Origin of the sequence: Arthrobacter hankyongi, assembly GCF_022012395.1 — a bacterium.
GTDB lineage: Bacteria > Actinomycetota > Actinomycetes > Actinomycetales > Micrococcaceae > Crystallibacter > Crystallibacter hankyongi.
In genome coordinates, this window is record NZ_JAKLTQ010000016.1 from 1 (window position 1) to 55,972 (window position 55,972).

Consider the following 55,972-nt stretch of genomic DNA (forward strand, 5'->3'; position numbering starts at 1 on the left):
CGGTGGCAAGGAAGTCACCTACAACTTCGCCCTCGATCCGGAACGGGGCTAGCTGGCGCAACACCGGACGATTCACCCGGCGCTTGCTGTCCGTTGCGGCAGCAAGCGCCGGGGCTGTTGTGATTCCGCCGAAGTTGGCCGGCGGCCAGGCGGCCGGGGCAGACCCCGTCCTCATCCGGGTGCACACTCAAGACCGCCCGCAGCGGTTTCACCGCGGGCGGCGGTGATTAACCACAGCGGCACTGCGGATCAAGGGGCCAAGTCGATCCGGTGTTTCAGAACGTCACGGACCAAAGTCGAAATGCTTTCCGAATTCGTTTTTGCCTTGATCCGGGCGCGATGGACATCGATGGTCTTCACGCTGGTGCCAAGCTTGCGCGCTATGTTCTGGCTGGGCAAGCCGTCAATGACCAAGGCCAGGATTTCGCGTTCACGTTTTGTCAGGGAGGCCAGACGTTCGTGGACTGAACGACGTTCGGCATCTTCTGCGAATCGCGTCACCGCCAGTTCCAGCGTTTCCTGCACGACATCGAGCATTTGCTGCGGATCGTACGGCTTCTCCAGGAAATTCACGGCGCCCTGTTGCAGCGCCTTCACGGACATCCGCACATCCCCGTGTGCCGAGACGAAGATGATCGGCACGGGCGATCCGGACTGGTTCAGAGTTTCCTGCAGTTGGAAGCCGCCGGTGCGCGGCATCCGGACGTCCAGGACCAGGCAGGCCGGCCTGGCCGGATCGTAGGCGGCCAGGAAGGAGGAAACGTCGTTGAAGCTGTGGGACGGGATGCTCACGGAATCCAGAAGCCACGAAAGCGATGCGCACAGCTCCTCGTCGTCGTCGACGATATAGACGATCGCATCCGGATTTTCCATTGTCTTTCTCCCTATCAGCCTTGAAACGGCCAACCGTGCCTCAGCGCACCAATTGACACTAGGCATGCGGCTAATCAACCGTCAATGAATTCGCGGCTAAGGAAATTACCTACGCCACTAGGGCAATCGCATCGCAGGCCTAGAGCAAGTTGGGATGTTGCAGCAGTTCTGCCGGTCATAAATTCGGTTCATCCGACCAGGAGGAAATCATGAACCAGCTGACCCAAATCCAGAAAGACTTCCGCACGGCCATGGCGCACCTGCCCGCAGCCGTCAGCATCATCACCACCGACGGGCCCCATGGACGCATCGGGATCACCGTAAGTGCTGTCTGCTCAGTGACGGACGCTCCGCCGACGCTGCTGGTCTGCGTGAACAGGCGAAGCGCCGCCCACGATATCTTCCGCAGCAACGGCAAGGTATGCATCAACGTCCTCAGCGGTGACGGCGAAGAGTTGGCGCGGCATTTTTCCGGAATGACCGGAGTGTCCATGGAGGAACGCTTCGCGTGGAATATCTGGGACGACGAACAGGAAGTGCCGGTGCTTTCCGACGCACATGTGAAGGTCATCGGCACGATCGAAGGCATGGCCGGGCAGGGTTCCCACTCGGTGCTGTTCATCAAGGTGGACAGGGTTGCCGTGAACGAATCCAGCCATGGCCTCGTGTACTTCAACCGCAACTTTGTGCGGGTGGATCCGCTCGGCGACCGCGTCGCCGTCTGACCCGGGGGGGTATGACGACGTGCCGACGACGACCGACACGACCCGCACATTGTCGCTGACAGCGCTGGTGCGTCAGCTGGAATCCGGCGAGGTGACGCCGGCCGGTATCGTTCGGTCCTGCCTCGACCGCGTCGAAGCCTTGGAGCCCGGCATCCGCGCCTGGGTCTCCGTCGACGTAGTTGGCGCATTGGCCGCCGCCGAGGCACTGGAACGTGTGCCGCTTCCGGTCCGCGGACCGCTGTGGGGCATACCTGCCGGGGTCAAGGACATCATTGACGTTGCCGGAACACCCTCCGGCTGCGGTTCCACGGTTCGTCACCGGGCGCTGCCCGCCGGCGACGACGCGGCCTGCGTCGCGTCGCTGCGGCGGGCGGGCGGGGTGGTCCTGGGCAAGACCGTGACCACCGAATACGGTTACTTCGCTCCCGGACCGACCCGGAACCCGCACCGGCCGGGACACACGCCCGGCGGGTCCTCCAGCGGTTCGGCCGCCGCGGTGGCCGCGGGAATGGTCCCGTTTGCGTTCGGCACCCAGACGGCCGGCTCCCTGACCCGTCCGGCCGCCTACTGCGGAGTCGCGGGATTCGTGGCTTCGCCGGGGACGGTACCGACCGACGGGGTCACCGGACTGAGCCACAGCTTTGATTCCATCGGCTTCCTCGCCGCCGGCGTCAACGACGTGCGCACTGCCTGGACGGCCATCGCGGGTGTCGACGATGAACCCCGTCAGGTCAGGGCACCACGCATCCTACTGTGGGACGGCAGCGACGTTGCATCAATCTCCGAAGGCATGCAGGCCGGGTTCCAGCGTGTCCTGGCCGTCCTGCGGCCCCGCGGAGCCTGGGTGGAGTCCCTGGGATTCAGCGGAGCCATCCGCGACCTGGCCCAACTGCACGCCGTCGTCATGGCCTACGAAGCAGTACGCCTGCGGGAGGAACTGGACGGCCGCGACGCGGAAATCAGTGCTCCATTGGCGCAGTTGCTGGCGCGGGGCCGGGCACTGCCCGCTGTCGAATACGCACAGGCCACAGCCGGAATCGCCGCCGCCCGGCTCGAGGTGACCGCCCGCATCCGCAGCTTCGATGCAGTATTGGCTCCGGCCGCCCCTGGAGCGGCGCCGGCCGGCCTGGCGGCGACCGGGGATCCGGTGCTGAGCCGCCCGTGGCAGGCCATGGGCTTGCCCGTGGTCACCGTGCCGGGCCTCAGGGATGGCGATGGACTGCCGCTGGGGCTGCAGTTGGTCGGCCTGCCGGGCAATGAAAGCCGGCTGTTCGACGTCGCCGCGTGGCTCGAGCCGGTGCTCCGGACACATGCTCCGGCTGCGCCGAACCAAACGTGACAGTACCTGCCCCGAGGCAGGAACTCCCCGCCGAGGCAGCAGGGAAGTTGCAATATCGGCCGCCGTAGAGGCGCCCATCGTGTTCCAGGCGTCACAGAACCGGCGCCGGCACCCAGTCCCGGGGCCGGCGCGTCAACTTAACCACGAGGTATTCAATGACAACAATTAACACCCGGTCCGCCGGGACACTGGGGGAGGCCCTGCGCACCGGGCGGATGAACCGCCGTGCCTGGACCGTCACGATCATGCTGGTTCTCTTCCAGATCGTCGCCTTCGCAGACAAGGCGGTGCTCGGACTGGTGGCCTACCAGGCGATTCCGGACCTGGGGATTTCCACGGTCCAGTTCGGCCTGATCGGCAGCGCCTTTTTCTTTCTGTATGCGATCGGTTCGGTCCTGATCGGGCTGGCCGCCGGCCGGACGTCGATCAAATGGGTCATCTTCGCCATGGGCGTGGCCTGGGCTGTCCTGCAGTTCCCGATGCTTTTCGGTGGCGGGGCAGCCGTCCTGCTGGTATCCCGGATCCTGCTTGGTGGTGCGGAAGGTCCGGCCACCGCCGTCAGCCTCTCCTCGGCACATTCCTGGTTCAAGCCAGCCGAACGGGTCCTGCCAAGCAACCTGATCGCCATCGGCTCCACCCTCGGTCCGGTGCTTGCCGCGCCGTTCCTGGCGTTCGTTATCAGCTACTTCGGTTGGCGCTGGGCCTTCGGCGCCCTCGGCGTCCTCGGACTGGCCTGGGTCCTGGTGTGGTGGAAGCTCGGCGCCGACGGGCCGTTCGCCGGGAAGGCAGGGAAGGCAGTTGCCGACGCCCTCGGCGATGCTGAGGGTGCGCCTGCCGATCGGGACGGTGCTGACCCCGCAGCGTCCGCCGCAGACGAGCGAGCCAGGCGCTATGAGCTGCAACAGCCGGTCCCGTGGCGCGCCATCCTGCTGAGCGCGTCCTTCCTGATCGCGGTTTTTGCCGGCTTCACGAACTTCTGGACCCAGGGCTTCCTGACCACGTGGTCACCGAAATACCTCGCAGGAGCCGTCAGCCTGCCACCCGAGATGGTTGCCCTGTTCACCACCTTTCCTTGGATCTTTGGTGCCCTGGCACTGCTCGGTCTCGGCTTCCTCGGCCGGTCCTTGATGCGCCGGGGCCACAGTGTCCGGGTGTCCATCGCTGTTCCCTTCGGCGCCTGCCTGGCCCTCGCGGGACTGTCCTTCCTGATGCTGCCAGCGACTTCCGGTGCCTCGTCCGTGTTGCTGCTGACGATCGCGGCCGGTTGCAGCGTGATCTACCCGATGGCACCGAGCGCCATGGCCTACGCTGTCGGCGCGAAGCAGCGTCCGGTGCTGATGGCGGTGCTGGGTGGTGTGGCCTCCGTGGGCGCGATCGTCTCGCCGACGGCGGTGGGAATGTTCATGGAGCAGGCCGGTTACCGGACTCCGGCACCGGGGACCAAGGACACCGCTCAGATGATTGCCAACATGACCGCGGGCGTCAACCAGTCCTTTGCCATTGCCGGGATCCTGCTGCTCCTGGCCGGAATCCTCTCCATCCTCTTCCTTAATCCGGATCGGACCGGCGAACGGCTGCAGCGCCGGTTCGCCGGTACCAAAGATGCAGCTGTGCAGGATCCAGCCGGTTAGGGCGCAGAACAAACGCCAAAGGCATGGAGCCCGCCCCCTCAGGGGCGGGCTCCATGCCTTTGGCCATGCTGCCGGCTGTCAGGCCCAGGCGGCGTCGGCCGTCCAGTACTCCAGCCCGTTGGCGCTGAAGCCGTGCTTCCACTCCGATGTCCGCCGGAGCTTGGGCTCCACGCACTGGATGGACGCGTCCGCGGCAGCCGGCCCGTCTTCTTCCACGGTCCAGTGCACCCAGTTGACCTCGTGGTCGTGCTCGTCATGGACGAAGAGGTCGACGTGGTGCCAGCCGTAATGGAACGTGTCCATGTAGCAGGTCAGGAACATTCGGTGATGGTTGGCGGGGTAGGGCATGGGGACCTCCAGAGGCTGTTTTTCCTGCATGTTATGGGGCCGGCAGCAAACAGGAAATGAGGGTTTCCTTTACGTTGTCGCTCCTGCCGTACGGCCCATAGCCCCCCATTCCGTGGAAGGGCAGTAGGGAAAACCTTTATTCGACAAGTGTGGAAAAAAGATGGATCGGACCCTAACCTTGTGACACCGGGCACAATCTGCCGCCACTCCACATTCATCGCAAGGCGCCCCCGGCCTGCAGCCCACCTCCAAGGAGCACAATGAGCATCAGCACCTCCGCCACGAACCGCGCCGACGCGCCCGCGGCCGCCGCCTTCGAGGGCAGCCGTCCGATCTACGATCCCGCAACCGGCGATCTCATTGGTGAAGCGCCGGTCCACACGGTCGAGGACCTGGACCAAGCCGTCGAGACGGCACGCGTGGTGCAGCCGGCCTGGGCCGCCCTGGGGCATGCCGCCCGCTCTGCCTGCCTGAACCGTGCGGCCGACGCGATCGAGCGTTCCGCCGAGGAACTGGCACGCCTGCTCTCCCGCGAGCAGGGGAAACCGTTGAACGGTCCCAACGCCCGCTTCGAGGTCGGAGCCTGTGCTGCATGGCTGCGCGCTGCTGCGGCAACGCCTCTTGAGCCTGAAACGGTGGTGGACGACGGCGAAACGCGTGCCGAGCTGCACTACCGGCCCATCGGCGTCGTCGGCGCGATCGGTCCGTGGAACTGGCCGATGCTGATCACCGTCTGGCAGGTTGCGGCGTCCCTGCGGATGGGAAACACCGTGGTGGTGAAGCCGTCCGAGTACACCCCGCTGAGCGTGCTGGCGCTGGTCGACGTCATCAACGGCGAACTTCCCGAGGGCGTGCTCAACGCAGTCCCGGGCGGCCGCGAGGTCGGCGCACGCCTCGCCGAGCACCCTGCCATCGGCAAGGTCATGTTCACGGGTTCCACCGCCACCGGCAAGGCGATCATCCGCTCGTCGGCGGACACGGTCAAGCGCCTGACCTTGGAGTTGGGTGGCAACGACGCCGGCATCGTCCTGCCCGACGCCGATCCGCAGGCGATCGCCGAGGGATTGTTCTGGGGTGCGTTCATCAACACCGGCCAGACCTGCGCCGCCCTGAAGCGCCTGTACGTCCACAGCGATATCTACGATGCCGTCTGCGAATCGCTCACCGCCGTGGCCAAGGCCATGCCGATGGGCGTCGGGCTGGATGAAAACAACGTCCTGGGACCGCTGCAGAACAAAGCCCAGTTCGACATCGTCGCCAACCTGGTCCAGGCCGCCAAGGACTCCGGCGCCCGCGTGCTCACCGGCGGCAGTCCCGATGCTGGCCAGCCAGGCTACTTCTACCCGACGACGCTGGTTGCCGACATCGACAACGACCACCCGCTGGTGGCCGGGGAACAGTTCGGTCCGGCCCTGCCGATCATCCGTTACAGTACGGTCGACGAGGCCATCGCCATGGCAAACGCGCTCGACGTCGGGCTTGGCGCCTCGGTCTGGTCCTCCGACCCCGCCGCCGCCCGTGAGGTCGCCGTCCGTCTGGAGGCCGGCACTGTCTGGATCAACTCACATGGCATGGTCAACCCGATGATTCCCTTCGGCGGAGCGAAGCAATCCGGGTACGGGCTGGAGTTCGGGGTCGAGGGCCTCAAAGCCGTCAGCGTTCCCCAGATCATCAACGGCTGACGCGGTCCTGGCGGCCGCTCGGCCGGTGCATACCTTCAGCATCACTTATCGAGGAGGATAATGTGAGCACTACACCGACTCCTGGCGCCCTCAAGGCTGCGCCTGAAAGTCATCTGCAGCGTGATTCGATTTCCGTTGCCGGCATCGTTTTCCTGGTCTTGGCCGCTGCCAGTCCGGTGATCGGCCTGACCGGAGCCGTTCCGGTATCGATCGTCATCGGCAACGGGATCGGCGTGTCCCTCGCCTACATCGCCATTGGGCTGGTCCTGCTGCTGTTTGCCGTCGGCTACGTGCTGATGTCCCGCCACGTCACCGATGCGGGAGCGCTCTACGCCTATGCCGCCAAGGGGCTGGGGACCACCGCCGGCACCGGCGTGGCCGGCATCGCCGTCTACGCCTACACCGCGGTGCAGATTGCCATCTACGGCTTCTTCGGGGCCGTGTCCACGGCCATGGTGAATCCCTTGCTGGGCAGCGACATCCCCTGGTGGGCTGCGTCGCTGGCCCTCATCGGCGTCGTCCAGGTGTTCGGATACCTGCAGCTGGAACTGGGCGCCAAGGTGCTGGGAATCCTGCTGATCGGGGAGTGGGGCGTCATGCTTGCCATGGCCGCCTCGGTGGCCATCCAGGGCGGCGCCGGCGAAGGGCTCGCCATGGGCAGCGTATTCTCCTTCGAGGCCCTCGTCGCGGGGGCTCCGGGAGTGGCTCTGATGTTTGCCTTCGCGTCCAGCCTTGGCTTCGAGGCGGCAGCCGTCTTCGGTGAGGAAGTGCGGAACCCGCGCCGGTCGGTTCCCAAAGCCACCTATGTCTCCGTACTCCTGATCATGGCCTTCTTCGCGTTTACGACGTGGATGATCACCGTGGGCTACGGGCCGGGAAACGTTGTCGCCGAAGCAGGAAAGGCCCTCGAATCCGGTGACACCGCGTCCTTCATCTACGCCTTGGGCGACAGATACCTGGGCAGCTGGGCACCCGTGGCCATGAGCATCTTCGTCGTCACGTCTACGTTTGCGGCTGCTCTTGCCTTCCACAATGGAATCGCGCGCTACCTCTTTGCCCTGGGACGCGGCGGAGTCCTGCCGAACCCGCTGGGCCGCGTCCATCCGAAATCCGGGGCGCCTGTCGTGGCCTCCGTGGCCCAGACGGCCGGGGCCGCCGGCATCATTGCCGTATTCGCCCTCTTGCAGGCAGACCCGATTGCCGTCGTTTTCGGCTGGTGCGGCGGGATTGCGGTCATCGGACTGCTGGCCGCCTACCTGCTCGTGTCGCTGTCCGTCCTGGTCTACTTCCGGCGGAACAAGGCGGACGATGCCAACCTGTTCAACTCCTTGGTTGCGCCCGCACTTTCCCTCGCAGCCATGGGTGCGACCCTCACGGTGATCATTCTGAATTTCAATACCCTCGTGGGTGGGACAAACGAACTATCGGCCGTTCTCCTACTGTCCGTCGCCGCCGTTTTCGTCGTCGGTGTGGTGAGGGCGAGGCGGATCCAGCCCCGTGACGGGGACAGCCTCACCCTCGAGAGCGCCCAATCGGTGTCAAGGCCGTAACCAGCTCTATCCGGTCGAGACCCTGGCCACGATGGCGCGGATCATCGAGTCCACCGAGCGGCACGGGCGCGAGCGCATCCCGGCCCCGGGCAGCCTGCCCCGCACCCGCGGCGGGGCGGCCACCCGGGCCGGGGACCTGGCCGGACCTCACCGGCCGGCGGGACCGGCTGCTACCCTGTGGGCATGCTCCCGGAGGCGCGCCGGCTCGCGGCGGTCGATGAGGCGAATCTGGTGCTCGACCACGCCGGCCAGGTCAACGTGTTCCTGGTGGCCGGTCTGCTGGCGCCGGGCGGTTTCGTCGGTCCCGATGGTAGCCCGGACCTGACCGCCCTGCGCGCCTGCCTTCGCGGGCGGATCACGACGCTGCCACAGCTCCGGAAGGTGGCTGTCGCCGCGGGCCGCCGGCACCGCTGGGTCGAGGTGCAGCCCGACCTCGGCCACCACATCCGGCTCGCCGGAGCCGTCGACGGACTCGCCGGCTTCGAGGAGATGTGCGGGGAGCTGATGAATGTGCCGCTGGGACTGGATCGCCCGCTCTGGCAGATTCTGGTGGTGCCGGGTGCGGCCGTGGGAGCGGTTGGGGTCGTGCTGCGCATCCACCATGCGGTCGCGGATGGGATGGCGGCGGCCGGGATCATCCAGCGGCTCTTCGACCCCGTGGTATCGCGGGGGACGCCAACGGAGGTGCCTGCTGTCCACGCGGCGCCGAAAGCCCGGCCCCGCGACGTGCGGCATGTCCTGGGGCGGATCCGTTACGGATTGCGCCGCATCCGGATAACCCTCAGCGGTCGTGAGGTTGGCCCCACGGTGCTGCTCGGTGAGCTGGGTTTGCATCGCGGGGTCGTCTTCCTGGACGCCGGCCTCGCCGCGCTCGAGGGGCATGTCCGGCCGTTGGGTGCCACGGTCAACGATGCCCTGCTGGCTGCAGTGGCGGCGGGCTACCGGGCGGTGCTGTCCGCCGCAGGCGAGCGGATTCCCGCCCGGCTGCCTGTCTCGGTGCCGGTCGCGCTGCTGCGCCGCGGGACAGCGGGGAATCAGGTCGGGGTCATGCTTGTGCGGCTGCCCCTCGGCGACGTCGAGCCTGACGTCCGTGTCCGGCTCATTGCGGAGCAGACCCGGGAGGAGAAGGCCCGGGCCAGGGAGCAGGGAACGCTCGAATTCATGCGCGGGCCGATCGGCGCACGCATCATGGAACGTGTCGGTCGGCGGCAGCATCTTGTCGCCGGGTTCGTCACCAATGTGCCGGGCCCGGCAGGCGGCTTTCGCCTCGCGGGTGCCCCGGTTGTTGCGCTCTGGCCGGTCGCCGTGCTCGCTGCCAACGTCCGGCTCGGCGTCGCGGCAGTCTCCTACGCCGGCCGGCTACGCTGCGGCATCCATTTCGACGCGGAGAACGTGCCCGGAGCAATCTTCGCGCGGGCGATGGGAGAGGAACTGGCGCATCTGGGCGCATGATCTCAGCCGGGGGCACAGTTCCCCGGAACTTCGGGGAACTGTGCCCCCGGACCGGCTCAGTCCGCCGTGCCGCCGCGATGGCGTCCGATGGTGCCGATGACGGGGAATTGGTGCCGCCGGCGGGGCATGGTCGCCGGCGTGGCCTCGGCCGCCGCCGGATGCCCGGCCGTGTGGGCTTCGTACCAGCGGTGGTAGGCGGCGACCAGCGGGACCGAAGTCAGTCCGTGCAGGATGACGCTGAGGGCTACGGTTACGGCGGCGGTTGTGAACACGGCCTCGCCGTCGGGGACGCCGCGCTCGAAGGCGAGCAGCGCGAACACGAGTGAGGCGAGGCCGCGCGGGCCGAACCAGCCGATGAACGCCGTCGTCGGGGCCTTCACGCGCTGGCCGGCGAAGGCGATAGCCACGGGAACCATGCGTACTACTGTCAGGCTCAGCACCGCATAGAGGATCACCTGCCAGGTGATGAGCGGGACGGCCCAGGTCAAGGCCAGCGCTCCGAACCCGATCCAGGTCACGGCGGCCAGGAAGTCGCCCGACTCCTCGGCGAACAGGGTGACCTCCGAACCGCGTGCGTCCGAGGCCCGGCCGAACGCGATGCCGGCGACGAAGGCGGCGATGAAGCCGCTGCCGCCGAGTGTCAGTGCCAGGGCGTAGGCCAGCAGTGCCACGGCCATCGTTATCACCTGCCGCCAGTCGGGGCTCATCCACGCATGCCGGTTGGCGGCGCGGAACAGCAGCCCGCCCAGGATGCCCGCCATCAGTCCGCCGGTGAGTCCCCAGCCGATCTGGGCGGCCATGTTGCTGATGACAGCCTGGGTGACGCCGGTCGTCAGTTCGGCGTTGGCGATCTCGAGTGCGACGAGGAAGAAGGGTACGGCGAGGCCGTCGTTCAGGCCGCTCTCCACGTCCAGGGCTTGCCGCACGCGGGCCGGCACGGCAGTGTCGGCGACGACCTTCCGGCCCAGGGCCGCATCGGTCGGAGCCAGCATGGTGGCCAGCAGGGCTGCGGACGCGAGCGCCATGCCCGGGAAGACGAGGGCTCCGATCCCGGCCCCGGCGAGCATCGTGAGCGGCAGGCCGATCAGCAGCAGGCGGCGTGGCCAGCCCAGTTCGTGGCGGAGTGAGCGAAGATCGAGCCGGGTGGCATCACTGAAGAGCAGCAGCACGAGCGCGAACTCCGCCACGTGCTCGACCACCTCGGCCTCCAGCGCGATGTCGAACAGGCCGAGTGTCGATGCGCCGACGGCGAATCCCGCAGCGGTCAGGAACAGGGCCGAGGTGATGCCACGGCGGTCAAGCGGCTTGGAGAAGGCGCTCCAGACAATGATGATCGCCAGTATCGTCGTCGCCGTCACCATGCGGAGCCTGCTCTCGATCGCTGCAACGCAGTATGCGGCCCAGCGTACGCTCCACCCGGACGCTTCGGCAGTGCCGGCCTTCCGCCACCGGGCCGAATCTGCACCCGGCGAGTTGCGCCGTCACTGGCTGCCGTTCTCAGGGGACCAGCAGCAGTTTGCCTCTCCGGCCCGGAGCAGAACGAGCAGCCTTCGCCGCAATCCAATGGGACAGTGGCGGTTCAGTTCCTACCATTCGGCAGCTGGTGGTTTGGAGCGCCGGCAGCAACGTTCAGGGCAGGGGCAAATCTATTGCTGTCTGCCTCGAAATGGACACGTCTTGCCGTCGCTGATCTGGCCAGGCTACGTCATGGTCTTCGAAATAGGGCCCCGCCCAAGGTGCGCAGGTCAGGATTCCGGATCCGTCGGCTCTGGCCGCGGGGAGCCGACGGGCGTAGCGTCGAATAGAACGACGGCGGTGGCCGCGGCCACCCGGACCGGGGACCGGCGCGCTGCCGTACCGTGCCAATCCGCGTGGAGGAGCCGGACATGGCTGGATGGAATGCCGATACGGCGGCCGGGCCGCTGGGGGCCGGGACGGTCACGTTGGTGGAAGGTTCGTCCTTCTGTATCTCCCTGCCGAACGGGGACATTCATCCCGAGTTGCCGCACGGGGTCTTTTTCGAGGACACGCGGATCCTGTCCGGCTGGAGCCTGAGCGTCAATGGCCAGCCGCTGGAGCCGTTGGCGGCGGAAACCAAGGAGCCGTACCGGGCGCTGTTCGCAGGCAGGGTGGTCCGTGCGGACGGTTATGCCGACAGCCCGCTGGTCGTGGAGCGGCTGCGCGAGGTGGGCGCCGGCATCCTGGAGCGGATCACGGTCCGGAACTACTCGCTGGAGCCGGTCGAGTGTGTGGTCTCGCTCAGCGTCGAAGCGGACTTCGCGGACCTGTTCGAGGTGAAGGACGCCCGGATCCAGCGGCAGTGGGACGAGACCCGGCAGCCCGGGGACGGGACGTTGACCATCCGGGGGGCCTGGCAGGACGTGCGCAAGAGCGTCGTCGTTACGGCCAAAGGTGCCGACGTCACGCCGGAGGCCCTGACGTACCGGGTCCGGATCCCGCCGCACGGGCACTGGGCCACCGCGCTCAGAGTCGTTCCCGCCGTCGACGGCACAAGCCCCGCAGCGCCGTTCGAGCACCCGGAGGCAGGCGGGTTCTCCCCGAGCGACAGGCGGCGGCAGGAGTGGGTGGCCAGGATCCCGGTCGTGCAGATGGGCAACCGTTCGATCGAGCGGACCCTGCGGCGCAGCTATGACGACCTGGGCGCGCTGCGGATCGAGGACCCGGACCATCCGGAGCGGGTGGTGGTGGCCGCCGGGGCGCCCTGGTTCATGACCCTGTTCGGCCGGGACTCGCTCTGTGCCTCGGAGATGGCGCTGCCGGTGGACCCGTCGCTGGCCCTGGGCACGCTGCAGACCCTGGCCGAGCGGCAGGGCAGGGTGGTGGATCCTGCCAGCGAGGAGGAGCCGGGCAAGATCCTGCACGAGGTCCGGCTCGGTGTCTCCAGCGGGCTGTCCCTGGGCGGCAGGTCCGCCTACTACGGCAGCATCGATGCGACGCCGCTGTTCGTGAGCGTGCTCGGGGCCGTCAGCCGCTGGGGGTTCGCCAGGGAGACCATTGCTGCCCTGCTGCCGCACGCGGACCGGGCGCTGGACTGGATCGAGAACTACGGGGACCGCGACGGCGACGGCTTCGTCGAGTACGGGCGGCTGAACGACCAGGGGCTGATCAACCAGGGCTGGAAGGACTCCTGGGACGGGATCAACTTCGCCGACGGCACCCTGGCCGAGCCGCCGATCGCGCTGTGCGAGGTGCAGGCCTATGTCTACGCTGCCTACATGGCCCGGGCCTGGATGGCCTACGACGCCGGCGATGCGCCCCTGGCCGCCCGGCTGGCGGAGCGCGCGGCGCGGCTGAAGCGGCGGTTCAACGAGCAGTTCTGGCTACCCGAGAAGGGCTACTACGCCATCGCCCTGGACAGGGACAAGCGCCCGGTGGACGCCTGCGCCTCCAACATGGGCCACTGCCTCTGGTTCGGTCTGGTGGACGACGACAAGGCGCCGCTGGTGGCCGAGAAGCTCATGTCCCCTCAGATGTTCAGCGGCTGGGGCGTGCGCACCCTGGCTTCCGACATGGGAGCCTACAACCCGGTCAGCTACCACAACGGCTCGGTCTGGCCCCATGACAACGCCATTATTGCAGCCGGTCTGGTGCGCTACGGCTTCGTGGAGCAGGCGCAGCGGATCACCACGGCCCTGCTGGAGGCCGCCGAGTATTCGGAGGGCCGGCTGCCCGAGCTCTTCTGCGGCTTTGACCGGGAACGGTTCGGCCAGCCGGTGCCGTATCCGACGGCGTGTTCGCCGCAGGCTTGGGCCGCGGCCGCGCCGATCCTGCTGGTGACAAGCCTGATGCGCTACGACGCGCACGTGTCCCTTGGCGGGATGTGGCTGGACCCGGTGCTGCCGGAGTCCTACGGCGACCTGCACATCACCAATGCGCCCATGGCCAGTGGCCGGATCACCATCGACATTTCCGGTTCCACCGCCTCCGTCCAGGGACTGCCCGAGGGCATGGTGTTCCGCCGCGGGCACCGGCCGTGGATGACCGAACTGGTGGAGCAGGCCAAGCTGCCTCCGGCGCAATAGCCTCCGCATAGAGACACCCTCTGCAGGTCAGGTCCGGTGTGCGACCCGAGGTTGATTGGCGGTTCAGTTCTCTTGGTAGGGCTCGGCAGTATTGAGTGCCCGTACTGCGGGGAGTAGCGTGGCCCGCATCGGCAATCCGTACCCTCACCCCGGAGTGACCATGCCACATATGGGACGCCGGCTCGCTGCCATGACGGCGGCTCTGGCTATGAGTCTGACCAGCGGCGCCGTCGTCAGCCCCGCGGTCGCTGCCCAGCGGCAGCCCGTCAAGGCCCCGATCGCCATGGGGTACGGCGGCGCGGTAAGTACCGTGGACCCGGAAGCATCCGCAGCGGCGATTGAAGTCCTCCGCCAGGGCGGCAACGCGGCCGACGCCGCCGTCGCAGCGGCCGCCACCCTGGGCGTGACCGAGCCGTACAGTGCCGGGATCGGTGGCGGGGGCTACTTCGTGTTCTACAACGCGAAGACCCGTCAGGTCGGCACCATCGACGGCCGAGAGACCGCACCGGCAGCGATGCCGCATGACGCGTTCATCGACCCGGCGACCGGCAAGCCGTACCGCTTCACGCCGGAGCTGGTCACCAGCGGCGTCTCCGTAGGCGTGCCCGGCACGCCGGCCACATGGGAGCGCGCGCTGGACCGTTGGGGAACGTTGAGCCTCGGCGATGCCCTCGAGCCTGCCATCAACGTCGCGACCAGCGGTTTCGTGGTCGATGAGACGTTCCGCCAGCAGACCCTCGACAACCAGCTCCGCTTCGCGGCGTTCACCTCGACGAGCAGCCTCTTCCTGCCGGGCGGTGACGCGCCCGCCGTCGGCAGCACCTTCCGGAACCCCGACCTTGCCAAGACGTACCGGCTCCTCGCCAAGGAGGGCACACAGGCCTTCTACCGCGGGCCGCTCGCGGCGGAGATCGCGGCCACCGTCCAGGAGCCGCCGAAGGCAGCCGGCACGACCCTGCCCGTCCCGGCCGGCGGCATGACGACGGCGGACCTTGCCGCCTACCGGGCCCTGGATCAGGCGCCTGCGCACGTGGACTACCGTGGGCTGGATGTCTATGGCATGGCGCCGTCGAGCAGTGGGGGAACCACAGTCGGCGAGGCGCTGAACATCCTGGACACGGTCAATCTTTCCGAGATGTCCACGCCCCGCGCCCTGCACCACTACCTCGAGGCCAGCGCGCTCGCGTTCGCCGACCGCGGCAAGTACGTGGGCGACCCGGCCTTTGTCCAGGTCCCCACCGCCTCCCTCACGGACCCGCTGTTCGGCAAGGAACGCGCGTGCCGGATCGATCCGCAGCGGGCGGCAGCCAAGCCCGTCGCACCCGGGGATGTATCCGCGTACGACGGCGTGTGCCCGGCTGCCGCCGCGGCGCCGTCCGGCGAGAAGGACACCGAGAACGTCTCGACGACCAATCTGACGGTCGCGGACAAGTGGGGAAACGTCGCCGAGTACACGCTCACGATCGAGCAGACCGGCGGCTCCGGCATGGTCGTGCCGGGCCGGGGGTTCCTGCTCAACAACGAGCTGACCGACTTCTCGACCGTGTATGACCCGGCCGACCCAAACCGGATCGACCCGGGGAAGCGCCCCCGCTCCTCCATGTCGCCGACCATCATCCTCGAAGACGGCAAACCCTTCCTCGCGCTCGGTTCGCCCGGCGGCTCGACAATCATCACCACCGTCCTGCAGACAATCCTGAACCGGGTGGACCTGGGGATGGATATTTCGCACGCAATCGCGGCGCCGCGTGCGGCGCAACGAAACACCGAAAGCGTGACGGCCGAACCGGCGTTCATCGCGGTGTACGGCAGCGGGCTGGAACCGTACGGCCACAAGCTCACGCCGTCGGGGGACGCGTTCAGCTCCGCGGCAGAGATCGGCGCAGCGACGGCCATCGAATTCAGGTCCGACGGAAGCATGGTCGCCGCGGCAGAGCCCGTGAGGCGCGGGGGCGGCTCGGCAATGGTGCTCGAACCGTCGCGCTGAGCGTTGCGGAGCGTCGGATCAGGACGCTTCGACGCCGGTCAGTTCCGCGAGCCGGTGCAGGAGCCGGTCCTGGAACCCGGGATCGAGGGCTTCCGGGGCGGGTATGTGCCGCTGCCGATGGTGCCAATACCCGCCGCTGACCATGGCGGCCGGCTCTTTGCTGACGGCGAGCCACGTCTGCGTGAGGTGCCCTAGTTCCAGGTCGTCCGGCGCGCCGGGGCCGCCCATTTTAGTGGGCACCCAGCCCGGGTCCACGGCGTGGACGAGCACGTGCGGCCAGCGGTGCGCGAGCGCGAGGGCAAGCGTGGTGACGTAGAGCTTGCTCTCGGAGTACGCCTGGCTGGGATTCCAGCGTCGCGCGGTCCAGTCCATGTCATCCAGTGAGTCGCCGGCTCCCCGGTGCATTCCGCTGCTGAGGTAGATCAGGCGCTCAGGGCGGTCCATCAGTGCGGTAAGCAGGTAGGGGGCCAGGGTGTTCACGGCCAGGGTCCGTGCGTGCCCCTCGGGCGTCGTGGCCCGCGTCGGCTCCAGGAAGATGCCGGCGTTGTGGATGACGGCGTCCATGCGGCCAATGCCGTTCACCTGGCTGGCCAGCGCGCGGGTTTCATCAGCGCTGCCCAGGTCGCCGGTGACGATGCCCGCCGCGTGGGCGGCGAGGTCGGCGAGGTCGGCGGCGCGCCCAGGTGTCCGGGCATGGAGGACGACGTCGTGGCCCTCGTCCATGAGGGTGCGTGCGGCGGCGCGGCCGAGCCCGTCGGCGGAACCAGTGATGAAGATATATGCCATGGCATGTTCCCTTCTGCTGGCCGGGTCAGTGTGGATCCTACCCCCATCCAGGGCCGCGGCGGCGGGCGGCCAGGCCGCGGCCCGTCAAGGACGCGCGGGCCACCCCACCTTTGGTCTCACCCTCTTCGGGTGATACGCATCAGCAGCTGGCTGGCACAGGATTGAGGCAGGCTGGCACGCCGTGGACAGACGAGGAAAGGAACATCCGTGGCAACTCTCTCAGTGTGGAAATTCGAAGACGAAACCGGGGCCGAGCAGGCAGAAAGGGTCTTGCTGGACCTGCAAACCAAAGGGCTCATCCAGATCCACGACGCCGCAGTTGTGTCCTGGCCGGCCGGCAAAAAGAAGCCCAAGACTCGTCAGCTGAATAATCTGGCCGGTGCCGGGGCCTTGGGCGGAACGTTCTGGGGCTTCCTGTTCGGCCTGCTGTTCTTTATTCCGCTGCTGGGGGCCGCCGTGGGTGCTGCTGTCGGCGGGCTGGCAGGTTCCCTTGCCGACGTGGGTATCGACGACTCCTTCATCAAACGCGTTCGTGAGAAGGTTACGCCGGGTACGTCGGCGTTGTTCCTCCTGACGACCGAAGCCGTGATGGACAGGGTTAAGGAGCCCTTCGCCGGTACGAAGGCAGAGCTCCTCGAGACGAATTTGAGCCGTGAAGCGGAGGAGGCGTTGCGGAACGCGTTTTCACCGGAGTGAAGCCGCAACACCGCTAATGGCTCGGACAGGTCGAAGACGATCCGCAGCAGCCCGGGTGCCCGCGCCCGGCCCCTACGTCATGTCCTCAAGGATGTGAGCAGCACCACAGGTCTCGAATTTGTAACGATTCCCGCTGGGCCGATACGTTTGATTGCGCCATGCCGCACATCAAGGTATGGCCGGGTCCGCACGCCGAGCCCTGTCAGCGTACCTGACCGTTCAATTTCACAGACAGGGGTGGAGGAACCATCGCTGGCGCCATTGGCGCCTTGGGGTGAAGTGTGGCCAGCTTCCTGCAGTGTTCCGCTGCCTGCTGGCCGCGCCGGGATGTACTCTCTCTCGAATCCGACAGCTAACTTCGCAGGCGTGTAGAGAGGACTCCCATGAGGATGCCCCCAGCCCATGGACGCCGACGCGCAGATTCCAGCGGTTCAGTGCAAGTCGGCGACGCCGGCCGCGGCCGTGGCCGGCGGCGCGCCGATTCGCCATCCGCTGTCCGCCTCCGCCGCATCGGCGCGTTCGCCGGCCTGACGGCAGCCGCTACCGGTCTGGCTGTGACCGGGGCGCTTCCCATTGTGCAGGCGGATTCCCAGGACGTGGCCACAGGGCGGTCCGACCTCCAGGCATCCGCGGCGTCCTCCTCGGCTGTTGCTGCCGTTGATGACGGGGCGCCCGAGTTTGGCCGTTCCACGGTTTCCGGCGATGCGGATTCCCGCCACGCCCAAGGGTCCCAGCCATATTCCGGTCCATTGGCTCCTGCGGAATCTGCCACCTTGGTGGAAAGGACTGTCTTGGCAGCGTCCGGGTCCAAGACGAGGGCTGTACCTGCGGCTGGCGCGGTCCGGGAAGCAGGGGTGGCCGCTGAGGGGGCCGCTGAGGCTGCCAATGGCGCCGTCAGCCAAGCAGCTTCCGCTGCCACCGGGGCGGCTGCACCCGTAGCTACCGCAGCCAAGAAGGCAGCTGCGCCGGCGACTGCGGCCGCGGCTGAGGCGGCCGAACCTACAGGTGCCGTCACAAGCGGACCGGCCGCCGCCGTCGAACGAGCGGTGCCTGGAGAAGTTGCGCCGGCTGAACGGACCGTGTCCAGCAAGGCGGCCGCGCCCGCCGAACCGGCACCACAAAGTGAAGCAGGCGCTCCCGGGGATCGGCCCGAGTCGGAAACAACAGCCGTCCCCAGTGACCCAGCGGTGGACACCCCGGAGGAACGAGCGGTTCCGGAGCAGGACCGCCCGGCCGGCGGCCATAAGCGGCACTGGATGGATCGCCCCTGGTGGGGGGAGTGGCATCGGCCGTAAGGCCGGACTGTGTTGTGTGGTGCATCACACTAAATTCCGCTGCGATTGTGCGGTCGGTTATAGTCGATGGCGCTGCCTCAGCGACGAGGTGGCCGGGAAGCAATCAAAGGAAGCAACGGCGCATGAGCATTGAATCGCACTCGATCACCCTCAAGATCTGGGACCACTCCACCATCGACCACACGCTGGAGGCGGCGATTGCCCAGGTTTCCACCAGGGCCAACCTGCCGGCGGAACACATCAAGGTCACCCGCAGCGGGCCCAACGTGTTCACGGTCAGCCCGGTAGCCGGACTGTAAGAGGGTTCCCGGCATTAAGCCCGTCAGAGTCCGGCGGAAGCTGTCAGCAGGATTCCGGCACTTGCGGTAGATCGAGTAAGGGGTTGGGGCAGTGTTCCCCCAACCCCTTACTGCTGTACGGCGAAAGTTGCCTTTCACCGACGATGGTGCGCTCGCCGTCGAACCCGGCGGGTGCTACGAGCCGATCTTCAGGGAGTCCCAGCCGCCGACCCCCACGGTGATGCGCTGCTGGACCTTCTTCGAGGAGACCGGGTAGAAGTGCAGGTTGCCCTTTTTGTCGCGGGCCAGGAAGCCGGGGGCTCCGGGGGCCAGATGCCCTTCTGCGGCAGACAGGTGCGTCATGTTGTTCCAGCCCGACTTGGCGACGACTTTGCGGCTCTCGCGGATGAGCCGGCCGGTGCCGTTGGAGCGATAGAGCTTCAGCTGGCCGGCCGAAGTCCTGGCGATCAGGTCCATTTTCCCGTCCTGATCGAAGTCCAGGGCCATGAGTGCCTTGCCCTTCCAGTTGGAGGAGCTGAACCGCTGCCGGGGGTCGGGCTTGCCGCCGGTGCGATTCGCGTAGGAGTACAGCTTGCCGTCGCGGTTCCTGACGACGATGCCCGGGTGCCTGTCGGCAGCCTTCCACCGGGTGACGATGATGGCGTTGTTCTGCCACCCGCGGGAGCCAAGGGTGCTGCGCTTGAAGCCACCGCGCTTCTGCCCGTAGTCGACGGTGAGCCTGCCGTCCTTCCAGTTGGCGACCAGATCCTGCAGGCCGTCCAAGTTCCAGTCGGCGATCTCGACAGTCAGCGCCGTGCCCCAGCCGGCGGAAACATAGGTGCGCTTGTACAGGTCCCTGCCCCTGGCGGATGGGTAGATATACAGCCTGCCGTCCGGGGCCACGGCCGCGACGTCGCCGGCCCGGGCTTGGGGCGCTGCCACGGCGGCCGGCATCGCCTTCAGGTCGTTGGCCAGCAGGGCCGGCATATCGTAGGTGTAGTGGGTGATGCCCGGCAGGACGGTCATTTTCGTGCTGGCGAAGCCCAGCCCCTGATAGACCTTCTGGGCACGTTGGGCGGTGCCCAAAGCCGACCAGGTTTTCAGGGTGGTGCCGCCCTTGCCGTCACGGCTGCCGGCGATCCAATGGAGCTTCATTCGCTTCACAGCCGCGGGAGGCTCGGTCTGCATGCCTACGTAGCCTCCACCGCCTACGATGGTGGCCCCGCCGCCCTTGATCCAGCCCTGTCGGTCGGCGAGGACCTCGAAAGTGATGAATTCGGCACCGCCGGAGTACCCGTGGAACCAGATGCGGCGGGCATCGAGCTTGTATTTGGAGATCAGCATCGCCGCCAGGGAGCGGAAATAGTCGCCGTTGCGGTTCCTGTCCTCCCACCAGGTGATCCCGCCCTTGGTGTCCGGGGTGATGACCGGGACCGTGATCATGTTCTTTTGGGCTGCCTCGGCGGCCATCTTCGTCATCACGGACCCGCTGGGCTGGTGTATGTAGGACTGCGCCGGGCGGCTGTAGTCACCGTGGAAGACGAACAGGACGCCGACCGGCTTCGAGAAATCGATGCTCTTGGCGTAGATGTGGTACTTGCCGGAGACACCGTTGGGGGCGGTGTAAGTCTGGTAGGTTGCGCTGCGCGGTGTCGCCGCCGGGGCAGGAGTGCCCGCCGCCAGGGCTGAGGCGAGCAGGGCGGCCCCGATGGCTGTGGCAAAGAGCGCGCGGAAGGGAATCTTCATGAAGTTTGATCCGTTCTGGGTACTGCCGGTCGGGCCTGCTGAGGTGAACCACCCGTGCCAGTGCTGCTAATGGCTACTATCGGCAGCCAGGGGCGATGGATAAGCCGCCGGTCGGGGGGACGGCTGTCGCTGCCCAACAGGGCTCTGCGGACGCCTCGACGGCGCACAACAATTGAGTAAATTCAGACCCACATGTGACAATTTCCCGCAGGACTAAGCTGTGAGCTGCTTCACCACCGGTGCAGGAGAGTGCTATGACGACCGATGCCCCATTTTCCGAAGTCCTGTCGCTGTCGGCATCCGCCCTACCGAAGCTCAGGCTCCCCACCCCGGACTATGACCGCTCTGCCGTAGGCGTGGGGATCGTGCATATCGGGGTGGGCGGTTTCCACCGGGCCCACCAGGCCATGTATCTTGATCAGCTCATGCAGCAGGGCCGGGCTCTGGACTGGGGCATTTGCGGGATGGGGGTGCTGCCGGGGGACCGGCGCATGAAAGAGGCCCTCGCCGCTCAGGATTATCTTTACACCCTCGTGGTGAAGCACCCCGACGGTTCCACGAATGCCCGGGTGGTCGGCTCGATCGTCGATTTCGTCCACGCCCCGGATGACCCGCAGACCGCCGTCGAGCGCCTTGCGGACCCGTCCGTCAGGATAGTCTCGCTGACCATCACGGAGGGCGGCTACAACTTCAATCAGGCGACAGGCGAGTTCGACGCCACGACGGCGGACGTGGTCCATGACCTGGAGGCCGCTGCGGCCGCCGCACGCGGGGAAACAGCGGCGGGGCCGCGCACCGTGTTCGGGCTCGTTGCCGAGGCGCTGCACCGCCGGCGCGAACGGGATCTGCCGCCGTTCACCGTCATGTCCTGCGACAACATCCAAGGCAACGGGGACGTGGCCCGGCGTCAGTTCACCGCCTATGCCGCGCTGCGCGATAAAGGCCTGGCCGACTGGATGGACAGCAACGTCCCGTTTCCCAACAGCATGGTGGACCGTATTACACCGGTCACCGCCGAGGAAGACAGGCGGCGGCTGGCGGAGGACTACGGGGTCGAGGACCGTTGGCCGGTGGTCTGCGAGCCGTTTGCCCAGTGGGTGCTCGAGGACCGCTTCGTGGGCGGTGCCCCGGGCCGGCCGCCGTGGGAAGAGGCCGGGGTCCAGCTTGTTGATGAGGTGGAACCGTATGAGCTCATGAAGCTGCGGCTGCTCAATGCGAGCCATCAGGCGTTGTGCTATCCGGGATACCTGGCGGGCTATCGCTATGCCCATGAGGTCTGTTCGGACCCGACTTTCGTCCAATATCTACTCAAATACATGGACCGCGAGGCAACGCCCACGCTGAAGCCGGTACCGGGAATCGACCTGGAGGGTTACAGGCACCAGTTGATCGAGCGGTTCGCCAATCCCGCCGTGCGGGACACCCTGGCCCGGTTGTGCGCCGAGTCATCCGACCGGATTCCCAAATGGCTCGTTCCGGTCATTCGCGAAAACCTTGCGGCGGAACGGCCGGTCGACGTCTCCGCGGCGATCGTGGCCTCTTGGGCGCGTTACGCCGAAGGCGCGGACGAGCAGGGAGCGCCGATAGACGTGGTGGACCAGCGCAGGGACCAGGTCATGGCGGCGGCGGCCCGGCAGCTTTCCGGGGACCCCTTGGCGTTCGTGCGGGACCGGGATCTGTTCGCTGATCTGGCGGACCACCCGGAATTCACTGAACCCTACCTGCGCGCCCTGGAGTCCTTTCACGAGCGCGGCGCCCGGGCCACGATTGAGTCATTGATCGGCTGAGCCGGAGTCTTGTACCAGCCTTGAGCGCAGCTGCTGGTACCGGACACGGTAGGCCTCCACCCCTGGATCGCCGCCGGGTTCGAGGACGGCCTCGATGCGCCGTCCCCACTTGGGCTGCTCTCCCGTCGCTGCCCAGGCCGCCTGCCGTGCCGCGCCCAAGGCCACGTACTCCTGGACCTGCGGCACTTCCACCGGCATCCCGAACGTGTCGGGCAGCACGGCACGCAGGGCTGCGGACTTGGCGCCGCCGCCGATCAGCAGGATGCGTACCACGGGCGCCCCGATGCTGCGCAGCACCTCCAGACAGTCCGCCAGCGAATTGGCCAGCGCGAGCACCGCGGCTCGGGCCAGGTTCTCCGGTGTGAAGGACGTCCGCGTCAGCCCGGCCAGCTGGCCGGTGGCATCCGGCAGGTTAGGGGTACGTTCGCCGTCGAAGTAAGGGAGCATCGTCAGTCCGCCGGCATCCGAGGGTCCCGCCAGGGACAGCTCCGTGAAGCGGCCGAGGTCCACCGAGAGCAGCTGGGCCGTGGAGGTCAGGATCCGTGCGGCGTTGAGGGTGCACAACAGGGGCAGATGGTCCCCGGTGGCATCGGCGAACCCGGCGGTCACCCCGGACGGGTCCACCACGGGTTCCGCGGAACGGCAGAACACGGTGCCCGAGGTCCCGACGGACACCACGACGTCGCCCGGCTCCAAGTCCAGGCCCAGTGCCGCACCGGCATTGTCCCCGCACCCGGCCGAGACCGGGACGGCCCGCCCGGTCCGGCCTGTCCACTCCGGCAACAGGGTGCCGGCGGGATCCCCGGGCCGCAGGACCTCGGGCAGCTCCGGGACGGCGCCGAAGTACCGGTCCAGCAGATCCGGGCGGTAGGTGCCGGTGACGGCACTGAAGTAGCCGGTGCCGGAAGCATCGGAACGGTCGGTGGCGAAGGCCCCGCTCAAATGGAGGTTCAACCAGTCATGGGGCAGCAGGACGCGGTGCACGCGGGTGGCCGCCTCGGGGCGATGCTCCCGCAGCCAGGCGAGTTTGGTCAGCGTGATCGCCGGGACGGGCAGGACGTTCACGGCCTTCATCCATTCGCTGACTCCGAGATCGGCCACCATCCGCGCCGCCTGGCCGGCGCTGCGGACGTCGTTCCACAGCAGTGCCTCATGGACCGGTTCGCCGTCGCCGCCGAGCGCAACCATTCCGTGCTGCTGGGCGGAGACCCCCACCCCGAGTACGTCGCCGCGCTCGTGCACGCCTGCGGCCGCCCAGGCCTGGTGCAGTGCGCGGATCCATACCGCAGGATCAATGGAGGTGCCGTCCGGATGCGGTGCGGCTCCGGAGGCAAGGACTGCGCCGGAGTCCGCTTCGACCACCGTGACTTTGCAGGACTGGGTCGAGGAATCAATGCCGACGAAGGTTCCGCTCATGGCACGTGGCCTCCAGCATCTCGTTCCGCAGGGGCAGGGGAGTCTTTGGCGATCAGGTCTGCGAGCGCTTCGTGGAGACTCAGGTCGCACACCAGCGTGTCAACCAGTCCGCCGCGTACTGCAGCCAGCACCGCCGCGGCGCGCTCGGCCCCGTGGGAAACGGCGATCGTATGCCGGGCGCCGGCCATCTGTTCGAGGGTGGCGGCGACGATCATGTTCTCCACCGGTGAAACCACTGCCTGCCCTTGGGCGTCGAGCAGGCGTCCGGATATTTCCGCCACGGCCCCGGCTCGCGAGGCGGCGCTCCTGCTGGCGGGCGGGACCCGGTCCCAGACCGTCGACAGCCCTTCCTTCCAACGTCCGACGGCGATCACCGCGACATCGAGGCCATGGGCGTGCTCGAGGGTCGACTGGATCTCCGGGCTTGAACGCAGGGCGACGGCGTCATTGACTACCAGCGGGGCCCACAATGGCCAGACGGCCCGGGCCTGGAGGGCGGCCAGCAGCCGCGGTCCTTCCGCATCCCCCTGGGTCGCGATCGCCCCGGACAATTGGACGAAGGCACAGGTTGGCATCGCGGGAAGCTGGCGGATGGTCGCCTGGAGCGTACGCGACCAGGAGATCCCGACAGTGTCCCCGGGGGCAACGGTGCGCACGATGGCATCCGCCGTCGCGCGGGCGAGGTCCTCGCGGCTGGCCGTGCCGGTGCCGGTTCCCACGGTCACAACGCGGGTGATGCCCAAGGCCGCGGCCAGGCTGGCGTCTGCCTCGGCGTCGGGCAAATGGATGCTGATGCGCACGATGCCCCGGTCCAGGGCTTCCTGGATGAAGTTGGCTACCTGGAAACGCGACAGGCCATAGTCCCCGGCGATCTGCACTTTCGATCGGCCGTTCAGGAAATGATCGCGACCGATGTCTGCCAACAATTGGCTGCGTGCCTGGCCCGCCGGAAGGGCGGCATCTCTTGTCTTCGTCATCACCATCACATTTGAGGGGCGGGATCTTGCTCATGTGAGTATATATGACTAACATCACATCAAACGAGTGCTTTGCCTGTCTCATTTGTGAGCTCGATCAATGTCTCCCCACCGGGATGGTTCCCTTCCCTCAAGAACAGCCAGGAGCATGATGCGCATCCCTAGACGGCACCCAGCCCGTGCGCCGCAGGCACGGACGGTCCGCAGCACGATTCCCCGCTGGACGGCGCTGATTTCCGCAGCCGCCCTGCTCCTGTCCGGTTGCGGATCTCCGGAAGCGAGCGGCGAGCCGATCACCGTGGCCATCGTGGCCAATCCGCAGATGCAGGACGCGATCTCCCTGAAGGAGAAGTTCCGGGCGGAGCATCCGGATGTGGACGTGAGGTTCGTTTCACTGCCCGAGAACGAAGCCCGGGCCAAGATCACCGCGTCGGTGGCCACAGGCGGCGGCGAGTTCGACGTCGTCATGATCTCGAATTACGAGACGTCGATGTGGGCCGCCAACGGGTGGATCACCAACCTGCAGCCCTACATCGACCAGACGCAAGGTTACGACGACCAGGACTTCATCTCCTCCATCAAGAGTGCCCTGAGCTATCAGGGGAATATGTACTCGGTGCCGTTCTATGGCGAATCCTCCTTCCTCGTCTACAACAAGGAACTCTTCGAAAAGGCCGGGATCACCATGCCGGCTAGGCCGACCTGGGCGCAGGTGCAGGAAATGGCCGCCCGGCTGGACGACTCGGCCAACGGCGTCTCGGGAATCTGCCTCCGCGGCCTGGCCGGGTGGGGTGAGGTCATGGCCCCGCTCACCACGGCGATGAACACCTACGGCGGCGGCTGGTTCAACCAGCAGTGGCATCCGCTTCTGACCTCGCCCAAGACCCAGCAGGCCGTAACCGAATATGTGGACTTGGTCCGCAACTACGGTGAGCCCGGCCCCGCCACTGCGGGCTACGGCGACTGCCTTACCCTCTATAGCCAGGGCCAGGCAGCCATGTGGTACGACGCCACGGCCATGGTCTCCTCGGTCGAAGACCCTGCGTCGTCCAAAGTTGCCGGCAAGAACGGGTACGCGCCGGCTCCGGTGATGGATACAAAGGCCTCGGGGTGGCTTTACAGCTGGTCACTCGCCATTCCTTCAACGAGCGAGCACAAGGATGCGGCGTGGAAATTCGTCTCCTGGATGACGGACAAGGACTACATCAAGCTGGTCGGCAACCAGATCGGCTGGGAGCGCGTTCCGCCTGGTAGCCGCTATTCCACCTACCAGATCCCTGAGTACCGCAAGATTTCCGAGGCCTACGCCAGGCCCACCCTCGCCGCGATGAACGCGGCCACCCAGGAGAATACGATGGTGCACCCCGTGCCCTACCAGGGAATCCAATTCGTGGCCATCCCGGAGTTCCAGGACCTGGGCACCCGGGTAGGCCAGCAGATTTCTGCAGCCATTGCGGGGCAGATCAGCGTCGAGGAAGCCCTGCGTCAATCGCAGGCCTATGCCGAGGACGTAGCAACCGTCTATCAACGCGAAGATGGGAAGTGACCCACATGGCAACCATTGTGAACACGGGCGGCACTTCGACCGCAGGGGCACGTGCCGCAGGGGACGCCGCCTACGCCCGCCGCGACAAGTGGCAGCGGCGCATGCCGCTGCTGCCGGCGCTGATCTTTACGATCATCCTGACCCAGATTCCGTTCCTCCTTACCATCTGGTATTCCTTGAGGTCCTGGAACCTGCTTAACCCGGCATCCGACGTCTTCGTGGGCCTGCAGAACTATGCGGCGATCTTCACCGACCGCACCTTCCGTCAGGTAGCAGTCAACAGTGTCCTCTACACACTGGGCTGTGTGGCGTTCGCCATGCTGCTGGGTATCGGGCTGGCCTTGTTGCTGGACCGGAAGTTCCTTGGACAGGGCGTGGTACGGACCCTGCTGATCACCCCGTTCCTGATCATGCCGGTGGTCAGCGGGGTGCTTTGGTCCATCTCGATGTTCAACCCCACCTATGGCCTCGTGAACTGGTTCATCGGACTGTTCGGTATCCCGGCGGTGGCCTGGACTTCCCAGTATCCAATCCTCTCGGTCCTGACCGCCTTGGTGTGGCAATGGACGCCGTTCATGATGCTCCTGGTCCTGGCCGGCCTGCAGAGCCAGCCCAAGGACGTGCTCGAAGCCGCCCAAGTGGACGGTGCGTCCCCGCTGAACACGTTCTTCTACCTCACCCTTCCGCATCTGCGCCGCTACATTGAACTCGGCGTGCTCCTGGGCGCGATCTATGTGGTGAACACCTTCGACCAGATTTATGTGATGACCGCCGGCGGTCCGGGTACGCAAAGCGCGAACCTGCCGTACTACATCTACCAACGGGCCTTCCTCGGTTTCGACGTCGGTGAAGCGGCGGCCATGGGTGTGGTCGTTGTGGTGGCGACCATCATTATCGCCACCATTGCCCTGCGCCTTATCTTCAAGAGCTTCATGAGCACGGAGCAGTGATCCTATGGCCACCGAAACCCCTATCACCGACTCCTCGACTGCCGCAGGCCCTAACGGCTCCGCCCGCACCGCCGGCCCGGGCCGGCGCCGGATCGGCTCGGGAGTACTGACCCTGTTCACCTGGCTGGTAGCCCTGGTGTTCTTCCTGCCAGTGCTGTGGATGGTGCTGAGTTCCTTCAAGCAGGAAGCGGATGCGTCCTCGAACCCACCCACGTTCTTCTTTGTCCCGACCCTGGACCAGTACTCCGAAGTTCTGGCGTCCGGCGTCGGCAGCTACTTTTTGAACTCGATCATCGCCACGGCGATCTCGACGCTGTTCGTGCTGGTGCTGGCCGTCCCGGCCGCATATGCGGTGAGCATCCGGCCGGTGGAGAAGACCCAGGACGTCCTGTTCTTCTTCATCTCGACCAGGATGCTGCCGGTGGTGGCCGTGATCGTGCCGATCTACGTGATAGCCGGCCGGCTCGGGGTCCTTGACAACATCTGGACCCTGGTGTTCCTGTACACCGCAATGAACCTGCCGCTGGCGGTGTGGATGATGCGTTCGTTCTTCCAGGAGGTGCCGCGGGAGGTGCTGGAGGCCGCGCAGATGGACGGGGCCAGCCTGCTCACTACGATGCAGAGAATCCTGCTTCCGATGGTTGCCCCGGGGGTTGCCGCCACCGCGCTGTTGTGTGTGATCTTCGCGTGGAACGAGTTCTTCCTGGCCTTGATCCTCACCGCTGTCAATGCGGCGACGGTGCCCGTGATGATTGTGTCCAACATGACCAGTGAAGGACTCTTCCTGGCCAAGCTCTCGGCGGCCAGCGTACTGGCCTCGCTACCGGTGATCATCGCCGGGTGGATCGCCCAGAAACAATTGGTGCGCGGGCTGTCCATGGGCGCGATCAAGTAGCGCGTTCTTTCCGAGGATCTTCCCTCGAAAGACGCTCCGGCCCGGTCCCCGCAAAGGCGGCCGGGCCGGACTGCGTTAACTGCCGGGAGACGAGCCAGAACCTCACCGGGTCCTGGCTCCGCTCAGTCGGGCAGGCGGGCGCCGGTGCTGCTGTTGAACAGATGCAAATGGTCCATATTCGGCGCCACCCAGAAGGTCGAACCCGCCCGCGGCGGGACACGCCCACCGGTGCGGACCACAATCTCGTGCACCCCGGGACCTTCCTGGGACGGCTCGGCGCCCGCGGTGGCGTCGGCCAGTACCACGGTATTGGCCGCGGTGACCGGGGCAAGGTGGCCGTAGACGTAGGCGTCCGCGCCCAGTTCCTCGACGACGTCGGCGATGATGGGCAGGCCCTGTCCCTCGGGGGCCGGATGCAGGTCCTCCGGGCGGATCCCGATGGAGATCCGGTTGCCCGTCAGGGCCTCCTGCTGCGTCTTCGTCAGGGCCACGGTCAAGGTGCCGAAGACTGCCGCGCCCTCACGGACCTCCGCACGGAAGATATTCATCGCAGGGGAGCCAATGAAGCCGGCGACGAATTCGCTGTTGGGCCGGTCATAGAGGTTGCGCGGGGTGTCCACCTGCTCGAGGATGCCGTCCCTGAGCACGGCCACGCGGTCGCCCATGGTCATGGCCTCGACCTGGTCGTGGGTCACATATACGGTGGTCACGCCCAGGCGACGGGTCAGCGAGGCGATCTGGGTGCGGGTCTGCACACGCAGCTTCGCGTCCAGGTTCGACAGGGGCTCGTCCATCAGGAACACCTGCGGAGAGCGCACGATCGCCCGGCCCATGGCCACGCGCTGGCGCTGGCCGCCGGAGAGGGCCTTGGGTTTGCGGTTCAGGTACTGGGTAAGGTCGAGGATCTTGGCCGCCTCCTCAACCCGCCGGCGCCTCTCCTCGGGCGGGACCTTCGCGATCTTCAAGGCGAATCCCATGTTGTCGGCGACGGTCATGTGCGGGTACAGGGCATAGTTCTGGAAGACCATGGCGATGTCCCGGTCCCTTGACGGGACGTGGGTGACGTCCTTCTCGCCGATGAAGATCCTCCCTTCGGTGACATCCTCCAGCCCGGCGAGCATGCGCAGGGTGGTGGACTTCCCACACCCGGAGGGTCCGACGAGGACAAGGAATTCCCCGTCGGCGACGGTCAGGTCCATGTCGGCCACGGACGGCCGTTCCGCTCCCGGGTACTGGCAGGTGACGTTGTCGTAGCGCACAGCAGACATGATGTAGAGCCTCTTTCCCGGCGGTCGGGCACCGGACGATCCGAAGGAAGACCATGCATGGTGTGACCTGCGCCATACACATATGAGATAGTACCGACAATCATTTGTGATGACTACTGCGGTGAGGCGCATATGGCATGAAATGGCCGACTCCGGAGCAGCGTTATGCGGCGAAGCCCGCGGCTGTACCGACGAGCACCGATGTAACGCTCCGTTCCAGCAAGGGGCTGACAGAATAGTCCCCATGCCTGAAAAGCCGGAGGTCCCGGATCGACCAAGGACGAGGCGGCTGATCCTGTGCATGATGGCGCTGGCCACCATTGTGCTTGGTCTGTCCGTCCGCTCAGCCGGCACTGCGGCATGGACCAACCCGGCCGGCGATGCCTTATATGCCGTCCTGGTTTACGTCGTCGTCGCGCTTTTGGTTCCGCGGAAGCCCGCGAGGCTGGTCGCGATGGTCGCCGCTGCCGTGTGCTTTGCCATCGAGTTCTTCCAGCTCACGGGACTTCCGGCTGAACTCGGCAACTGGCTGCCTCCAGTCCGGCTGCTGCTCGGAACAACCTTCGGCGCGGCCGACCTTATCGCCTACGCCGGCGGCACCGCAATGGCGTATGTAGCGGATTCGCTGGTCTTGCGGGCCGCTCGAACCCTGGCGACGCCGGCCTCTCCACGATGACCGCAAGGCCGGACCTGCCGCCCGCCTTGTCCCGGAGTTCAGTTCCCCGGTCGGGAAGTGACCGGCCGATGACCCGAGGCTGTGGGGGCGGCAGTGCCCGCGCGGTCCTGGCGCGCGGCGGCGACGGACAGCACTGCGATGGCGGCTGCTCCTGCCAGCAACGGGATCCGCGGATCCATGCTGGCGAGCAGGCCGGCGAGCAGCGTGCCGATCGAGCCGGAGGTGATCTTGAGCGCGGCAACCCAGATGAACACCTGCCCTCTGGCCTGCCCGGGTGCGTTTTCGCTGCGGGCGGCCAGGGTGGCCGCGAAGAAGCTGGCGTTGAGGATTCCGGTGGCCGAATAGGCGGCGATGTTCAGGCCGAGGAGCGGGCTGGCAGCAGTGGCGGCGAGGCCGAGCGCGATGAGCGCGGCGAAAGACGGCATGAGGCGGCGGGGTTCCCCGCGCAGTGGGAAGACCATGACGGCGCCGGAGCCGAGGAGGTTTCCGAGGCCGTAGGCCGCAGCCAGTGCCGCTGCCGCAGCCGGCTCGAGGCCCAGCCGGGCTGCGGTGCCGACGGCGGCGATCGGCAGGGACGCGACGCTGCACGCGACCGACATGGTGAAGATGAGGGTACGGCGCAGGTCCGGGCTGGCCAGCATCAGCCGGATGGTTGCCCGGGCCGTGGGGACCTGGCCTGGATCACTGCCAGGGATGGCCGGGGCGGCCGGCAGCATAAGCACGGCGCCGGCCGCGGCGGCGGCGGCGCCGGCCAGACACAGGGCGGCGGTGGCGGGTGTGGCCGAGGCTGCGACGGCGGCGACGGCGGCGGGACCGACCGTTCCACCCAGGCCGTAGGTGGCCACATCCCATCCTTGCGCCCGGCGTTGGGCCCGCTGCCCGGAAGCCACCAGACCTGGCAGGCGGCTGCTTAGGCCGCCGGTGAGCAGCGGCCCGCAGGTTCCGGTCAGCGCCACCAGGGCTGCGCTGACCGGGAAGGGTACGAGTCCGAAGGTCAGGACCGCGGTGGCGAAACAGAGCGCGTACAAGATGCACGCGGCCGCGATCGGCTGGCGGGCATCGGCGACGACGTCGACCCGCCTGGCGACCAGCGGGCCCAGCAGGTGCGGTGCGGTGAGGCAGGCGGCCAGCATGCCGCCGCGTGCCGCGGCGGCAGGGGTTGGGCCGTCCTGGGCGGCGACGAGCAGGATCAGCGCGATGATTCCGCCGCCGTCCGCGAGCCGGGCGAGCGAGGCAGCGGCGACGTAGCGGGGCAGGGGCGCGCCGCGGCCGCCCATCACTGCAGCCTGAGGCTGCCGAGGGTTTCCGCCACGGCCTGCCGGGCGTCCTGGTCCAGTTCGCGCAGCGGCCGGGGAAGGCTGGGCCGGGCCGTGAGGCCCAGCAGTTCGCTGGCGGTCGCCATGACGCGCAGGCTGCCGTGTCGGCGGAACAGTGTCCACAGCGGTTCCAGGTCAGCCGAGAGCCGGGTCGCCTCGGCACCCGAGCCATTCAGTGCGGCCTGGGTGATGGCTACCGCCACTTCCGGGAAGAGGCCGGCGACCACGCTGAACCAGGCATCCGCCCCGGCGATCAGCGCGGGCGCTGCGAACCAGTCACCGCTCACCCCGATGACCGTCCCGGGCCGCAGGGCGTTCCGGAGCGTCGTGATCCGTTCTTCTGCGTGCTCGGCGGGGGATGGCGGGATCTTCACCGCCGCGATGTTCGGTAGTTCGGCGATCGCCGCGTGGAGCTCGTCACTAAAGCTGAAGCCGGTGGTCGCCGGGTTGTCATAGACGCAGACCGGCACGGAGGCGGCGGCGGAGATGTCCTCGTACAGGCCGAAGACCTCGTCGTCCGTGAGCGGCTGGTACGACACCGGGGCCAGGAGCACCGCGGCGGCGCCTTCCGCCTGGGCCTCGTCGACATACTGCCGGACCTGCTGGGTGCGGAGCGCGCCGACGCCGACCATCACCGGGGTGCCCGACGCGGCGTTCACCGCCACCCGGGCGACCCGCCGGCGCTGTTCACGGTCGAGATAGGCGTATCCACCGGTGCTGCCGAGCGCGCCAATGGAGTCGACGCCCGCCCGAACGGCACGCTCAACCATGGCGGCCACGGCGCGTTCATCAATGCCGGTCTCGGACGTCGGGGTCAAGGGGAAGGCACTCAGGCCTCGGAAACTGAACGAATTCATGATTCCATCCTGAAGGCGCCACTGGACTTACGATAAGGCCAGATCTTCGAAAAATGATTGGACCACCGTGGCAACTGAACTCCCGATAGTGCTCGACCGCAGCAGTTCGGTGCCGCTGACGGTCCAGCTCGCGCAGACACTGCGCACGGCGATCCTCGACGGGACCATCAAGCGGGACGAGGCCCTGCCCGCGACCCGGGCACTGGCCCGGACCCTGGGCATCTCGAGGGGTACCGTGGTGACTGCCTACGACCAGCTCCTTGGCGAGGGCTACCTGCTGGCGCACCCGCGCCGGGGCACGCTTGTGTCCCTCGAGTTCCCGGCGGCAGCCGGTGACCGCCGTCCGTCCGCGGCCCTCCCGGCCGGCCCGGCGCCGGGGGAGGCCGCCGAACCGTGGGCGGATCTGGTGCCGGGGCATCCGAGCCCGCGGGGATTGGCCGACGCGGCCTGGAAGGCGGCGTGGCGGCGGGCCGTCAACGAATCCGACCGGGCCTGGCTACCTCCGGCGGCGGGTACCGCGGAGCTGCGGCGCGCTATCGCCGGCCATCTCCGCCGGGCCCGCGGGCTGGCCTGCCAGCCAAGCGACGTGATCGTCACGGCCGGGACGAGCGAGGCACTGCTGCTCCTGGCGATCGGGCTGAAGCCCGAAGGCCGGGCGCTGCGCATCGCCGTCGAGGATCCGGGCTATCCGACGGCCCGGCGGGTGCTTCAGGCAGCCGGCGTCGATATTCAGGGCGTTGGCGCCACCATGGACGGAATGGATCCGGGCCGGCTGCAGGCACTCGATCCGCTGCCCGATGCCGTGCTGGCGACCCCGAGCCATCAGTACCCGCTCGGCGGCCGCATGAGTGTCCAGGAACGGGCCGACCTGCTCGCCTGGGCAGCCGGGCACGGCGTCATCGTCATTGAGGACGACTATGACAGCGAGTTCCGGCATGCCAGGATGCCGCTTCCGGCCATGGCGTCGCTGGACGCGGCAGGCGTCACCGTGCTGGTGGGGACGTTCTCGAAAGTGCTGACACCGTGGCTGCGATGCGGCTATCTCGTCGCCTTCGGGGTGCTGGGCGGGCGGCTGCGCCGGGCGCGGGCGGCCTTGGACACGCCTGTCTCCGGCATCCAGCAGCAGGCTCTAGCGTACTTCATCGACTCTGGCGGCCTGGCCCGGCATATTGCACGGACCCGCCGTGAGTACGCTCACCGGCGGCAGTTGGTCCTCGCAAAGCTCGGGCAGCTGCCGGGCGTCACGCTGGGCGGTCTGGATGGCGGACTGCACGTGATCGTGCAGTTTGCCCAACCCGCCGGTCCGCTCATTGCCGCGTTGGCCGAACGGGGTATCCGCGTCGCTTCGCTGGCCGACTACAGCGCGGACGGAGCGGCGCTGAACGGGCTGGTCATTGGGTACGGTGCACCCTCGGACCTGACCCTGTCGTCGGCGCTCAGCGTGATCGCCTCCCTGCTCGACGGCGGCTGACCGGCAAACCTCGAGCATGGCCGCCCCCGGGTCCGGCGGCGATTCAAACAGATGTGAACCGGGTTGCCGTCAGTACGCCAGGCCCAGCTGCCGCATCAGCCACGGCATTTCCCTGGCCAGTGCGGCGCTCCACAGCCGCCAGTTGTGTCCGCCCGAGGCCTTCTCGAAGGTGACGTCCATGCCCGCCTTCCTGGCCGCCGCATAGACCGGCAGCATTTCCGCCCCGTACTTGGCATCCGATTCGCCAGCCACGAATTTTCCCACGGTGCCCGGGAACTTACGCACAGCCAACACATCGAGGGCGTTCTGCCGGCTGAAGGCGGTCTTGTCGCCAGCGAAGTAGTCGCGCAGCAGCCTGGTGCGGCCGCCATGGACGTATGGTTCTGTTTCACCGGACATGTCCAGGAAACGGGGATAGACCTGCGGATAGTTGGCCGCCAGCTGCATGGTGCAGGTCCCGCCCGAAGACAGCCCTGCGATGCCCCACTGCCTGCTGTTCGCCGTCCCGGCGCCCAGCGTTGTGCGGACCCACGCAGGCACGTCCACGGCCAGGTAGGTGGCGGACCTGGCCACCTGCGAATCCAGGCACAGCGGCCACTTGGCGGCGCCGCCCATCGACAGGTCCGGCATGATGACCACCGGCGCGAGGCCGTGGTGCTCAGCGGCGTAGCTGTCCATGGTTTCGGCCAGGTCCCCGGACGAAATCCAGGATCCCGGTCCGCCCGGCTTGCCGTGGATCATGACCAGCACCGGCAGGTTGGTGTTCCCTGACCCGGCCAGGTACGCCGGCGGCAGGTACACGTAGGCCTTGCCGGCCCGGTAGCCCGAGACTTTGCCGGGGATCGCCACGTTGTAGATGCTGCCATGTCCGGGCAGGTCGGCCGGGGGCCTCCAGTTCCTTTCCGTGGTTGCCGGGATGGTCCGGGATCCGGCGTGCCGGGCGCCGGCCACCGCGGTGATCGACCCGGTGGCCAGGTCCTGGTCTGCGAACATACTCGCCACGGTGGGGTAGGCGGCATACTGCACGTTCGCCTGCGACACGGCGCCAACAGCCACGGTCAGGGCGGCGGCGACCGTGGCCAGCCGCCGGACGACACCGCCCGTGGTCACCAGGCGGGGGACCAGCAGCAGGACGGCCGCCACAGCGGCACCGGCCCAGAGGTAGAGCACCCGGGGAAAGGACTCGTCCCACCATCCGTAGACCTGTTCCGCCAGGTACCAGAGCAGCACGGCGCCGGCTGCTCCGCCTATCAGGCCGAGGGGGCCGGACACACGCCAGAACCGCCGGCCGCCTGCCAGCAGCCATAGCATCGCTGCCGCGGCCAGCAGGCTGATCGCCGTCGGCAGCGGGCCATCCACGAGCGAAAGGTGGGACATGGTGCTCCTTTCCATCCCGGGTCGGGATCAGTGCTTCCGGTCCAGGACTTTCTGCAGCAGGGCGACGGTTTGCCGGGCCGAGACGTTGGGCAGGTAGGCGCGTGCCACCGCGTTGCCGATCCGCGGCAGGGCCGCCGGGTCCGGGTAGGCCAGGAACAAGGGGAGGTAGCCCGGCTGGAACTTTTCCTTGAAAGCCAGCAGCGAGCGGAACCCATAGACCGGTTCCAGGACGGCCCCCAGCCAGTCGAGGAATGCATCGAGGCCTGCAGCGCCGTCAGCCTCGGCGGGGCCGTCAGATTCCGGCCTGCTTCGGGCCAGCGGCGCGCCGGAGAGGCTGATGAATCCATAGCCTTCGGCCTTCAGCTGCAGGGCGGCGGAAGCGATGAGGAACTCGATCGTCGGGCGGAAGCCGCCGTCGATGCGGCGCATGTAGTCCAGCGTCCAGCCGGCAACCCGGCCACCGCGGTAGACCGGCAGCCAGGAGGCCACGCCATGAATCCGGTCCTCCTCGTCCACTGCTGTCACAAGGCGCACCTGGGGGTCGGCCAGCTCGGCCAGGCCGCCCAGCGTGAAGCCCATTTCCGGCAGGTCCCGGTCCGCCACCCATTCTTCGTCGATGGCCCGGATTTGTTCGACGACGGTACGGGGTGCCGAGGCATAGCCATGCCATTCGGCGCGGATTCCTTCCCGCTCCGCCCGGTTCAGTGCGGTGCGCACGTCCTGGAACTTCCTACCCGAGAAGGACAGCCGGCCAAGGTCCAGCACGGTGTCCTCCGCCACCTGTACGTGCCCCCAGCCCCGCTGTTCCGTGAGCCTCCGGACGTCAGCGCCGACCGAGTAGAAGCACGGAACCCAGCCCAGTCTGCTGCAGAAGGCTATGAACCCATCCACCACGTTCTCCAGCTCCTCCGCGGGGCCGACCGGTCCGCCGACGGTCAGGGCTACCGAGAAGTGGACGCGGTAGGCAACAAAGCTGCGCCCGCTCGGGGAGAACCAATACTCATTGCCGGACCAGGTTGTCATCCACGCCAGGTTGCCGCCGCCGCTGGCCTGCAGCAGGGCACGCGCCCGGTCCATATCCAGCCTGTTCCCGGGCACGGCCGGAAGCCGGAAGGAACGCAGGAGCAGCGCTGCTGCGACCAGCCAGAACAGGACGCCCACATTCTCGTACAGCAGCGCCGCTGCCGCACTGGCCGGTATGAAGGCAGGCACGAAACCCAGCAGATAGCCCAGCGGCAGGAAGCGGTCCGGCACGTCGGCAAGGATCTGGCCGAAACCGGGTCGGGGAGCGAAGCTGCCTGCCAGGGCCGAGGCCCCGGCCACATATACGGTGGCAGCCGCCAATCCAGCCACGGCCACCCTGGCGGCCAGCGTCCGGTACGTACCGTGGGGTGCCCGGACCGTGAACAGCCGGCCCGCCAGCAACAGGGCAGTCAAGAGCAGCATCGGCACGATCAAGGGGACCACCTGGTCCACCGTCTCTCCGAAGTCCAGGTTCGCCAGCGCCGCGGCGTCTTCGGCCGCAAGGGAAACGATGTTGGTACCGGCCACCACTGACATGACTCCGTACACGAGCACGGCCGCAAGCCAAGCGGCACGCCGGCCGCGGCGGAGGCCGGCGGCACAGAGCAGCAGGAGGAAGGACGGGATGACCGCCATAAAGATGGCAGCCATCCCGGAGCGCTGCTGGGCCTGCGCCATCAGGCACTCGGCGAGGTCGGTGCCGCTGGTGCACAGATCGTGGATCTCGCCGGGGTCCCGGGTCTCTATCGCGGTGAACACATACTGCAGGTCGGAGAGCGGGCCCAGGGCCTCCGAATCCAACGCGGCCACTACCGGCCCCACCGCCGAGGCGGCGATAACGGCCGCCGCCAGCACGCGCAGCTCCCGCAGGGTGCCGGTGGCATGAAAACGGCGGCTGGTTCTCCCGGTGAGCCTTGGCCCGAGCACCAGCCCGGTAGCTGCCGCGACCAGCAGCACGCAGTCACTGAAATAGCCGGCGTACAGCACCAGCACCACCAGCAGGGTCAGCAGGACGGTACGGATCCGGCGCCGCCAGAAGGCACCCACCGACGCCGAGCCGGCCGCCAGCGCCGAACACGCCAGCGCCGTCGGGCCCAGAAAGTCACTGCCCACCAGAGCCTGGGCCCAGCTGTCGTCCAGGCCGCGGACAGCCAGCGCCAGACCTGCCGTGGCCAGCGTGCCGCACAGGTGCCCGGCTACTGCCGCCGCGGCGAAGCGCAGGCTGCCGAGCCGCTTCTCGAAGGCCAGCCCCACCAGGAGGACCAGCACGCTGCCGGTCAAATACGCTGCCAGGTCCGGGGCCCAGAGGGCCGAGGCCAGGACGGCCCACCATTCCTCCGGGAACGAGTCCGCCGCGATGGCCGCAGTCTCGCGGAACCGCTCATGCGCTCCGAGGACCGTGCTGCTGTCGGCGAGCCCCAGGACCCAGAGCGCGGCCAGGTAGCCCAAAGTCAACGGCGCGCCGGTGGCGCGGCGCAGCAACCGGGATCCCAGGCTGCGGGGAATCGCGGTGGCCGTGCGTGACAGCTCGGAACTGTCCATGGGCCATCATTATCCGCTCCGGGTCGGTTTCCAGCCGCAACGGATGCTCAAGATTCTGCAAACCGGCGGGTACCGCAACCTGGTCCGCCGATAGCCCGCAGGCGGCACCGGCACCGGTGCCGGCAGCCACGGCCGGCGTCCGACGGCGGGTGGCCGCCTTGCGCGGTCCGTCGCGGGGGAGTGCCGGCGCGGTCTCTGGCCATCGCCGGACGGCCGCTTCTCAGTGGATCCTTAGAATCGGGGTGAGATGGTGCAGAGCATGGAGACAACACCCATGCAGGAGACTGCCGGCCGGACCCGGCGGCCGCTGCTGAACAAGCCGCCGGAATCGTGCAGCGGCCCGTGGTCCACGGGATGATGGCTGGAGCCGGCAACGGAAGGAATCATGCGCGTACTGCTTGTCGAGGATGAAAAGGATCTCGCCGACGCCGTCCGGCGCGGGCTCTCCCTCGAGGGTTTTGTGGTGGATACCGCGGAGGACGGCGTTACCGGAGAATGCCTGGCCAAGATCAATCCGTATGACGTCATCGTGCTGGATATCATGCTGCCGGGAAAATCCGGGTACAAGGTGCTCGAGCAGATCCGCACAGCGCGGATCTGGACTCCGGTGCTCATGCTGACGGCCAAAGACGGCGAGTATGACCAGAAGGACGCCTTCGACCTGGGCGCCGATGACTTCCTCACCAAGCCGTTCAGTTTCATCGTTCTGGTGTCACGGCTCCGGGCACTCATCCGGCGCGGGGCCCCGGAGCGCCCGGTCCTGATCCAGGTGGGTTCCCTGGTCCTGGACACCGCCCGGCGCCGGGTGAGCCGCGGCGGGACGGAGTTGGCGCTGACACCAAAGGAGTACGCCCTGCTGCAGTACCTGATGCGCCGGCAGGGCCAGGTGGTTCCGAAGTCCGAGATTCTCGACAATGTCTGGGAAGCGGAATTCCAGGGCGGCAACAACATCGTCGAGGTCTACATCGGCTATCTGAGGAAGAAGATCGATCTTCCCTTTGGGTTGGACACCCTCCGCACCGTACGGGGCATGGGGTATACGGTCATCGCCGATGACTAGCCGGCCGAAGAGAAGGTTTCCGTTCCGCGCCTGGCGCCGCTGGGGTGTGCGGAAGCGCACGACAGCAGCTGCCGTGCTGTGCATGGGCGTGATGCTCTCGGCTGCCGGCCTGCTGTTGCTGGTGATGCTGCACTCCTCACTGGTCCATGCGGCCGTGGACGCGGCCACCGAGCGCCGTGATGAAGTTGCGCGGCACCTGGCCCGGGAGGGGCTGGCCGAGCTGCCGGCGCTGTTGGGCCCCAACGGGCCGCCGACCCAGCACGTCCAGGTCATCGACAGCCGCGGAAAGGTCGTCGCCGCTGCTGGTACGGCCAGTCCTGCCCGCCTGGTCGACCGTCCGCTGGGCCCCGGTCAGGAATATCGTTCGCCGCTGCCGGGGTTCCTGAACGTGGTCGACGATAACGACCTGGTGGTCAGCGCCATCGGCGTCACGCTGCCGGAGGGACGTTACATCGTCGCCGTCGCTGCTTCGACATCGGTCCAAAAAGATGCCGTGGCCGCCGCGACGTGGTTCATGTTCGCCGCCGCACCGGTCCTGCTGGGCATCACCGCGGCCATCATGTGGACACTGGTCGGCCGGTCGTTGCGGCCCGTGGAACGGATCAGCAGGACTGTTGCCACCATCAATCGGCACCGGCTCACGGAGCGGGTGGAGATCCCGCCCACCGGCGACGAGATCCAGCATCTGGCCTCCACCATGAATGACATGCTGGACCGGCTCGAAGGGTCCGACCGGTCCCAGCGGCACTTTGTGGCCAATGCGAGCCATGAACTGCGCAGCCCGCTGTCAACACTGACGACCGGACTTGAAATCGCCGCCGCCGACCCGTCCGGCGGGACCTGGCGGCAAACGGCAGGCATCCTTCACGCCCAGGCACTGCGGATGGGCCTCCTCGTTGAGGATCTGCTCACCCTCGCCAAGCTCGACGACGAGGGGCTGCGGTTCACGATGACCGACGTCGACCTTGACGACGTAGTGCATGAAGAGGCCAACAGGCTCCGGATCGTGACGCGGCACGCGGTGACTGAAAACCTGGTCCCGGCGCGTATTTCCGGCGATGCGGTCCGGCTCGGGCAGGTCCTGCGCAACATTCTCGCCAATGCCGAGCGGCACGCGGCCGCCGCCATCGCGGTGGCCGTTGCCACGGACGGCACGAACGCCGTCGTGACCGTTGACAACGACGGCGACCGGATCCCGGCGGCGGAACGCGGGCGGATCTTCGACAGGTTCGTCCGCCTGGACCAGAGCCGGTCGCGTGAAAGCGGCGGCAGCGGGCTCGGGCTGGCCATTTCCAAGGAAATCATCGCCGCCCACCATGGCACCATCCGGGCGACCGAAAACGGCGGCGGCATGACACGGCTGGAAATCACGCTTCCCCTCCAGCAGTCCGCCGGTTAGTACCTGCCCGCGGCCCGACGCCGGAGGACTGGACCGTCCGGACGCTCCGCGCCGGCAGGACTGCTAACCGGGCCCAGGGCAGCAGCCGATAGGCAACGACAGGACTGTCCCCTTTGCGGGGACCAACTGCTGGGGGAACTGATGAGTGCTGCATGCAAGCTACTGGCCGTCCTTGTCCTGCTGCTGGGCCTGTTGGCCTCCGGCGTGGCCCCGGCCCAGGCGCTGACGCGCACGGCCCAGGACCCGTTCGTCGCCGAGGTACTGCGGCTGACCAACCAGTACCGGGCCGGAGCCGGGCTGCCTCCGGTGGTGTGGAACCAGTCCATTGCCAATGTTTCCCAGGCCTGGGCCGAGGAACAAAACCGCCGTATCTCCAAGGACACGTTCACCATGGAGGACATCCATCGCGAAGGTTACGGCAGTTGGCAGATTCCGGCGGGCTGGGACTGGTACACCGAAAATATCGGCATCAACAACACGGCCCGGCAGATCGTGGATTGGTGGATGGCATCCTCCGTGCACCGCGCCGGGATGCTCAATCCCCGGGCAACCGACATTGGCGTGGGCTGGATGAAAACAACCCATCCGGACTACCACGGCATGTACGTGGTCGTGGAGAACCTCGCCGGCTACCCCGCCACCCGGGCAACGCTGCCGCAGGTGGACCTGTCCTCGTTCCGGGAAGGGGACATTGCCGCGGTCGACGCCGCCGGCAACCTCTTCGCCTACCCATCGGCCGGGGGCGGCGACATGTGGAACCGGATCTGGATCTCCTCCGGCTGGAAGGACGCCGCCCAGATCGAGGTGGCCGACTGGAACGCCGACGGCATCCAGGACATCGTCGCCCGGCGCAGCAACGGCAACCTCACCGTCAGCTACGGGCTGGTCCTGGGCGGGCTGGCCGCGCCGCGGACCATCGGGTTCGGCGGCTGGTCCGGCTTCGACATCGAGGTGACCCGCTGGATGACAGCCGACAGGTTCCCGGGGATCATCGCCCGGGAACTGGCGAGCGGGAAGGCCTATTACTACGCCAACCCGTCCGGCGGCACCCATGGCGCCCGGTCGTATCTTGGCTCGGGGTTCAAGAACTCCGACACCTTCACCGTGGACTACGACGCCGACGGTCGGATGGATCTGGTCGCCCGGACGGCCGCCGGGACCGGGCAGCTGACGCTTTACCGTTCCAATGGCGCAGGCGCGTTCCTCGCCGAGACCCGCAGGATCATCGGGAGTTCCGGGTGGAACAAGATCACCCACCTGTCCACGCTGCCGAACCACCTTGGCGACGGCGGTGCCGGGTTCCTGGCCCGGGACACCTCGGGGAACATCCGCTACTACAAGGTGACCAAGAACAAGACCGCTGCGGCGGTCTACATCGGCCGCGGCGGCTGGGAGTCGCTGAAGCTGGGCAGCTGAGGCGGGCCGGTCCGGCGCGGCCCGTTCCGTGGGCGCGGCGCGGAACGCAGCGCCCGTGCCACCGCAGAACATAATGGGGTGCGGGAGAGGTTCTTTCCAGTCAGGTGGAGCACGGCAGCACGGGAGCACTCATGGATGTCAGGCAGCTGAGATACTTTCTGGCAGTGGTGGACCATGAGGGGTTCAACCGTGCGGCCGAACACCTGCTGATTGCGCAGCCGTCCCTGTCGCAGACGATCAAAGCCCTCGAGCAGGAGGTGGGGGTCCCGCTGTTCCACCGGGTCGGCCGGCGGGCGGTGCTCAGCCAGGCGGGCAAGGAACTGGTGGGTCCGGCCAGGGTCGTGGTCCGCGACCTGGATGTGGCGAAATCAGCCATTGATGCCCTCAAGGGCGTGCGCAGTGGCAGGCTGGACCTGACTGCCATGCCATCACCGGGCATTGAGCCGCTGACCTCCATGATTGCCACTTACACGCGGCTGCACCCGTCCGTGACGGTGAGTGTTGGCGCTGCCTTCACTACCGAAGACGTGGTGGCCTCCGTCCGGAACGGAACCTCGGAAATTGGCATCCTGGGTTCCGACAAACCGTTCCGGGCGCCCGATGTCGATGTAATGCAGCTCGAACGCCAGCCGCTGGTTCTGATCATCAACCCGCACGCGGACGTCTTTGGCAGGCGGGACGCCATCGAGCGCGCCGACCTCGGCGGCCACCGGGTCGTCGCCTCGCAGCGTGGATCGCTGATGAGATGGCTGGTCGATGACATCCTTGCCAGCGGGATCAGTGTGGAGATTGCGGTCGAAGTGGCGCACCGGACCTCCATTCTGCCGTTGGTCCTCGCGGGCGTCGGACATGCGGTCATGCCCTCCTCCTGGGCGCCGCTGGCACGTCAGTCGGGGCTGCGGGTGGTAGGCATCAAGCCGACGTCGGTGCTGTACGTGGCCGTGCTGAGCCGGCAAGCCGATTTGACTCCGTCGGCCCGGGCGTTCCTAGGCGTCGCGGCTGATTACGCCGCTTCGCACGCCCGCCGGCTGAGCCGCCTGCGCCCGGTCAAACAGGTCTTCGCCTTGACCCCTTCGCAGGCAGCAATGAACGTCATGACTCTGGCGTGGGGGATCCAGCCGCTCCAGGTTCCGTTCGTGGCGCACCCGATGGCATGACGGCCCGGGTGGACCGGGTGCTTCGCGACATGGGACTGGCCCAGGCCGGCGACCTGACGGTCATCGCCGCCGGGTCGCCTCCCGGCCAGCCAGGATCCACAAATTCACTGAAAGTGCACCGTGTCGGAGATCAGGATGACTGAGGTCCAGAGCTGAACAATCCGCCGGTGCGGAACGCACTACTGACGGTCTCCGGCCCGCGGCTCCGGCCGCGCCGAAACTGGTGCGAATCTTTGGGCAATATTTCGTCGACACCGGCCTGTGATGGGTCATACGATTCATCACAGGCATCGGGGCCACCCGGAGCCGTAACCAGATAGATCCAGGAAATGCATGTGGGGGTGCGTTCGGGGTCAGAGACCTGGGACAAAAATGCCGGATGCGGGATTGGGGGATTCCGTACCCGGCATTTTCGTTGGGTTGGAGCAAAGCGGGTCCGGCCCGTGCAGGTCCAGGTCGGCGTGCTCCGCCGAGGCCAAGGCGGGAGTGCCGCCGTCGACCGGCAGGGCCGTCAGCCTACGGGCGCGGACTGATCCTTGCGGCGCCCGCCGTCGAGCTCCCTTTCCAGCAGCCGCTCGAGCCCGCACAAGGCATCCAGGCGGCTGTCGCCGACCCAGGACAGGGATGGGAATTCGGCCACCGTGGCGATATAGATGTCGTCCTCCGGTGACCAGGCCACATGGAACCGGAAACCGGCCAGGTCGTCATTGCCACAGGGATCCGCCATGGCCCCTCCCTCGTTCGTGCTGATCATTGCCCTCCAAAGTGCCACCGCGGCGCCGTCGAGGTCAACGCACCGCGCCGGGCCGGCGGCAATTTGATCGCCGCGGCCACGTACCGGACCGGCCCAATTGGCGGAGCCTGCGTCACAGCTTCCAGGAGGCCCGATACCCGGAGTGGTCTTCATACACGGCAGCAATGCACCGCAGCGCGGTTTCCCGCGCGCCCTGTCCGCCGAGGGACCAGTCACTGGCAGGTCCGTGGGCCATGACGTTCAGTTCATACCAGTACTTGACTACGATCTCCCGCTTGGCTCTGCACTCGGCCAGCATCCGCCGATCGCCGGCCTGCACCCTGGTAACGCCGGCGGAATCAGCCAGTCTGACACTGCTGTCGGTGATCGCGATGAGTCTGTCGCCGGCCCAGTGCTCCCGCCGGCCTGCAGCCACTTGTTCGTCTTCTTTGATCCGCTCGAACAGGAAAGCAACCAGGTCATCCATGCGCTGCCCTTTTCACCGCGCGCCCGGGTTATCAGCCGGGAGGGCCCTAGGTCTCCCCGGCACTCACTTGGCGCGGTCGACGGCGGCGAGGATGGCTGCAGCGAGCTCGGCCGGCTTGGTGAACTGGGGCCAGTGCCCGGTGGGCAGGTCCACGTACTCAACGTCACGGATCCGCGCGAGTTCCGCGACGTAGGGGTGGCCGGCGTCGATCCATTCGGCGAGCACCGCGGACGGGAATTCGCAGGCGATGACCGTGACCGGGACGGTGTAGCGGCGCTCGTCGCCAAGGTGCTGGGGGTCGCGGGCCACGCCGCGCGGCTGCGGGATGGCGCGAGCCCGAAAAGCAGCCCGCAGTCCGTCATCCAGGTCGACGAGGTCGGCGTCTTCGAAGCTGTCCCAGGGCGGCAGCGGCACGTCGTCTCCTTCGGCGGGCAGTTCGTCATTGATGACACCGCCCTCGCCGAGCGGACCGCTGTCCACATATACCGCGCGCCGGACGCGGTCCGGGCGCGCGTCGACGGCGCCGTGGATGATGGCGCCGCCGCCGGAGTGCCCGACGAGGACCACCGGAGCGTCGAGAGCATCGACGGCGGCGACGACGGCGTTGATGTGGTTGCGCAGTCCGATACCGGCCCGCGGCGCATTGGCTGCCTCCAGCCCGGGCAGCGTGAGTGGGTAGACCCTATGTCCTGCCGCGACGAGCGGTGGGGTGACCTGCGACCACGACGAGGCGTCCAGCCAGAATCCGGGAACCAGGATGATGTCCATGACCGTACCCTACCCCGCCCGGGTACGTTGCCCGCCGCATCTCCCGTGCTGTGGAGCGGGCTATCTCAATTCACCTAGACCGGGTGATGCGGCCGCCACCCGGGCAGGGCGAGAGTGGAGAAGCCCGAACACCATTGCCTTTAGGTGAGAGCGGAGACCAGACGGATGACTGAAATAACTGAGCAACTTGGACCGGTGGACTGGCTCGTGGTGCAGTTCCCGGGCAGCGACTTCGGAAAGGGCCAGGTAGCACCCTACCTCCAGGATCTTGTCGACCGCGGCCTGGTCCGCGTGCTTGACCTGGTGTTCCTCCGAAAGGACGAGCAAGGCAACCTCGAACTGGCGGAGATTTCGGACCTCGACCCGAGCGAGCTCGGGGAGTGGCGTGCTGCCGAGGCTGAACTGGCCATGGTGCTCTCCGAGCAGGACGTTCACGACCTGGCCGAGACCATCGAGCCTGGCAATTCGGCATGGGCGATTGTGTGGGAGAACCTATGGGCCGTCCCGTTCGGTTCGGCTGTGCGAGGTGCCGGGGGCCAAGTGGTCGCGAGCGGACGCATCCCGATCCATGCCGTGTTGGCCGCGGCAGAGGCTGACGCGAAAGAAGGAGACTGACCATGCCTTTGGCAAATCGGCGCTTGGGCCGGACGGTCGCGGCCGTCGGTGGAGCCGTCGTGGTTGCACACGGAATCAACCGCCGGCACGACCGCCGCGATGACCGCCGCGACGACCGCCGCGACGACCGCCGTGACGACAGGGAGGATAGACGCGAGGACCGCCGCGGCTTCCGCCGCGACTGAACCATAGCGGCGGGCACAGCCAGCGACATAGTCCGGCTTTCGTGCTGGAAGTTTCCCGTCACCACCATGAAGGCAGCTAAGCGACCAATCCGCCGGGGCGGCTGATTCCCGGGCGGGTTGCAGCAGGATGAGGCGGAGCGGACGTATCTGTTTGGCCTGGCAGGAGGCGGACGACGGCGCGCACGCGCCGTCGTCCGCCTCCTGACTGCGCGGTGCCAGGCGTACAGCGGGCCTTGGACGCAATGACCGCCGGCGTGCGTGCGTGCGCAGCATGGACTTCCTGACGTTACCTTCCTGTGCGTCGGCGGGTGCTCCGTGCACCACTGCTGCGGCTGAACTGCTTTCGTATCTACGCGGAAACGGCTGCTACTGCAGCCATTGACAGGCTTGCAGCACTCGCATATCCTACAACCAAATGGTTGTAGATCAATTGAGCGACGCCGAGATCGACAGGCTGTTCCACGCCTTGGCCGATGCCACCCGCAGGGACATTGTCGCCAAGGTGATGGCCGGCGAGTATTCGGTTTCAGGGTTGGCGGCACTGTATGCCATGAGTTTTGCCGCCGTACAGAAGCACGTAGCGGTCTTGGAGCGTGCGTCCCTCGTCACGAAGCAGAAGCGTGGGAGGGAGCAGATCGTCCGGGTGCACTATGAAGGTTTGCAGCGGGCCCGGCGGCTGCTCGATGAGTACGAGGCGATCTGGCGGCAGCGTGCCGACCGGATCGCGGACATTCTCGCCGAAGGATAGGAAGGACCCCGTCATGACGGTCATCAGTACACAGAAGGACACCGAGGCGCTGAGCATGACCATCGTTGCCGAATTCGATGCCAGCGTGCAGCGCGTGTGGCAGATCTGGGAGGACCCGCGCCAGCTCGAGCGGTGGTGGGGCCCGCCGACCTGGCCCGCGACCTTTGAGAAGCATGAGTTCGTGCCCGGGGGCGGGGCGAACTACTATATGACCGGCCCGGAGGGGGATAAGGCCCGGGGCTGGTGGCGGTTTACCGCCATCGAGCCGCCGAACCGGCTTGAGTTCGACGACGGCTTTGCCGATGAGAACGGCGACCCGGTGGCCGAGATGGGCACCACCCACGGCATCGTGACGCTGGAAGCTGTCGGCGGCCGGACCCGGATGACCGTGGTGTCGAACTTCGAATCCGCGGAGCAGCTGGAGAAGATGCTCGCCATGGGCATGGAAGAGGGCATGAACGAGGCGATGGGGCAGATCGACGCAGTCCTGGTCGATCCGGCCTTCAGCCGCTGACGCAGCGGCAGCCGGGCAGGGACGGGGCCTTCGGGCCCCGTCCCTGCCGTCGTATGGTGGGTTGCTGGACCTGCCCCCTGGCCAACGGGAGAATAGCCGGGTGAGTGAGGCCGGTGAATTCGTTGACGCTGCCCTTCAACGCGAAGGGTCCTGGCAACGGGCGGCAGAGCAGCAGGCCGGCCAGGGCCGCGGACTGCGCTATTACGGCGCTTCGGTTGGAGCGGTGCGGGGGACCGTCCGCGACGCCTCCCGCCGCTACCGGGGACTAACGCATGACGACGTCACGGCGCTGAGCTCCGAGCTCTGGGCGGTGCCCGTGTTCGAACGCCGGCTCGCAGCCGTCGTGCTGCTGCAGTCGAACGTCCGGCTGTTGGACAACGGCGACCTGACTCGGCTGGAGGGGTTTGTACGGGAGGCTCGGCTGCCCGCGCTGGTCGATCCGCTGGCGGTGGATGTCATCGGTCCCCTGGTAGAGGCGCTGCAGCCGCGGGACCGGGCGCGGGCGGAGACCATCCTCGACCGCTGGGCGCAGGACCGTGACATCTGGCTGCGCCGTGCCGTCCTGCTTTCGCCCCTGCGGGCCCTGCGGACCGGGGGAGGGGACTGGGACCGGTTGGTCCGGCGCGCCAAGGGCATGCTGGCGCAGTCCCCGGACGACGCCGGAGAAGCGGTGCGTGAGGTCCTTGCGACCGTGCAGCGGGAGGTTGCCAAAACCGGCCGGGAACTGCGTTTCCCGGCGGCTGTGCTCTGACAACACGGTCCGGGAACAGGTCAAACGGGCCGCCGCTTCGGAAACGGGATCAGGTCAAGGTCATTCGCGGCGACGACGGCGGCTCCGCCGGCGCGGGCCAGGGCCTGCGCGGCGAGCACGGAGACATCTCGGTAGCGCGCGGAGAAGTGGGTGAGCACGAGCGTCCCGGCATTGCCGCCGGCCGCCAGCGCGCCAGCCTGCCCGGCGGTGAGGTGGCGGAACTGCGCGGCGAGTTCGGCGTCGTCGTCGCTGAAGGTTGATTCGGCCACCAGCAGGTCGGCCCCATCGGCGAGCTCCTCGGCGCCCGGGCAGGGAGCCGTGTCCATGACGAAGGCGAAGCGCTGCCCGGGCCGCGGCATGCTCACCTCCTCCAGCGACACCCCGCCCAAACGTCCTTCGTACTGCAGGCGGCCGACGTCCGGTCCTGCAATTCCGGCCGCCGCCAGCCGGTCCGGCAGGAGCGTGCGCCCGTCCGGCTCGGTGAGCCGGTAGCCGTAGGTTTCGAGGCGGTGCTGCAGGGGGCGTACCTCCAGGCCCGGGCCGATCGGACCGGCGCTGCCGTGTGGGCGCAGCCGCAGGTCGATGCCGGGGGAGGCGACGGAGACGAGCGCGCGGACCACATCCTCGCCGGAGGCAGGATAGTGCAGGTGGACCGGGTGCGCCACGCCGTCCAGCGCCATCCGGGACAGCACACCGGGCAGCCCATAGCAATGGTCGCCGTGGACGTGGGTCAGGCAGATGCGCGTGATCTGGGAGGCCGCCACACGGGCATGGATCATCTGCCGCTGGGTGCCTTCGCCAGGATCGAAGAGCAGACCTTCACCGTCCCAGCGCAGCAGGTACCCGTTGTGGTTGCGGGTCCGCGTCGGGACCTGGGAAGCGGTGCCGAGAATGACGAGTTCGCGCATGGAACCGAGTTTGCCAGCCGTCCACTTCGGCAGGGTAGAGTGAATCAAGAGTCGTTCAAGGGTGCGCCGGGAAGTCTGGTCGGCAGGTATTTTGCCGAGCCCAAAGGAGCCCTGATGGCCGCCAAGCCCTCTTCCACCCCTCCGAAGATCCGTTTCCTGGGCCGGGGCAGCTACGGCGAGGCCCTGCGCATTGGCGAAATCCTCCGTAAGGAGACTGTCGGCGGCGCCCTGCTGGTTGCCGCCGCCGCCGCCGCCCTGGTCTGGGCCAATTCGCCGGCTGCCGCAGGTTATTTTGCCCTGCGCGACTTCACCGTGGGGTACGCCCCGTGGCATCTAGAGCTCAGTCTGGGCACTTGGGCCGCGGACGGGCTGCTGGCGGTCTTCTTCTTCCTGGTCGGCCTTGAACTCAAACGCGAATTCGTGGCCGGGGACCTGCGGCAGGTGAACAAGGCGATCGTTCCGGTGGCTGCCGCCGCCGGCGGCGTGATCGTGCCTGCCCTGATCTATGCGGCCGTCAACTGGGGCAGCCCGGAAACCATCCGGGGCTGGGCCATTCCGACGGCGACGGACATTGCCTTCGCCGTCGCCGTCCTGGCGGTCATCGGTTCGCACCTGCCCAGCGCGCTGCGGATCTTTCTGCTCACGCTGGCGGTGGTGGACGACCTGATTGCCATCCTCATCATCGCCGTCTTCTATACCCAGGAAATCCACGTTCCTGCCCTGCTGCTGGCACTGCTGCCGATGGCTGCCTATGCTTTCCTGGCGCAGAGATACAGCCGCTTTTTCGGCCTGCGGCCTGCGGCTGCCTGGCTGATTCTGCTGCCGATCGGCATCCTGGCCTGGGCGCTGCTGCATGCCTCCGGCATCCACGCCACCATTGCCGGTGTTGTCCTCGGTTTCACCATTCCGGTCCGGCGCAGCCAGGCCAGCGGAGGCCCCGAAGCCGGCCACGGACTGGCTGAAATTTTCGAACACCGGTTCCGCCCGGTTTCCGCCGGTGTGGCCGTACCGGTCTTCGCCTTCTTCTCCGCCGGCGTCGCGATCGGCGGCAGCCAGGGCCTCGCCGCCGCGTTCAGCGACCCGGTGGCCCTCGGCATCGTCGCCGGCCTGGTGCTGGGCAAGCCCGTGGGCATCGTGGGCACGACCTGGCTGATGGCCAGGTTCACCCGCGCCCAGCTGGACTCTTCGCTGAAATGGATCGACCTGACCGGAATGGCGGTGCTGGCCGGCATCGGCTTCACGGTGTCGCTGCTGGTTGCCGAACTCAGCTTCGGACTGGACAGTCCGCACAACGACCATGCCAAGGTCGCCATCCTCACCGCCTCGTTGCTGGCGGCCGTGCTGGCCAGCGGAATCCTGCGGGCGCGCAACCGGCACTACCGACGGATCGAGGCCGAGGAACAGATCGATGCGGACCACGACGGGATCCCGGACGTCTACCAGCAGGAGGACCAGTAGCGTCCCGGGCTATTTCTTCAGCGAGGCCGAAGGGAACTTGTCCCACTTGCGGCGGAACTTTGCCTCGGAGCGTGCTGCTGCTGCCTGTTCCAAGCCATGGAGGCGGCCGAAAGTGAATCCGTTCTCGCCTGCCAGGAAGGCATTGCCGCCCAGCCGCTGCAGCAACCCGCGGTCCACCACGCTGTCCTGGTGGTCGCCGAGGACTTTCTGTACGGTGTGGGCCGCCTCCGCCAGCCGCGCGGCACGCTTGCCGCCGACCGGCTCCGCCGCTTCGGCGGCGTAGCGGAGCCGTTTGGCACATTTCCGTGTTTCGTGCAGGGCCGGGTCCTCATTGCCTGGATCCGTGAGGTTTTCGGTAGCCTTGACGGCTTTGCGCAGCCGTTTCATGTCGTGCTTGACCAGCTTGGGCACCACCTTGTGTGCCGGTTTGGATGCCAGGTCGGTCAGGGGCGGCTCCGCCAGCAGGGATTCCAAGGCATCGAGCAGACGGAAGTATCGTTGCTGGTCCAGGACTTCCAGCACGTTGGCATGCGCGGTGTTGTAGTCGGACTCAAGTTCCAGGTCGATACGCCTCTCCACCGGTCCCATGACCAGCTCCGCCGGCTCCAGGGAGACCAGCCCGCGGAGCCTGTCATGCATCACCTCGGCGTCGCGCGCTGCGCCAAGTACGCCGGCCAGCCACTTCAGCTCGTCGCGCAATTGGTTTACCGTGTTCGTGTCCAGCAGCTTCCGGTACGTCGCCAGCGACGAGCGCATCCGGCGGGTAGCCACCCGCATCTGGTGCAGTGCGTCCGGGACGTCGTGGCGCACCTGCGGGTCCTGCAGCTTGAGCTGGCTGACCTGCTGGTGGAGGTAGGCGAGCACGACGTCGGCGGCGGCCCCCTTGCGCCGCGGCTGCGGTGCCTCGGGTTCCGCTTCCAGCGGGCGGTCCCCCAGCGCATGGGCCAGCTTCGATTCGTGGGGTGCGGGCCGGACGCCGGCTTCAGCGAACATTGCCTGTGCCGACTCCAGCAGCTCGCGCTGGCCGTCAACCAGTTCAATCTCCCATTCCCGCCACTGGGTGCTGCCGGCCCCCGGACCGAGCGTTTCGGCCCGCACGTGGTCGTCGCTGACGTCGGCCAGGATGCCGTCAGTACCGCGGAGGCGGTGGACGACGCGCCGGGTCTGCAGCCTCGCGATCGGGGCCAGCGCCTCGTCGCGCACGTATACGCGTACCCATTGGAGCAGCGGCTTGGGCACAAGCTCCGGGTCCTCGCCGAGAGGTTCGCGGATTTCCCGGCGCCCGTCGGATCCTTCCGGAAGCTTCAGGTGCCAGCCCGCGTCGTCGCCGCCGGTCCGCCGGCGAAGCGTGATGCGGTTCGCGGCCAGGACCAGACCCTGTGTGTCGAAGTAGACCGCTTCCAACCGATGCTCCACGGGCTGCTCCACCCGGTCCACCCCGGGCAGTTCGTGCAGCAGCGGCAGCGGCGTGGCTTCATCGACAGCGTACTTCTGTTCAATCTCGATCATGTTCTCGGAGGTCGTGGCCACTTCAGCTCCTCACTATCGGTATAGCGTTCGCGCCGGACGAATCAGGCGTGTAGGGTGCCGAAGACCTTCGCCGCGATGCCGGTCCCGAGCACAAAGGCCGGGGCGCCGTTCGCGTCGAAGGATCTGGCCCGGACGTAATAGTCCCGTCCCTCGCCGGGGCCGGCCGCCGTCCGGCCCCGGGATGCGGGCAGTGACGGCCGGAGAGATCCGCGGGGTCCCAAACCACGGATGTCCTGCAGCCCTGCAGGAGCGGGCAGGCCAGGCACGCGGTCGATATCTACCATGGTGATCCTCTGGATCTTTTGGTCCGTGCTGCGGGTTGTGAGCAACATCGTAGCGCTGCCAAGTGAACTTGGGGATACGGCTGCAGCGCGGGGACCTGTGCGGGATGGAAGTTGGCAGTTACGGGATCTCGCCGCCCGAGCCATTCAGGATGCTCCGGCCGGTACCGCCCAGCGGGCGGGTAACGGCAATGGCACTCCGCCAGCGCTCGAACTGCGAGCCGAGGTCGGCACCTCGCTTGTTTCTGACTTCGCGCAGCAACTCGGCCCGGGACATTGGGCGGCCGGAACGGGCCAGCGCCAGCGCTATCATCACAATGTCCTGCCAATTGGCGCTGACAATGGCCAGGGCCAGAACGGCTCCGGACTGTTCCTCGAACGGCCGGTTGCTGCCTTCGGGCCGGTGAAATTCGGAATCGTCTGGCTGGTCTTCGTTCCGGATCCGCTCGAGCAGGGCTTCGTCGGACAGGCCTGGCTGTCCCGCGGTGGCTTCGGCCACGAGTCCGGCCAGGCACACCGCTTCCCAGAGGAGATTGTCTGATTGCTTCCGCAATCCCAGCGGCACGCCCCGGCAAGTTTCTGCCGACGCAAACCGGAAGGTCTGCCCAGTGACCAGGCAGGCCATGACGTGGCCGGCATTATGGATCGCCATGGGAGCCACCGCCGCGGGCGCATCGACCTGTACCAGGCTCCCGGTACGGGCCCGGTAGCGAGCCAAAATCCGCTTGGTGATACTCACGGCAAGGTCTTTCAGCCCGGGGCTTGCCGGCTGGTCCGGCTACGGCATGCGGAGAGCGGAACCGGCCGCCTCAGGTCGGTGGCTCATCACCTTCGGAATGGCGGGTGCCGGGCCAGGATCCGGATGCTGGATTCCGCCCGGGACACACACTTAAAGTGTAGTCATCGGACCGGTCCCCGGCGATGGCCGCGGGCAGAATCCGCACTGTTACACTGCGGTCGAGGGTTCGGCGAGCCGGAAGGAGGCCCGGGATGGACCATACGCACATGCCGTGGGCACCCGAGGACCAGTGGCTGGTCAGGGACAACCTGCGGGAGTTCATCGACAAGCTGGTCGAACTCGGTTACACGGTGCGCGGCGGACAGGGCGAGGACCCGGAGCTCATCAACCCCGGCGGCTCGGCCATCCAGACATGGCGGGAGGACTACCCGTACAACGAGCGGATGACCCGCGAGGCGTACGAGGTGGAGAAGTACCGACTGCAGATCGAACTGCTGAAGTTCCAGTACTGGGGCCAGGACCACGGCCTGAGGCATGTGATTGTCTTCGAAGGCCGCGACGCGGCCGGCAAGGGGGGGACGATCAAGCGCTTCGCGGAGCATCTGAATCCCCGCTCCGCCCGCACCGTGGCATTGTCCAAACCCTCCGACCGTGAACACGGCCAGTGGTACTTCCAGCGCTACATCCAGCATCTGCCCACTGCCGGGGAGATCGTCTTGTTCGACAGGTCCTGGTACAACCGGGCCAACGTTGAGCGGGTGATGGGCTTCTGCACGGACGCCGAATACCACACGTTCATGGAGCAGGCGCCGCTCTTCGAAAAGATGCTGGTGGATTCCGGAATCCATCTGACCAAGTTCTGGTTCTCGGTGACCAGGCATGAGCAGCGCACCCGTTTCGCCATCCGCCAGATCGACCCGGTCCGGCGTTGGAAGCTGTCGCCGATGGACCTCGCCTCGCTGGACCGCTGGGAGGACTACACCGTCGCCAAGGAAGCGACCTTCCTGAAAACCGATACCGACCACGCGCCCTGGATCACGATCAAGTCCAATGACAAGAAGCGGGCCCGGATCAACGCCATGCGGTTCTTCCTCAACCAATTCGACTACGAGGACAAGGACTCCACGGTGGTCCACGCAGCGGACCCGCTGCTGGTCCGCCGCGGACGCGAAGCCGTCGGCGACTGATCCCGGCGGGTACACACCGGCCGTTTTCCCGCCGGTTACCGGACGCTCATTCTCTTCCTGCACTGTGTGCTCCGAGGCTGCGCAAGGGCGGCCTGGAACCGGGCGGAAATCCAGTTCCGCACAGAGACTGGAAGGCCGCCGTGGTTCTACACTTGCCCGAATTTCTGCCGACCCTTCAGTCCGGTACGGGCCGCTTCATCCTGGCGCCGTACTGCCCGGCAGACAGCGGGGCCTTGGCCGATATCCTGGCCCAGGACAGCATCTGGTCGCAGGGCTACGGCGACGGAGACCACCGCCCGTGCGGCAGGGCGGAGCTGCTGGCCTACATCGAGCGCCGATACCACGGACACCGCATTTTCAGTGTCTTTACGGACGAACCCATACCGCAGTTTGTCGGGACCACGGGAGTCACCGAGGTGGATGCCGTTTCGGAGCGTGCCAAGGTCGGCCGCACGGTCATCAGTCCTGCCTACTGGGGCAGGAGAGTGGGCCATGAGACGAAGATTGCGCTGCTGGATTGGCTGGTCGGCTGCGGTGCCGGCCGGATCGAGGCCGACGTGGACCCGCGGAACCTGCGCTCGCTGTCCTCGCTGACCCGCTTCGGCTTCACCGTGGAAGGCACCCGGCGGCGTTCCGTCCAGCGCGTGGATGGTTCGTGGCGCGACATTGTGGTCCTGTCCCTGCTGCGTGAGGAATGGCCGGAGCTCCGGGCCCGGGCGCTGGCTGCCCTGACGGCAGACGTGCTGCAGGCGGCTTGATCCGCCAAGGTATTCCCGTAGGCCTTAGTTCGCCGCCGCCGCTTTGATCAGGTTCACCACCTCTGCCGGGCTGGACACCATGGGTACGTGGTCGCTGGGAACCTCGACGGTAGCCGCGCCCATGCGTTTGGCGAACAGCCGCTCGGCGTCGGGCGGGATCGCCTGGTCCGCGCCGGCAACCAGATACCAGGACGGCAGGGTCCGCCAGTCCGGGGCTCCCATCACGTCTTCGAGGGCGCGGACGGACAGCGGCTGCTGCACGGCGTGCATCACCCGTGCCTTGGCCGGCTCCACGTTGGCCGCGAAGTGGGTAACGAAGTCCTCCTCGGGAAGCCAGGCGAAGCCTTGGCTGTCGACGTCGAGGTGCGCCAGCGCCGGTGTAGGCGGTCCCTGTGACAGCAGCGCGCCGAGGGATTCACCCTCGTCCAGGCCGAAGGCTGCGATATAGACCAGGCCAACGGCATGAGGTGCATCCGTGCCGAGGAAGGTGAGGATCTGGCCTCCGTAGGAGTGGGCGGCGACGAAGGTGGGGCCGTTCTGACGCGCCAGCACCTGGCGGAGCCGGGCCGCGTCGTCGGCCAGAGAGGTCATCGGAAACTGGGGTGCCGTGACGCGGTAGCCCTCCGCCTGCAGGGGCTCGATGACGGCACTCCAGCAGGAGCCGTCCGCCCACGCTCCGTGGACGAGGACGATGTTCGGTAAGGCGTTCATTCCGGTGGTTCCTTCCTAGCGCCGAGGCGGGCACTGATGCATGAGCCGGTGGTCTTAGCCCAGGTCGATGGTGAGGTAACTGAATCCGCGAAGGTCGAGGACGGCCTGGCCGCCGTCCCGGCGGACGCGCAGCAGCACACCGGAGCAGGAAGGGCAGCGCAGGACCATGGCCGGAGCGTTCACGTACAGCCTTGCCTCTGCGATGGCCGACACCGCGCCGCAGCTGTCGCACCTGCCCCGTGCGGAGGTCATGTCGATGAGGAAGACTTCGGAAAGGGGGCCGGCGAGCGCGTTACCATCCAGGTAGTCTTCCCCAAGGCCGTCCGGGCCGCCGGTGCCGCGCTCGCCGGCACCGGGTCCCCCGGGCGCCGGCCGACCCGTCCATCCGTTCATCCGGTGCCTCCCATGCCGCCATACCGCTCGGTCTTGATCCGCTCCGGGGGATAGCCGGAATCGACCAGCCAGCCCGAGACGGTTTCGACGAAGCCTGTTGCCCCGCAAATGAAGACCGCGGGGTCGGCCTCGGGTCCAAAAACGCTGGATGCGAGGATCCGGGCATCGAGGCGGCCGACCGGCCGGCCTGCCGGCGCGCGCCGGGTATACACGTAGTCCACCGCGAGGCCGCTCGACGATCCTGCAAGGGACTCAAGTTCCTGCCGGTAGTACACCGACTCAGGGTCGCGCACGGAGTAAAGCAGCCGGAACGGGGCGGGGTGGCGGGCCTGGTCATGGGCGCGGACCATCGCCATCAGTGGCACGACGCCGGAGCCGCCGGCGATGAGCTGGACCGGGGAGGCATCCTCGGGACGCCAGACGAACCAGCCGCCCACCGGCCCGCGGACCTCGAGCTGGTCACCGACGGCCAGCTTGCGCACCAGGTACGGTGACACTTCGCCGTCGGGCAGTTCCTCCACGGTGATCTCCAGCGTGTCGGGTGGACTGGCCGAGGCGACCGAGTAGGAACGTACTGCCTGGTAGCCGTCCGGTGCAGTCAGCCGGAGGTCGAGGTGCTGGCCGGGCAGGGACCGGACCGGC

The 55,972-nt window shown here is 67.3% G+C and carries 53 protein-coding genes and 1 riboswitch (1 of these 54 cut by a window edge); of the genes, 30 read left to right on the top strand and 23 right to left on the bottom strand.

All coding sequences use genetic code 11. From position 1 onward, the window contains the following. Positions 1–249: 249 nt before the first annotated feature. A complete protein-coding gene (locus tag LVY72_RS17505; protein WP_237823364.1) occupies positions 250–873 on the bottom strand; it encodes a response regulator transcription factor in 624 nt (207 codons plus the stop codon). A 209-nt stretch (positions 874–1,082) separates the two neighbouring features. On the opposite strand from LVY72_RS17505, the gene LVY72_RS17510 reads away from it, so the two are divergent. From LVY72_RS17510 to LVY72_RS17520, 3 genes are all read left to right on the top strand, one after another. Beyond that, positions 1,083–1,598, top strand: a complete 516-nt coding sequence (locus tag LVY72_RS17510) for a flavin reductase (protein ID WP_237823367.1) — start codon at positions 1,083–1,085, stop codon at positions 1,596–1,598. Between the two features lie 19 nt (positions 1,599–1,617). Continuing rightward, positions 1,618–2,937 (top strand): amidase, encoded by a 1,320-nt coding sequence (locus LVY72_RS17515; RefSeq protein WP_237823370.1) that lies wholly within the window; start codon positions 1,618–1,620, stop codon positions 2,935–2,937. A 155-nt stretch (positions 2,938–3,092) separates the two neighbouring features. Beyond that, on the top strand, positions 3,093–4,568 hold the full coding sequence (locus LVY72_RS17520) for an MFS transporter (protein WP_237823373.1): 1,476 nt from the start codon (positions 3,093–3,095) through the stop codon (positions 4,566–4,568). 78 nt (positions 4,569–4,646) lie between these two features. Here the strand turns inward: LVY72_RS17520 and LVY72_RS17525 are convergent, their stop codons facing one another. Further along, positions 4,647–4,916 (bottom strand): hypothetical protein, encoded by a 270-nt coding sequence (locus LVY72_RS17525; RefSeq protein ID WP_237823376.1) that lies wholly within the window; start codon positions 4,914–4,916, stop codon positions 4,647–4,649. 260 nt (positions 4,917–5,176) lie between these two features. On the opposite strand from LVY72_RS17525, the gene LVY72_RS17530 reads away from it, so the two are divergent. From LVY72_RS17530 to LVY72_RS17540, 3 genes are all read left to right on the top strand, one after another. Then, positions 5,177–6,598 (top strand): aldehyde dehydrogenase family protein, encoded by a 1,422-nt coding sequence (locus LVY72_RS17530; protein WP_237823379.1) that lies wholly within the window; start codon positions 5,177–5,179, stop codon positions 6,596–6,598. A 62-nt stretch (positions 6,599–6,660) separates the two neighbouring features. After that, complete coding sequence (locus LVY72_RS17535; protein ID WP_237823382.1) at positions 6,661–8,148, top strand: APC family permease; 1,488 nt, start codon at positions 6,661–6,663, stop codon at positions 8,146–8,148. Positions 8,149–8,331: 183 nt separating this feature from the next. Further along, the gene (locus LVY72_RS17540) at positions 8,332–9,600 is read left to right on the top strand and encodes a wax ester/triacylglycerol synthase domain-containing protein (RefSeq protein ID WP_237823385.1); all 1,269 of its coding nucleotides are present in this window, start codon (positions 8,332–8,334) and stop codon (positions 9,598–9,600) included. Between the two features lie 56 nt (positions 9,601–9,656). Here the strand turns inward: LVY72_RS17540 and LVY72_RS17545 are convergent, their stop codons facing one another. Then, positions 9,657–10,961, bottom strand: a complete 1,305-nt coding sequence (locus LVY72_RS17545) for a cation:proton antiporter (protein WP_237823388.1) — start codon at positions 10,959–10,961, stop codon at positions 9,657–9,659. 525 nt (positions 10,962–11,486) lie between these two features. On the opposite strand from LVY72_RS17545, the gene LVY72_RS17550 reads away from it, so the two are divergent. Further along, positions 11,487–13,643 carry an amylo-alpha-1,6-glucosidase gene (locus LVY72_RS17550; protein WP_237823391.1) on the top strand — a complete coding sequence of 719 codons (2,157 nt, stop codon included), beginning with the start codon at positions 11,487–11,489 and terminating at the stop codon, positions 13,641–13,643. A gap of 160 nt (positions 13,644–13,803) precedes the next feature. Next, the gene (gene ggt, locus LVY72_RS17555) at positions 13,804–15,630 is read left to right on the top strand and encodes a gamma-glutamyltransferase (RefSeq protein ID WP_237823394.1); all 1,827 of its coding nucleotides are present in this window, start codon (positions 13,804–13,806) and stop codon (positions 15,628–15,630) included. An 18-nt stretch (positions 15,631–15,648) separates the two neighbouring features. Here the strand turns inward: ggt and LVY72_RS17560 are convergent, their stop codons facing one another. Next, complete coding sequence (locus LVY72_RS17560) at positions 15,649–16,416, bottom strand: SDR family NAD(P)-dependent oxidoreductase (RefSeq protein WP_237823432.1); 768 nt, start codon at positions 16,414–16,416, stop codon at positions 15,649–15,651. 207 nt (positions 16,417–16,623) lie between these two features. Between LVY72_RS17560 and LVY72_RS17565 the strand changes: the two genes are divergently transcribed. The 3 genes from LVY72_RS17565 to LVY72_RS17570 all read left to right on the top strand — a co-directional run bounded on the left by LVY72_RS17565 (position 16,624) and on the right by LVY72_RS17570 (position 18,706). Continuing rightward, entirely contained in the window at positions 16,624–17,112 is a 489-nt protein-coding gene (locus LVY72_RS17565) for a DUF1269 domain-containing protein (protein WP_237823435.1), read from the top strand. A 206-nt stretch (positions 17,113–17,318) separates the two neighbouring features. Beyond that, positions 17,319–17,493: riboswitch (cyclic di-AMP (ydaO/yuaA leader) on the top strand. Between the two features lie 21 nt (positions 17,494–17,514). Further along, positions 17,515–17,643, top strand: a complete 129-nt coding sequence (locus LVY72_RS24450; RefSeq protein WP_269092652.1) for a hypothetical protein — start codon at positions 17,515–17,517, stop codon at positions 17,641–17,643. 886 nt (positions 17,644–18,529) lie between these two features. After that, complete coding sequence (locus tag LVY72_RS17570; RefSeq protein WP_237823439.1) at positions 18,530–18,706, top strand: hypothetical protein; 177 nt, start codon at positions 18,530–18,532, stop codon at positions 18,704–18,706. Between the two features lie 174 nt (positions 18,707–18,880). On the opposite strand, the gene LVY72_RS17575 is transcribed toward LVY72_RS17570, so the two are convergent. Beyond that, positions 18,881–20,431, bottom strand: coding sequence for an FG-GAP repeat domain-containing protein (locus LVY72_RS17575; protein ID WP_237823442.1), 1,551 nt, complete (start codon positions 20,429–20,431; stop codon positions 18,881–18,883). Positions 20,432–20,685: 254 nt separating this feature from the next. Here LVY72_RS17575 and LVY72_RS17580 point away from each other — a divergent pair, with 254 nt between their 5' ends. Next, positions 20,686–22,218 carry a mannitol dehydrogenase family protein gene (locus tag LVY72_RS17580; RefSeq protein WP_237823445.1) on the top strand — a complete coding sequence of 511 codons (1,533 nt, stop codon included), beginning with the start codon at positions 20,686–20,688 and terminating at the stop codon, positions 22,216–22,218. Here the strand turns inward: LVY72_RS17580 and xylB are convergent. Together xylB and LVY72_RS17590 are read right to left on the bottom strand one after the other, a co-directional pair. Next, positions 22,204–23,634, bottom strand: a complete 1,431-nt coding sequence (gene xylB, locus LVY72_RS17585) for a xylulokinase (protein WP_237823448.1) — start codon at positions 23,632–23,634, stop codon at positions 22,204–22,206. The two genes, LVY72_RS17580 and xylB, sit on opposite strands and share 15 nt — an antisense overlap. After that, positions 23,631–24,611: a sugar-binding domain-containing protein gene (locus LVY72_RS17590; RefSeq protein ID WP_237823450.1), complete on the bottom strand. Its 981-nt coding sequence runs from the start codon at positions 24,609–24,611 to the stop codon at positions 23,631–23,633. The genes xylB and LVY72_RS17590 overlap by 4 nt, the downstream gene beginning before the upstream one ends. Positions 24,612–24,759: 148 nt before the next feature. Here LVY72_RS17590 and LVY72_RS17595 point away from each other — a divergent pair, with 148 nt between their 5' ends. The 3 genes from LVY72_RS17595 to LVY72_RS17605 are packed head-to-tail and all read left to right on the top strand — an operon-like array spanning position 24,760 to position 28,002. Further along, complete coding sequence (locus LVY72_RS17595; RefSeq protein ID WP_237823454.1) at positions 24,760–26,157, top strand: ABC transporter substrate-binding protein; 1,398 nt, start codon at positions 24,760–24,762, stop codon at positions 26,155–26,157. 5 nt (positions 26,158–26,162) lie between these two features. Continuing rightward, positions 26,163–27,107 (top strand): carbohydrate ABC transporter permease, encoded by a 945-nt coding sequence (locus LVY72_RS17600; RefSeq protein ID WP_372463729.1) that lies wholly within the window; start codon positions 26,163–26,165, stop codon positions 27,105–27,107. Positions 27,108–27,111: 4 nt separating this feature from the next. Next, positions 27,112–28,002, top strand: coding sequence for a carbohydrate ABC transporter permease (locus tag LVY72_RS17605; protein WP_237823457.1), 891 nt, complete (start codon positions 27,112–27,114; stop codon positions 28,000–28,002). 122 nt (positions 28,003–28,124) lie between these two features. On the opposite strand, the gene LVY72_RS17610 is transcribed toward LVY72_RS17605, so the two are convergent. Beyond that, positions 28,125–29,270 (bottom strand): ABC transporter ATP-binding protein, encoded by a 1,146-nt coding sequence (locus LVY72_RS17610; protein WP_237823460.1) that lies wholly within the window; start codon positions 29,268–29,270, stop codon positions 28,125–28,127. Between the two features lie 244 nt (positions 29,271–29,514). On the opposite strand from LVY72_RS17610, the gene LVY72_RS17615 reads away from it, so the two are divergent. Continuing rightward, on the top strand, positions 29,515–29,946 hold the full coding sequence (locus LVY72_RS17615) for a ribosomal maturation YjgA family protein (RefSeq protein ID WP_237823463.1): 432 nt from the start codon (positions 29,515–29,517) through the stop codon (positions 29,944–29,946). Positions 29,947–29,984: 38 nt separating this feature from the next. Here the strand turns inward: LVY72_RS17615 and LVY72_RS17620 are convergent, their stop codons facing one another. Further along, positions 29,985–31,223 (bottom strand): MFS transporter, encoded by a 1,239-nt coding sequence (locus LVY72_RS17620; protein ID WP_237823466.1) that lies wholly within the window; start codon positions 31,221–31,223, stop codon positions 29,985–29,987. After that, complete coding sequence (locus tag LVY72_RS17625; protein ID WP_237823469.1) at positions 31,223–32,119, bottom strand: dihydrodipicolinate synthase family protein; 897 nt, start codon at positions 32,117–32,119, stop codon at positions 31,223–31,225. Before LVY72_RS17625 ends, LVY72_RS17620 begins: the two co-directional genes overlap by 1 nt. Before the next feature lie 67 nt (positions 32,120–32,186). Here LVY72_RS17625 and pdxR point away from each other — a divergent pair, with 67 nt between their 5' ends. Beyond that, complete coding sequence (pdxR, locus tag LVY72_RS17630) at positions 32,187–33,590, top strand: MocR-like pyridoxine biosynthesis transcription factor PdxR (protein WP_237823472.1); 1,404 nt, start codon at positions 32,187–32,189, stop codon at positions 33,588–33,590. A gap of 69 nt (positions 33,591–33,659) precedes the next feature. On the opposite strand, the gene LVY72_RS17635 is transcribed toward pdxR, so the two are convergent. The 3 genes from LVY72_RS17635 to LVY72_RS17645 all read right to left on the bottom strand — a co-directional run bounded on the left by LVY72_RS17635 (position 33,660) and on the right by LVY72_RS17645 (position 37,919). Then, positions 33,660–34,967: an alpha/beta hydrolase gene (locus LVY72_RS17635; RefSeq protein ID WP_237823487.1), complete on the bottom strand. Its 1,308-nt coding sequence runs from the start codon at positions 34,965–34,967 to the stop codon at positions 33,660–33,662. 27 nt (positions 34,968–34,994) lie between these two features. Beyond that, positions 34,995–37,532, bottom strand: coding sequence for a DUF2156 domain-containing protein (locus LVY72_RS17640; protein ID WP_237823509.1), 2,538 nt, complete (start codon positions 37,530–37,532; stop codon positions 34,995–34,997). 231 nt (positions 37,533–37,763) lie between these two features. Beyond that, positions 37,764–37,919, bottom strand: a complete 156-nt coding sequence (locus LVY72_RS17645) for a hypothetical protein (protein WP_237823512.1) — start codon at positions 37,917–37,919, stop codon at positions 37,764–37,766. On the opposite strand from LVY72_RS17645, the gene LVY72_RS17650 reads away from it, so the two are divergent. The 5 genes from LVY72_RS17650 (at position 37,918) to LVY72_RS24945 (ending at position 42,707) form a co-directional block, all read left to right on the top strand. Then, positions 37,918–38,592 (top strand): response regulator transcription factor, encoded by a 675-nt coding sequence (locus tag LVY72_RS17650; RefSeq protein ID WP_237823515.1) that lies wholly within the window; start codon positions 37,918–37,920, stop codon positions 38,590–38,592. The two genes, LVY72_RS17645 and LVY72_RS17650, sit on opposite strands and share 2 nt — an antisense overlap. An 82-nt stretch (positions 38,593–38,674) precedes the next feature. Then, a complete protein-coding gene (locus tag LVY72_RS17655; protein WP_237823535.1) occupies positions 38,675–39,991 on the top strand; it encodes a sensor histidine kinase in 1,317 nt (438 codons plus the stop codon). 141 nt (positions 39,992–40,132) lie between these two features. After that, on the top strand, positions 40,133–41,407 hold the full coding sequence (locus LVY72_RS17660) for a CAP domain-containing protein (protein WP_237823550.1): 1,275 nt from the start codon (positions 40,133–40,135) through the stop codon (positions 41,405–41,407). Positions 41,408–41,538: 131 nt separating this feature from the next. Further along, positions 41,539–42,564: a LysR family transcriptional regulator gene (locus tag LVY72_RS17665; RefSeq protein WP_237823566.1), complete on the top strand. Its 1,026-nt coding sequence runs from the start codon at positions 41,539–41,541 to the stop codon at positions 42,562–42,564. A 29-nt stretch (positions 42,565–42,593) separates the two neighbouring features. After that, positions 42,594–42,707 carry a hypothetical protein gene (locus LVY72_RS24945; RefSeq protein ID WP_372463731.1) on the top strand — a complete coding sequence of 38 codons (114 nt, stop codon included), beginning with the start codon at positions 42,594–42,596 and terminating at the stop codon, positions 42,705–42,707. A 368-nt stretch (positions 42,708–43,075) separates the two neighbouring features. Here LVY72_RS24945 and LVY72_RS17670 read toward each other — a convergent pair whose 3' ends face one another. From LVY72_RS17670 to LVY72_RS17680, 3 genes are all read right to left on the bottom strand, one after another. Beyond that, positions 43,076–43,291, bottom strand: a complete 216-nt coding sequence (locus LVY72_RS17670) for an antitoxin HicB (protein WP_237823569.1) — start codon at positions 43,289–43,291, stop codon at positions 43,076–43,078. Positions 43,292–43,430: 139 nt separating this feature from the next. Beyond that, entirely contained in the window at positions 43,431–43,784 is a 354-nt protein-coding gene (locus LVY72_RS17675) for a DUF6221 family protein (protein ID WP_237823598.1), read from the bottom strand. Between the two features lie 63 nt (positions 43,785–43,847). Continuing rightward, the gene (locus LVY72_RS17680) at positions 43,848–44,552 is read right to left on the bottom strand and encodes an alpha/beta fold hydrolase (protein WP_237823600.1); all 705 of its coding nucleotides are present in this window, start codon (positions 44,550–44,552) and stop codon (positions 43,848–43,850) included. A gap of 165 nt (positions 44,553–44,717) precedes the next feature. Here LVY72_RS17680 and LVY72_RS17685 point away from each other — a divergent pair, with 165 nt between their 5' ends. The 5 genes from LVY72_RS17685 to LVY72_RS17705 all read left to right on the top strand — a co-directional run bounded on the left by LVY72_RS17685 (position 44,718) and on the right by LVY72_RS17705 (position 47,365). Further along, on the top strand, positions 44,718–45,167 hold the full coding sequence (locus LVY72_RS17685) for a DUF6325 family protein (protein ID WP_237823604.1): 450 nt from the start codon (positions 44,718–44,720) through the stop codon (positions 45,165–45,167). A gap of 2 nt (positions 45,168–45,169) precedes the next feature. Then, complete coding sequence (locus tag LVY72_RS17690) at positions 45,170–45,352, top strand: hypothetical protein (protein ID WP_237823607.1); 183 nt, start codon at positions 45,170–45,172, stop codon at positions 45,350–45,352. Positions 45,353–45,767: 415 nt separating this feature from the next. Then, on the top strand, positions 45,768–46,100 hold the full coding sequence (locus LVY72_RS17695) for an ArsR/SmtB family transcription factor (protein WP_237823624.1): 333 nt from the start codon (positions 45,768–45,770) through the stop codon (positions 46,098–46,100). Positions 46,101–46,113: 13 nt separating this feature from the next. After that, on the top strand, positions 46,114–46,614 hold the full coding sequence (locus LVY72_RS17700) for an SRPBCC family protein (RefSeq protein WP_237823627.1): 501 nt from the start codon (positions 46,114–46,116) through the stop codon (positions 46,612–46,614). Positions 46,615–46,714: 100 nt separating this feature from the next. Next, positions 46,715–47,365 carry a DNA alkylation repair protein gene (locus tag LVY72_RS17705; protein WP_237823630.1) on the top strand — a complete coding sequence of 217 codons (651 nt, stop codon included), beginning with the start codon at positions 46,715–46,717 and terminating at the stop codon, positions 47,363–47,365. Between the two features lie 20 nt (positions 47,366–47,385). Here LVY72_RS17705 and LVY72_RS17710 read toward each other — a convergent pair whose 3' ends face one another. Further along, entirely contained in the window at positions 47,386–48,273 is an 888-nt protein-coding gene (locus tag LVY72_RS17710; RefSeq protein WP_237823635.1) for a ribonuclease Z, read from the bottom strand. Between the two features lie 114 nt (positions 48,274–48,387). Between LVY72_RS17710 and nhaA the strand changes: the two genes are divergently transcribed. Beyond that, entirely contained in the window at positions 48,388–49,731 is a 1,344-nt protein-coding gene (gene nhaA / locus LVY72_RS17715; RefSeq protein ID WP_237823638.1) for a Na+/H+ antiporter NhaA, read from the top strand. Positions 49,732–49,740: 9 nt separating this feature from the next. Here the strand turns inward: nhaA and LVY72_RS17720 are convergent, their stop codons facing one another. The 3 genes from LVY72_RS17720 to LVY72_RS17730 all read right to left on the bottom strand — a co-directional run bounded on the left by LVY72_RS17720 (position 49,741) and on the right by LVY72_RS17730 (position 52,281). Next, complete coding sequence (locus LVY72_RS17720) at positions 49,741–51,261, bottom strand: CYTH and CHAD domain-containing protein (RefSeq protein WP_237823641.1); 1,521 nt, start codon at positions 51,259–51,261, stop codon at positions 49,741–49,743. A 41-nt stretch (positions 51,262–51,302) separates the two neighbouring features. Further along, positions 51,303–51,545: a hypothetical protein gene (locus LVY72_RS17725; protein WP_237823645.1), complete on the bottom strand. Its 243-nt coding sequence runs from the start codon at positions 51,543–51,545 to the stop codon at positions 51,303–51,305. Between the two features lie 118 nt (positions 51,546–51,663). Next, a complete protein-coding gene (locus tag LVY72_RS17730) occupies positions 51,664–52,281 on the bottom strand; it encodes a hypothetical protein (protein WP_237823648.1) in 618 nt (205 codons plus the stop codon). A gap of 251 nt (positions 52,282–52,532) precedes the next feature. On the opposite strand from LVY72_RS17730, the gene ppk2 reads away from it, so the two are divergent. Both ppk2 and LVY72_RS17740 read left to right on the top strand, forming a co-directional pair. Continuing rightward, positions 52,533–53,468: a polyphosphate kinase 2 gene (gene ppk2, locus LVY72_RS17735; RefSeq protein ID WP_237823664.1), complete on the top strand. Its 936-nt coding sequence runs from the start codon at positions 52,533–52,535 to the stop codon at positions 53,466–53,468. Between the two features lie 152 nt (positions 53,469–53,620). After that, on the top strand, positions 53,621–54,226 hold the full coding sequence (locus LVY72_RS17740; protein WP_237823667.1) for a GNAT family N-acetyltransferase: 606 nt from the start codon (positions 53,621–53,623) through the stop codon (positions 54,224–54,226). Positions 54,227–54,250: 24 nt separating this feature from the next. Here the strand turns inward: LVY72_RS17740 and LVY72_RS17745 are convergent, their stop codons facing one another. The 3 genes in view from LVY72_RS17745 to LVY72_RS17755 are tightly spaced (at most 54 nt apart) and all read right to left on the bottom strand, a layout consistent with a single transcriptional unit that may run on beyond the window. Continuing rightward, positions 54,251–54,937, bottom strand: a complete 687-nt coding sequence (locus LVY72_RS17745; RefSeq protein ID WP_237823671.1) for an alpha/beta fold hydrolase — start codon at positions 54,935–54,937, stop codon at positions 54,251–54,253. A 54-nt stretch (positions 54,938–54,991) separates the two neighbouring features. After that, a complete protein-coding gene (locus LVY72_RS17750; RefSeq protein ID WP_237823674.1) occupies positions 54,992–55,330 on the bottom strand; it encodes a DUF6510 family protein in 339 nt (112 codons plus the stop codon). Then, positions 55,327–55,972, bottom strand: partial view of an FAD-binding oxidoreductase gene (locus LVY72_RS17755; protein WP_237823691.1) — the 3' portion only. It continues 86 nt past the right edge of the window; 646 of the gene's 732 nt are visible here — the last part of the coding sequence; the start codon falls outside the window, past its right edge; it ends in the stop codon at positions 55,327–55,329. Before LVY72_RS17755 ends, LVY72_RS17750 begins: the two co-directional genes overlap by 4 nt.

Coding starts and splice junctions, on each gene's coding strand:
- LVY72_RS17610 (WP_237823460.1), bottom strand. CDS start 29,270: ATGTCTGCTGTGCGCTACGACAACGTCACCTGCCAGTACCCGGGAGCG.
- LVY72_RS17645 (WP_237823512.1), bottom strand. CDS start 37,919: ATGATTCCTTCCGTTGCCGGCTCCAGCCATCATCCCGTGGACCACGGG.
- LVY72_RS17520 (WP_237823373.1), top strand. CDS start 3,093: ATGACAACAATTAACACCCGGTCCGCCGGGACACTGGGGGAGGCCCTG.
- LVY72_RS17695 (WP_237823624.1), top strand. CDS start 45,768: ATGGTTGTAGATCAATTGAGCGACGCCGAGATCGACAGGCTGTTCCAC.
- LVY72_RS17660 (WP_237823550.1), top strand. CDS start 40,133: ATGAGTGCTGCATGCAAGCTACTGGCCGTCCTTGTCCTGCTGCTGGGC.
- LVY72_RS17655 (WP_237823535.1), top strand. CDS start 38,675: ATGGGCGTGATGCTCTCGGCTGCCGGCCTGCTGTTGCTGGTGATGCTG.
- ggt (WP_237823394.1), top strand. CDS start 13,804: ATGCCACATATGGGACGCCGGCTCGCTGCCATGACGGCGGCTCTGGCT.
- LVY72_RS17745 (WP_237823671.1), bottom strand. CDS start 54,937: ATGAACGCCTTACCGAACATCGTCCTCGTCCACGGAGCGTGGGCGGAC.
- LVY72_RS17625 (WP_237823469.1), bottom strand. CDS start 32,119: ATGAATTCGTTCAGTTTCCGAGGCCTGAGTGCCTTCCCCTTGACCCCG.
- LVY72_RS17725 (WP_237823645.1), bottom strand. CDS start 51,545: ATGGTAGATATCGACCGCGTGCCTGGCCTGCCCGCTCCTGCAGGGCTG.
- LVY72_RS17640 (WP_237823509.1), bottom strand. CDS start 37,532: ATGGACAGTTCCGAGCTGTCACGCACGGCCACCGCGATTCCCCGCAGC.
- LVY72_RS17525 (WP_237823376.1), bottom strand. CDS start 4,916: ATGCCCTACCCCGCCAACCATCACCGAATGTTCCTGACCTGCTACATG.
- LVY72_RS17685 (WP_237823604.1), top strand. CDS start 44,718: ATGACTGAAATAACTGAGCAACTTGGACCGGTGGACTGGCTCGTGGTG.
- LVY72_RS17540 (WP_237823385.1), top strand. CDS start 8,332: ATGCTCCCGGAGGCGCGCCGGCTCGCGGCGGTCGATGAGGCGAATCTG.
- LVY72_RS17615 (WP_237823463.1), top strand. CDS start 29,515: ATGCCTGAAAAGCCGGAGGTCCCGGATCGACCAAGGACGAGGCGGCTG.
- LVY72_RS17620 (WP_237823466.1), bottom strand. CDS start 31,223: ATGGGCGGCCGCGGCGCGCCCCTGCCCCGCTACGTCGCCGCTGCCTCG.
- LVY72_RS17580 (WP_237823445.1), top strand. CDS start 20,686: ATGACGACCGATGCCCCATTTTCCGAAGTCCTGTCGCTGTCGGCATCC.
- LVY72_RS17510 (WP_237823367.1), top strand. CDS start 1,083: ATGAACCAGCTGACCCAAATCCAGAAAGACTTCCGCACGGCCATGGCG.
- LVY72_RS17670 (WP_237823569.1), bottom strand. CDS start 43,291: ATGGCGGATCCCTGTGGCAATGACGACCTGGCCGGTTTCCGGTTCCAT.
- LVY72_RS17575 (WP_237823442.1), bottom strand. CDS start 20,431: ATGAAGATTCCCTTCCGCGCGCTCTTTGCCACAGCCATCGGGGCCGCC.
- LVY72_RS17675 (WP_237823598.1), bottom strand. CDS start 43,784: ATGGATGACCTGGTTGCTTTCCTGTTCGAGCGGATCAAAGAAGACGAA.
- LVY72_RS17750 (WP_237823674.1), bottom strand. CDS start 55,330: ATGAACGGATGGACGGGTCGGCCGGCGCCCGGGGGACCCGGTGCCGGC.
- ppk2 (WP_237823664.1), top strand. CDS start 52,533: ATGGACCATACGCACATGCCGTGGGCACCCGAGGACCAGTGGCTGGTC.
- LVY72_RS17690 (WP_237823607.1), top strand. CDS start 45,170: ATGCCTTTGGCAAATCGGCGCTTGGGCCGGACGGTCGCGGCCGTCGGT.
- LVY72_RS17550 (WP_237823391.1), top strand. CDS start 11,487: ATGGCTGGATGGAATGCCGATACGGCGGCCGGGCCGCTGGGGGCCGGG.
- LVY72_RS17595 (WP_237823454.1), top strand. CDS start 24,760: ATGATGCGCATCCCTAGACGGCACCCAGCCCGTGCGCCGCAGGCACGG.
- LVY72_RS24945 (WP_372463731.1), top strand. CDS start 42,594: ATGGGACTGGCCCAGGCCGGCGACCTGACGGTCATCGCCGCCGGGTCG.
- LVY72_RS17505 (WP_237823364.1), bottom strand. CDS start 873: ATGGAAAATCCGGATGCGATCGTCTATATCGTCGACGACGACGAGGAG.
- LVY72_RS17590 (WP_237823450.1), bottom strand. CDS start 24,611: ATGACGAAGACAAGAGATGCCGCCCTTCCGGCGGGCCAGGCACGCAGC.
- nhaA (WP_237823638.1), top strand. CDS start 48,388: ATGGCCGCCAAGCCCTCTTCCACCCCTCCGAAGATCCGTTTCCTGGGC.
- LVY72_RS17570 (WP_237823439.1), top strand. CDS start 18,530: ATGAGCATTGAATCGCACTCGATCACCCTCAAGATCTGGGACCACTCC.
- LVY72_RS17680 (WP_237823600.1), bottom strand. CDS start 44,552: ATGGACATCATCCTGGTTCCCGGATTCTGGCTGGACGCCTCGTCGTGG.
- LVY72_RS17545 (WP_237823388.1), bottom strand. CDS start 10,961: ATGGTGACGGCGACGACGATACTGGCGATCATCATTGTCTGGAGCGCC.
- xylB (WP_237823448.1), bottom strand. CDS start 23,634: ATGAGCGGAACCTTCGTCGGCATTGATTCCTCGACCCAGTCCTGCAAA.
- LVY72_RS17530 (WP_237823379.1), top strand. CDS start 5,177: ATGAGCATCAGCACCTCCGCCACGAACCGCGCCGACGCGCCCGCGGCC.
- LVY72_RS17650 (WP_237823515.1), top strand. CDS start 37,918: ATGCGCGTACTGCTTGTCGAGGATGAAAAGGATCTCGCCGACGCCGTC.
- LVY72_RS17600 (WP_372463729.1), top strand. CDS start 26,163: ATGGCAACCATTGTGAACACGGGCGGCACTTCGACCGCAGGGGCACGT.
- LVY72_RS24450 (WP_269092652.1), top strand. CDS start 17,515: ATGGACGCCGACGCGCAGATTCCAGCGGTTCAGTGCAAGTCGGCGACG.
- LVY72_RS17700 (WP_237823627.1), top strand. CDS start 46,114: ATGACGGTCATCAGTACACAGAAGGACACCGAGGCGCTGAGCATGACC.
- LVY72_RS17560 (WP_237823432.1), bottom strand. CDS start 16,416: ATGGCATATATCTTCATCACTGGTTCCGCCGACGGGCTCGGCCGCGCC.
- LVY72_RS17665 (WP_237823566.1), top strand. CDS start 41,539: ATGGATGTCAGGCAGCTGAGATACTTTCTGGCAGTGGTGGACCATGAG.
- LVY72_RS17605 (WP_237823457.1), top strand. CDS start 27,112: ATGGCCACCGAAACCCCTATCACCGACTCCTCGACTGCCGCAGGCCCT.
- LVY72_RS17635 (WP_237823487.1), bottom strand. CDS start 34,967: ATGTCCCACCTTTCGCTCGTGGATGGCCCGCTGCCGACGGCGATCAGC.
- LVY72_RS17710 (WP_237823635.1), bottom strand. CDS start 48,273: ATGCGCGAACTCGTCATTCTCGGCACCGCTTCCCAGGTCCCGACGCGG.